Origin of the sequence: Bacillus sp. 522_BSPC, from assembly GCF_001076885.1 — a bacterium.
Taxonomy (GTDB): Bacteria; Bacillota; Bacilli; order Bacillales; family Cytobacillaceae; genus Niallia; species Niallia hominis.
This window is the reverse complement of the sequence record NZ_JVDT01000248.1, coordinates 174-57,844: the sequence shown is the minus strand read 5'-3', so window position 1 is coordinate 57,844 and position 57,671 is coordinate 174. Positions and strand designations below refer to the sequence as shown.

The 57,671-nt window shown below is 35.1% G+C and carries 46 protein-coding genes and 4 pseudogenes (1 of these 50 only partly in view); 16 read left to right on the top strand and 34 right to left on the bottom strand.

The window, feature by feature from the left end; genetic code table 11:
• Together ADJ83_RS20595 and ADJ83_RS26365 are read right to left on the bottom strand one after the other, a co-directional pair.
• On the bottom strand, positions 1–340 hold the start of the coding sequence (locus ADJ83_RS20595; RefSeq protein ID WP_048718982.1) for an MFS transporter. The gene continues 908 nt to the left of window position 1, outside the view; the window shows 340 of its 1,248 coding nt (coding positions 1–340); it begins with the start codon at positions 338–340; its stop codon lies off the left edge, out of view.
• A 218-nt stretch (positions 341–558) separates the two neighbouring features.
• A pseudogene (locus ADJ83_RS26365) lies at positions 559–732 on the bottom strand (carboxymuconolactone decarboxylase family protein); the annotation flags it as partial.
• A gap of 564 nt (positions 733–1,296) precedes the next feature.
• Here ADJ83_RS26365 and ADJ83_RS20590 point away from each other — a divergent pair.
• The gene (locus ADJ83_RS20590; RefSeq protein WP_031537205.1) at positions 1,297–1,596 is read left to right on the top strand and encodes a type II toxin-antitoxin system RelB/DinJ family antitoxin; all 300 of its coding nucleotides are present in this window, start codon (positions 1,297–1,299) and stop codon (positions 1,594–1,596) included.
• A 3-nt stretch (positions 1,597–1,599) separates the two neighbouring features.
• Entirely contained in the window at positions 1,600–1,935 is a 336-nt protein-coding gene (locus ADJ83_RS20585; RefSeq protein WP_048718977.1) for a type II toxin-antitoxin system RelE/ParE family toxin, read from the top strand.
• A 906-nt stretch (positions 1,936–2,841) separates the two neighbouring features.
• On the opposite strand, the gene ADJ83_RS20580 is transcribed toward ADJ83_RS20585, so the two are convergent.
• The 11 genes and pseudogenes from ADJ83_RS20580 to ADJ83_RS20530 form a co-directional block, all read right to left on the bottom strand.
• A complete protein-coding gene (locus ADJ83_RS20580; RefSeq protein WP_048718975.1) occupies positions 2,842–3,612 on the bottom strand; it encodes a hypothetical protein in 771 nt (256 codons plus the stop codon).
• A gap of 43 nt (positions 3,613–3,655) precedes the next feature.
• Positions 3,656–7,900, bottom strand: coding sequence for an ATP-binding protein (locus ADJ83_RS20575; RefSeq protein ID WP_048718972.1), 4,245 nt, complete (start codon positions 7,898–7,900; stop codon positions 3,656–3,658).
• Positions 7,901–8,232: 332 nt separating this feature from the next.
• Entirely contained in the window at positions 8,233–10,203 is a 1,971-nt protein-coding gene (locus ADJ83_RS20570; protein WP_048718971.1) for a RecQ family ATP-dependent DNA helicase, read from the bottom strand.
• Positions 10,194–11,162 carry a hypothetical protein gene (locus tag ADJ83_RS20565; protein ID WP_048718970.1) on the bottom strand — a complete coding sequence of 323 codons (969 nt, stop codon included), beginning with the start codon at positions 11,160–11,162 and terminating at the stop codon, positions 10,194–10,196. Before ADJ83_RS20565 ends, ADJ83_RS20570 begins: the two co-directional genes overlap by 10 nt.
• A gap of 88 nt (positions 11,163–11,250) precedes the next feature.
• Complete coding sequence (locus ADJ83_RS20560; RefSeq protein ID WP_048718968.1) at positions 11,251–11,646, bottom strand: hypothetical protein; 396 nt, start codon at positions 11,644–11,646, stop codon at positions 11,251–11,253.
• 14 nt (positions 11,647–11,660) lie between these two features.
• Positions 11,661–12,773, bottom strand: a complete 1,113-nt coding sequence (locus ADJ83_RS20555) for a DEAD/DEAH box helicase (protein ID WP_048718965.1) — start codon at positions 12,771–12,773, stop codon at positions 11,661–11,663.
• Positions 12,757–14,358 carry an ATP-dependent nuclease gene (locus ADJ83_RS20550; RefSeq protein ID WP_048718963.1) on the bottom strand — a complete coding sequence of 534 codons (1,602 nt, stop codon included), beginning with the start codon at positions 14,356–14,358 and terminating at the stop codon, positions 12,757–12,759. Before ADJ83_RS20550 ends, ADJ83_RS20555 begins: the two co-directional genes overlap by 17 nt.
• A 408-nt stretch (positions 14,359–14,766) precedes the next feature.
• Positions 14,767–15,279 carry a hypothetical protein gene (locus ADJ83_RS25935; protein ID WP_192840965.1) on the bottom strand — a complete coding sequence of 171 codons (513 nt, stop codon included), beginning with the start codon at positions 15,277–15,279 and terminating at the stop codon, positions 14,767–14,769.
• Positions 15,280–15,435: 156 nt separating this feature from the next.
• On the bottom strand, positions 15,436–18,774 hold the full coding sequence (locus ADJ83_RS20540; protein ID WP_192840964.1) for a DEAD/DEAH box helicase family protein: 3,339 nt from the start codon (positions 18,772–18,774) through the stop codon (positions 15,436–15,438).
• 43 nt (positions 18,775–18,817) lie between these two features.
• Complete coding sequence (locus ADJ83_RS24650) at positions 18,818–19,975, bottom strand: restriction endonuclease subunit S (RefSeq protein ID WP_065429140.1); 1,158 nt, start codon at positions 19,973–19,975, stop codon at positions 18,818–18,820.
• Positions 19,975–21,483, bottom strand: a pseudogene (locus tag ADJ83_RS20530) (type I restriction-modification system subunit M). Before ADJ83_RS20530 ends, ADJ83_RS24650 begins: the two are co-directional and overlap by 1 nt.
• Positions 21,484–21,701: 218 nt before the next feature.
• Between ADJ83_RS20530 and ADJ83_RS25770 the strand changes: the two are divergent.
• From ADJ83_RS25770 to ADJ83_RS20505, 9 genes are all read left to right on the top strand, one after another.
• Positions 21,702–21,848 carry a hypothetical protein gene (locus ADJ83_RS25770; protein WP_160314269.1) on the top strand — a complete coding sequence of 49 codons (147 nt, stop codon included), beginning with the start codon at positions 21,702–21,704 and terminating at the stop codon, positions 21,846–21,848.
• A complete protein-coding gene (locus tag ADJ83_RS25765) occupies positions 21,823–21,984 on the top strand; it encodes a hypothetical protein (protein WP_160314268.1) in 162 nt (53 codons plus the stop codon). Before ADJ83_RS25770 ends, ADJ83_RS25765 begins: the two co-directional genes overlap by 26 nt.
• Positions 21,985–22,045: 61 nt before the next feature.
• Positions 22,046–22,228 carry a hypothetical protein gene (locus tag ADJ83_RS20525; protein ID WP_048718958.1) on the top strand — a complete coding sequence of 61 codons (183 nt, stop codon included), beginning with the start codon at positions 22,046–22,048 and terminating at the stop codon, positions 22,226–22,228.
• Complete coding sequence (locus tag ADJ83_RS20520) at positions 22,221–23,603, top strand: recombinase family protein (protein WP_048718955.1); 1,383 nt, start codon at positions 22,221–22,223, stop codon at positions 23,601–23,603. Before ADJ83_RS20525 ends, ADJ83_RS20520 begins: the two co-directional genes overlap by 8 nt.
• Positions 23,600–25,111, top strand: a complete 1,512-nt coding sequence (locus ADJ83_RS20515; RefSeq protein ID WP_048718951.1) for a recombinase family protein — start codon at positions 23,600–23,602, stop codon at positions 25,109–25,111. Before ADJ83_RS20520 ends, ADJ83_RS20515 begins: the two co-directional genes overlap by 4 nt.
• A 364-nt stretch (positions 25,112–25,475) precedes the next feature.
• On the top strand, positions 25,476–25,919 hold the full coding sequence (locus tag ADJ83_RS20510; RefSeq protein WP_048718948.1) for a recombinase family protein: 444 nt from the start codon (positions 25,476–25,478) through the stop codon (positions 25,917–25,919).
• Between the two features lie 114 nt (positions 25,920–26,033).
• Complete coding sequence (locus ADJ83_RS25760) at positions 26,034–26,201, top strand: hypothetical protein (protein WP_160314267.1); 168 nt, start codon at positions 26,034–26,036, stop codon at positions 26,199–26,201.
• Positions 26,201–26,371: a hypothetical protein gene (locus ADJ83_RS25930; RefSeq protein WP_192840963.1), complete on the top strand. Its 171-nt coding sequence runs from the start codon at positions 26,201–26,203 to the stop codon at positions 26,369–26,371. Before ADJ83_RS25760 ends, ADJ83_RS25930 begins: the two co-directional genes overlap by 1 nt.
• A complete protein-coding gene (locus ADJ83_RS20505; RefSeq protein ID WP_048718944.1) occupies positions 26,368–27,849 on the top strand; it encodes a recombinase family protein in 1,482 nt (493 codons plus the stop codon). Before ADJ83_RS25930 ends, ADJ83_RS20505 begins: the two co-directional genes overlap by 4 nt.
• A 15-nt stretch (positions 27,850–27,864) precedes the next feature.
• Here ADJ83_RS20505 and rlmD read toward each other — a convergent pair whose 3' ends face one another.
• The 6 genes from rlmD to ADJ83_RS20475 form a co-directional block, all read right to left on the bottom strand.
• Positions 27,865–29,250: a 23S rRNA (uracil(1939)-C(5))-methyltransferase RlmD gene (rlmD, locus tag ADJ83_RS20500; RefSeq protein ID WP_048718940.1), complete on the bottom strand. Its 1,386-nt coding sequence runs from the start codon at positions 29,248–29,250 to the stop codon at positions 27,865–27,867.
• 140 nt (positions 29,251–29,390) lie between these two features.
• A complete protein-coding gene (locus ADJ83_RS20495; RefSeq protein WP_048718937.1) occupies positions 29,391–30,350 on the bottom strand; it encodes a diacylglycerol kinase in 960 nt (319 codons plus the stop codon).
• A gap of 425 nt (positions 30,351–30,775) precedes the next feature.
• Positions 30,776–31,693: a hypothetical protein gene (locus tag ADJ83_RS20490; protein ID WP_048718934.1), complete on the bottom strand. Its 918-nt coding sequence runs from the start codon at positions 31,691–31,693 to the stop codon at positions 30,776–30,778.
• An 89-nt stretch (positions 31,694–31,782) separates the two neighbouring features.
• Complete coding sequence (locus tag ADJ83_RS20485; protein WP_031538067.1) at positions 31,783–32,868, bottom strand: hypothetical protein; 1,086 nt, start codon at positions 32,866–32,868, stop codon at positions 31,783–31,785.
• Positions 32,865–33,335, bottom strand: a complete 471-nt coding sequence (locus tag ADJ83_RS20480) for a hypothetical protein (protein WP_031538068.1) — start codon at positions 33,333–33,335, stop codon at positions 32,865–32,867. The genes ADJ83_RS20485 and ADJ83_RS20480 overlap by 4 nt, the downstream gene beginning before the upstream one ends.
• The gene (locus ADJ83_RS20475; protein ID WP_342585617.1) at positions 33,332–33,820 is read right to left on the bottom strand and encodes a sigma-70 family RNA polymerase sigma factor; all 489 of its coding nucleotides are present in this window, start codon (positions 33,818–33,820) and stop codon (positions 33,332–33,334) included. The genes ADJ83_RS20480 and ADJ83_RS20475 overlap by 4 nt, the downstream gene beginning before the upstream one ends.
• Positions 33,821–34,076: 256 nt before the next feature.
• Here ADJ83_RS20475 and ADJ83_RS20470 point away from each other — a divergent pair, with 256 nt between their 5' ends.
• Together ADJ83_RS20470 and plsY are read left to right on the top strand one after the other, a co-directional pair.
• A complete protein-coding gene (locus tag ADJ83_RS20470; RefSeq protein WP_031538071.1) occupies positions 34,077–35,756 on the top strand; it encodes a hypothetical protein in 1,680 nt (559 codons plus the stop codon).
• A 163-nt stretch (positions 35,757–35,919) separates the two neighbouring features.
• On the top strand, positions 35,920–36,540 hold the full coding sequence (plsY, locus tag ADJ83_RS20465) for a glycerol-3-phosphate 1-O-acyltransferase PlsY (RefSeq protein ID WP_031538072.1): 621 nt from the start codon (positions 35,920–35,922) through the stop codon (positions 36,538–36,540).
• Positions 36,541–36,954: 414 nt separating this feature from the next.
• Here plsY and gatB read toward each other — a convergent pair whose 3' ends face one another.
• The 4 genes from gatB to ADJ83_RS20445 form a co-directional block, all read right to left on the bottom strand.
• Positions 36,955–38,382, bottom strand: a complete 1,428-nt coding sequence (gatB, locus tag ADJ83_RS20460) for an Asp-tRNA(Asn)/Glu-tRNA(Gln) amidotransferase subunit GatB (RefSeq protein ID WP_031538074.1) — start codon at positions 38,380–38,382, stop codon at positions 36,955–36,957.
• 12 nt (positions 38,383–38,394) lie between these two features.
• Positions 38,395–39,852, bottom strand: a complete 1,458-nt coding sequence (gene gatA, locus ADJ83_RS20455) for an Asp-tRNA(Asn)/Glu-tRNA(Gln) amidotransferase subunit GatA (RefSeq protein WP_031538076.1) — start codon at positions 39,850–39,852, stop codon at positions 38,395–38,397.
• Positions 39,853–39,866: 14 nt separating this feature from the next.
• Positions 39,867–40,157: an Asp-tRNA(Asn)/Glu-tRNA(Gln) amidotransferase subunit GatC gene (gene gatC / locus ADJ83_RS20450; protein ID WP_031538078.1), complete on the bottom strand. Its 291-nt coding sequence runs from the start codon at positions 40,155–40,157 to the stop codon at positions 39,867–39,869.
• A 248-nt stretch (positions 40,158–40,405) separates the two neighbouring features.
• Positions 40,406–41,233 (bottom strand): VanW family protein, encoded by an 828-nt coding sequence (locus tag ADJ83_RS20445; protein WP_031538080.1) that lies wholly within the window; start codon positions 41,231–41,233, stop codon positions 40,406–40,408.
• A 216-nt stretch (positions 41,234–41,449) separates the two neighbouring features.
• On the opposite strand from ADJ83_RS20445, the gene ADJ83_RS20440 reads away from it, so the two are divergent.
• Complete coding sequence (locus ADJ83_RS20440; RefSeq protein ID WP_031538081.1) at positions 41,450–41,881, top strand: MarR family winged helix-turn-helix transcriptional regulator; 432 nt, start codon at positions 41,450–41,452, stop codon at positions 41,879–41,881.
• An 85-nt stretch (positions 41,882–41,966) separates the two neighbouring features.
• Here the strand turns inward: ADJ83_RS20440 and ADJ83_RS20435 are convergent, their stop codons facing one another.
• The 11 genes and pseudogenes from ADJ83_RS20435 to ADJ83_RS20380 all read right to left on the bottom strand — a co-directional run bounded on the left by ADJ83_RS20435 (position 41,967) and on the right by ADJ83_RS20380 (position 55,969).
• Positions 41,967–42,395: an organic hydroperoxide resistance protein gene (locus ADJ83_RS20435; RefSeq protein WP_031538082.1), complete on the bottom strand. Its 429-nt coding sequence runs from the start codon at positions 42,393–42,395 to the stop codon at positions 41,967–41,969.
• Between the two features lie 178 nt (positions 42,396–42,573).
• Positions 42,574–43,032, bottom strand: coding sequence for a YueI family protein (locus tag ADJ83_RS20425; RefSeq protein WP_031538084.1), 459 nt, complete (start codon positions 43,030–43,032; stop codon positions 42,574–42,576).
• 276 nt (positions 43,033–43,308) lie between these two features.
• The gene (locus ADJ83_RS20420) at positions 43,309–44,424 is read right to left on the bottom strand and encodes a CamS family sex pheromone protein (protein ID WP_031538086.1); all 1,116 of its coding nucleotides are present in this window, start codon (positions 44,422–44,424) and stop codon (positions 43,309–43,311) included.
• Positions 44,421–46,445, bottom strand: a complete 2,025-nt coding sequence (gene ligA, locus ADJ83_RS20415) for an NAD-dependent DNA ligase LigA (protein ID WP_048718930.1) — start codon at positions 46,443–46,445, stop codon at positions 44,421–44,423. Before ligA ends, ADJ83_RS20420 begins: the two co-directional genes overlap by 4 nt.
• Before the next feature lie 17 nt (positions 46,446–46,462).
• Positions 46,463–48,010: pseudogene (locus ADJ83_RS20410) on the bottom strand (3'-5' exonuclease); the annotation flags it as partial.
• A 96-nt stretch (positions 48,011–48,106) separates the two neighbouring features.
• A complete protein-coding gene (gene ltrA / locus ADJ83_RS20405; protein ID WP_082169300.1) occupies positions 48,107–49,909 on the bottom strand; it encodes a group II intron reverse transcriptase/maturase in 1,803 nt (600 codons plus the stop codon).
• 824 nt (positions 49,910–50,733) lie between these two features.
• Positions 50,734–51,417 (bottom strand): annotated as a pseudogene (locus ADJ83_RS20400) (UvrD-helicase domain-containing protein); the annotation flags it as partial.
• A 54-nt stretch (positions 51,418–51,471) separates the two neighbouring features.
• On the bottom strand, positions 51,472–52,164 hold the full coding sequence (locus ADJ83_RS20395) for a heptaprenylglyceryl phosphate synthase (protein WP_031540067.1): 693 nt from the start codon (positions 52,162–52,164) through the stop codon (positions 51,472–51,474).
• A gap of 488 nt (positions 52,165–52,652) precedes the next feature.
• A complete protein-coding gene (locus ADJ83_RS20390) occupies positions 52,653–52,967 on the bottom strand; it encodes a YerC/YecD family TrpR-related protein (RefSeq protein WP_031540068.1) in 315 nt (104 codons plus the stop codon).
• 77 nt (positions 52,968–53,044) lie between these two features.
• Positions 53,045–54,085, bottom strand: a complete 1,041-nt coding sequence (locus ADJ83_RS20385) for a DUF3048 domain-containing protein (RefSeq protein WP_048718926.1) — start codon at positions 54,083–54,085, stop codon at positions 53,045–53,047.
• A 138-nt stretch (positions 54,086–54,223) separates the two neighbouring features.
• Complete coding sequence (locus ADJ83_RS20380) at positions 54,224–55,969, bottom strand: adenine deaminase C-terminal domain-containing protein (protein WP_048718924.1); 1,746 nt, start codon at positions 55,967–55,969, stop codon at positions 54,224–54,226.
• 171 nt (positions 55,970–56,140) lie between these two features.
• On the opposite strand from ADJ83_RS20380, the gene ADJ83_RS20375 reads away from it, so the two are divergent.
• Positions 56,141–56,518, top strand: coding sequence for a YgaP-like transmembrane domain (locus tag ADJ83_RS20375; RefSeq protein WP_065429138.1), 378 nt, complete (start codon positions 56,141–56,143; stop codon positions 56,516–56,518).
• Positions 56,519–56,629: 111 nt separating this feature from the next.
• Positions 56,630–57,514 (top strand): SDR family oxidoreductase, encoded by an 885-nt coding sequence (locus ADJ83_RS20370; RefSeq protein WP_048718922.1) that lies wholly within the window; start codon positions 56,630–56,632, stop codon positions 57,512–57,514.
• Positions 57,515–57,671: the final 157 nt, after the last annotated feature.

Here is a 57,671-nt window from a genome sequence, read left to right as displayed (position 1 = left end):
GAATAAGAAAACTCACTATTATTAAATGCCAATAGTTCAGCAACTCTAATTGTTGAAATAGCACTAATGATAATATTAGAGGTACTCTTATAAGATCGATTCTTATTAATATCCTTTTTTTATCTACCCAATCAGCAATTACTCCCCCGATTAATCCAAATAAAAGATAAGGGACTACTTGTGAGATTGCAACACCAGTTGTATGTATACTTGATTCTGTCATCTGATAAGTTAAAAATAGGAAGGCTAACCCAGATATAACATCCCCCAAACTAGAAGTCCCAGCTCCTAACAAGTAAAATAATACATTTCTATTATTTTTTATAATTTTTAAATACACATTAAATCACCTCTTCCCTGAGTGTACTTTTTATTTGAGGTGATTTCTTTACTAATCTTGCTAGATTTTCTTGCAAGATTATAATGTACTTACCAATGTTTATTTTTAACCTTGTACTAACCTGCCCATTTAGTTCAATAACTTCTACATAAAAAATAGCGTTAATCCTTCTAGAATTAACGCACCAGTTAGCTGAAGAAAAAATAAAATAAATGTTATTATCCCTCTACTTCTAACTTCATCATCGCACCATAATACTGTTGTGAGGTCGTAAAACAAATAAACGCAACTAACTCGCTTATTTCCTTCTCAGAAAAACAACCTTTTAATACATTAAAAACAGAATCTGGTATATCCCCTTTTTGTTTTAGAAAAACTTCTGCAAATCCGACTGTCCTATCATTAAAAACGATTTAATCATTTTTTTCATCCTTTCTTGCTATTTATATTTAATCATTGCCTTCCATTCTTTTGATTCAGCATTTGATTAATTCTTTAATAGTATGGTTGTTTGAAACTAGATTTTGTAGACATTCCGTGAATGCAAAGTCTACCAAAAAACGATTAGTCTAATTAGACAGCGAAGTGTATTCTGGCTGCGGGTCATAGCAACAAATTTTACAAAAACAGCCAAGAAAAAAGACTGCAAACTCCTGTATTTGAGCAAGGTTTTTACAGTCTTTTCTGCAATCATTCGGCAAAAGTACTGTTAGAAGTGAAAGGTAAACTTCCAAATCCAATACTACTTTCGTTACTTTTTTCATTCTAATTTTTGTTTTTTGGGTATGCCCCTTTTATTTCTGCAATTTTCCGCACGAAATGGGGCGCCGGTCTTTGGGGTTTTGGCTTGTAGAGATTCAGACCGCCCCTACTCTTTCTTGTGGAAGTTTTGGTTTTGTATTGCTAACCGTTATACAAAAGCATACAATAAAGAAAAAAGAAAGGTGGAATGATTTATGGCAGCTAAAACTGCAAATGTCCTCGCTCGTGTTGAACCAGAAATAAAAGAAAAAGCTGAAGCAATCATGTCACAATTAGGAGTGCCTGCTTCTGTTGTCATCAATATGCTTTACAAACAAATCATCATGACAAAGAGCATCCCATTCTCTCTCTCCATTCCCACTGCACCTATTGCTCTCGATGAAATGGATGCAAAAGAATTCAATGCCATGATGCATGCTGGGTTTGAAGATGCAAAAGCGAACCGTTCTCGTCCTGTAGCCGATGTATTTAATGACTTAAGACGGGAATTATAATCGATGGCTGAAACATACGTTGTAAAAATCACAACACAGGCACAAGAACAGCTACATCAAATTACACACTACATTGCTTCTGAACTAAAAGCCCCAGATACAGCACTGCATCTATTGGATACGTTAGAGGATGCGATTTCCTCTCTCTCCGAATTTCCACAGCGAATTGCCCTCACTGAAGAAGAACCATGGCACAACTACGGAATTCGTAAAATGCCTGTTAAAAATTTTCTAGTCTATTTCTGGCTAGACGAGGATCATTTAATTGTTCAGGTAACCGCTGTTGTTTACGGAAAACGTGATCTGATTCGTCAGCTTTCACAAATGGATATGGAATAAAGTGAATATAAAAAACCCTTTCAACGCTAACTTGAAAGGGTTTCTATTTATTTCCTCATAAAGCATTCATAATCTACCTTGAAACAAGGTTTGACTCTTCATAATATCTTTTTTCGTGATGGGGAAGTGTTTTCAGTATTTGAACTCTTGGAATCTGTCCTCAGTCATTGTCTTTCTATCTTGGCACGACTTACATAACGGTTGCCAATTGGTTTCATCCCAAAACAATTCTTAGTAACCTAGATGGCGAACACTATGGTCGACACCCATGTAAAGTTCTTGTTCTTTTTTGTTCATAGCTACTTCGATACGATTACTTATTTTCTCTGACATCTTGAGAAAATCCACAGCTTTCATAGATATACAAATATCAGAAATCAGATCGACTCCAGCAGTGCCACTGCCTCCACATGGCTTGGATGGTGATGGCAGATAATCATAGATGTAGTAGTGTATACCTTATACTTTTTATTTAATAATTATTTCTTCACGTAAAGGGCGTTACATCATGCCGCCCCTAGGTTGAGAGTGTGTAATATCTTGACCTTTTTATGCAATGAGTGTGTTATTTCAAGGATGTTACTAATCTTAGGTGAAACATCTTTAATGTGAATTTACCTTTTTCATGGGATTTATTTAGCAAAATGTTAGAAATTCATTTGACCAACAAACAAACGATATAACCTTTATGATACTTGCTTTTTTCTAAATAGTGCAGGGTTGGTGGCGAAAGCTGAAAATCTCATTTCTGATATTCCAGAACACGTTTGAGTGTGAGCGCAAGAAAGAAATTAAAGTTGCCAAGAGTGTTTACCGAATTAAATAAAACAAACAATAATTATCAGCTAACTAAACAATGTCTTCCAATTGTGGAGGTACATTCAGATAACTTTCAACAGATTTCTCCTAACTTGGTAAAAGCTCTTGTCGCATTTTTAACTTCAAATTATTTCTTAATTCGTCAATTTGGACAATTACTTCGTCATTAGATAACCACTTTTCATTAACCAATATTTTATCCCAAGGATAGTCCGGATCAAAATTCATCCATAATCCGTGCAATTTTTTTAATAGATCCCTTGCAATATATTCAACATCTTCCGATAGGTAAAGCACCATAAAGTAAAAATAATCATTCGCTTCAATAAATTTTTCTTCAGCTTCGTTATAATTTAGCCTCTGTAATCTTTTATGTAACAAAAAAATAGCATTATTTTTATCTGTATCCCAATGACTTAAAATTAGTTCGATATCATTAGATGTGAAAAGCTTATCCTGCATGAAAGATTCAATATCTTGAGCATTAACATTTTCAAATGTTAATACCCTTTGTGTTCCTCTTAACCTCCTAATTGAACCATTGCATATTTCTATAAGTTTATAAAGTTCTGGGTAACACTCGTGTCTTTTAGTTGTATATAATTCAAAATTAGTGAATAGTTGATTCTGCTTTAACTTTAGTTCCTCTATCTCAACATCAAAACTCCGCTTATGGGATTCAAGATCCTTTTGAATATCTGCCTTTACATTTTCAGTAAGTTTAGTAATCTCAGCTATGTCCTCTTTGGTAGCAAGGTTTTTGCCTTTTTCTTTCATGTAACTTGGCAGAAATTGTTTTATAAATAAACCTAATAAAAAAGCAACAATTATTAATAGGATTTCATTTATATATTCCATATAAACCTCCTAAACTTATCTATTCTCCTATAATTTTAGCTGTTTAAAATCTATCTTTCATTTCTAATTCTTGATATTGATCTAATATAGTGTGTTTTATATCAGTTCCATTATCAGTCCAACATATGAACCATTCTTCTTTTCTACTGCGCTCTGACATCTTCTCCATATAAAAATCCCATACCACTGATAGATTATTTTCTCTTAAATATTTTTCTAAATAGTCAGCTCTAAATAATAAATTACTTTCATATCCCATATACTCAGCATCAAAGGCTACTAAATTATTCTCACTATCTTTCCAAATTCCCTCTGATATTTGAAATAACTTAAAAAACTTTACTAAATTAGCATTTGGCATCAGGTAGCTACAAGAATTTCTTTCTCCAGAATCAGGACTAATATTTGTTTCCCACAAATATTCCCATATTGCATCTTCACAATCAATATCTTCAAACCTATTTTTATAAAACATATCAGAGAAGGATGGATGCCAATAATGTTCAAATGCAAATACACTATACGCATTTGCCCAAGAAACACTTATATCTCCTTTCTTTTCTGATTTCAAAGCAATATATTTTTCTTTGTCTGAATTAGATAAAAACACTCCCTTTGCCTTTATGCAAAATTCATCCTTATCAACAAATTTTTTACCATTATCTCTGCTTTGGACAAGTAATTGGGCTAAAGATATATATTTATTACCTTCATACTCGATAAATATAAATTCATCAAGCTTATTAAACTCTTCTTTATTTTGCGCCCACATTTTATCTGGTGTATATGGCAAATATGATTTAATTAATTTTTGTTGATTACTATTTTTTGTTGGGTACTCCAATAAACTAGGATCAATGTCTCTTAGGAATGGATCCCAAGGTCCATTGTAATTTTTGTAATAATCTTTCTTGATTCCTAGAAAATGATCTTCTTCTTTAAAAGTTACTTCATTTTCCTCGACAATCAGTTCTATATCTTCTCCTGATTGAGTTTTAAATTTTTTATCCATATATGAATATATTCTTTCATTTTGCAATTGCTTATATTTTTGATATTCAGGAGTATATAACTTAATTTCTTTATATATAGGATAGTTATCTGTTAATTTAGCTAATAATTCATATAATGCAATCCATTGATATTTTTTACCAATACGTTCCACTAGATTTTCATGTCTATTATAATTTCTTAAATTTTTATCATAGTAACCATGTGTTTTTTCATCATATCCATAGTCAATAATCCTCATTGTAGCAATATTGCTTAAATCTTGGTCGTTAAATTGATTTCCCCAATCAGATACTACACTTCCTAAAACATATCTTCCAAAATCCCCATAAGCTGAAGTTCCTCTTCCGTATTCTGTTGTCATAGATCTTACTATCGCATGAAACCCACTAAACGCTTCCCCTGCTACTTGCTGCATTTCTGTTAACTTTTCATCTACATCTTCTAAGGTATACAGTTTTTTATACCAATTACTAGAATATGGAGGGTTTATTTTTTCAAATTCTTCAAGCTTAATAAGCCCTATATTAGCAGCAAATAAAATTATACCTCTCGCATAATCTCTTATTAAGACATTAGGATAAACTTCATCCTGATTAAATATTTGAGCATAAATTATATCAACTATTTTCTCTAGTTGAGGTACTTCCTTAGATCTTAGAATTGCCCCATATGCACTTGCCAACAGTCTTTCCAATACATATGGATCATTAACATCAATAAATCTATTAATATTCTGAAAAATAATCGATGGTTCGTTAATATATAGTTTTACTAGAGCAGTAGTAGAAGTATCTCTTAGCTTACGGTCCGTACTTGTAAAAAACCAAATAATGGTCAAAGACAGTAATTCAAGATTCTCATATTTGAAGTGTTGAATGCTTAAATTTTGTTTTAAAATAACTTCTACCAATCGAGTAGGCACTTCTGAATTATTATTTATAGATATAGTCCAACTTCCATCCCTTATAGCCATTGTTATAGGATAAATGTTATCATGTAAAAAATTTGCATTTAAGGGGGATTCTATAAGAAATGACTGCTTTAACAAGTTTTCATAAACTAAACTTGTTAAATTTGTACTTTTTTGTCTTAGACATAAATTTATCCAATACAAAGTTCTTTCGTTTATATATTTTACATTCCTCCATGAGATACCTCGAACAAAAGATTCTGCTACATTAAAAGTTATAAGTTTGTTATCAACTAAATCAAGTAATTCTATGTTTAACTTCTCAGGTAGTATTATCGAGAGACTCTCATAAACTCCATAATAATATGGATTATCTGATAACAGTATTTTTTCAAAAGTTCTTTGATCCTCTTGCTGATGTTTTTCTAATAATACTAAGGAAATATATATATCTGCAAATCTTTCATAAGTAAAATAAGTTAAACTTTCACCACGATACCCTGAATTTATTGATAAAATATTTTCTTCTTGTAAACCTAAAATCAGCTCTCGATATCCAGCTGTATAAGGCCTCGCCAGTCTGGATATTATTTCGTAGAGTTCGGTCAATTTAATGAAATTACTTTTTTCTTCAATAAATTTCGCAGCAATTTCTCTCAATATTTTATCAACCAGATTTAACGAGCTTGTATATGAAAATCTTTGATCTAGCGATAATTTACGATTAACCTTTTCCACATATCTGTCCAATACCTCAACTATACTCCAACCTCTATATCCCACATATTCTTCTTGAATTGCTTCACAATAAATCTGTAAGAACAGAGGGTTGTAACACTCATTTTCCAAAGATGGGAATGCCAATGGATTTATTCTATAGTAATTGAAAAAAGGCTCTAAGGCTTCTAAACTTAAATTCTTAAATCCCTTGTGTTCAATTTTAAGTAATGGAAATTCTCCCTCAATATTCTCAGGTAGTACGCTTCTAACATAGTTACTTCTAACAGATAACACCACAGCAATATTTTCAAATTCTTTAATGGAATTTAAAAAGTTCAACAAGTAATTTTTCCAGAAATATTTACCTGCTCCTTCATTTAAAGCATCTATTAAAATTACAGTTCTTTTATTTTTTTTAACAGCTCTATCATTAAATTCTTTCAGAAAAGACTCTTTGGAACCTTTATAATCAATCAAATTAAACATTTGTTTAAATGGATGGTCATGAGTATTTAAATGTTGACCTAAAAATAAGAACACACTATGGCCTTCCCGCTGCAGTCTTTTAGCGTTATCGGCTAATAAATGCGATTTACCTATTCCCGCATCCCCATACATCAATAAATAAGGCTCATTAATTAACATTGGTCGTACCAAGTCTATATAATCATTTAAATCTCTTTCACATTTATGTATTGTGCTAATTGGATTGATTAACTCTTCTCTTGCATTCTTTCTACCTTCTTCATATAATTTGTGTCGTATTCCAGCTACTTTTACCATAAAACTATTAATTTCTTCAGAGAAGTACTTAAAATTACTGTTTAAATAGAATTTTTTATTATCGCAATCAATTCCATTTAAATAATGTAAAAACTCATCAATAAACTTTCCATCATTGTACCCTAAATCTATTATATGTTTATTGAAAGTGCTACTAAACTCCTTTATACTCATTTGTAAGGTACCTAGTAATTCTCTAAATTTAGTAAAGACTCGTTTATTACTTGCTAGAGAATCAAATAAACCGTTAAAATCCGTTTTTACATTGGCATCTGAAATATACCTTTTCCCTAAATCCAAAATGTTTCGTTCTAGGATCTTTTCTAAGTATTCGTCTGTGAATTTTTCCAAATAAGATCTTTCTTGAATTTCTAACAAATTATTCTCAAAATACTCTTGCAATACCTTGTTGTTTTCTACAATGGTATTTTGGATATTAGATACAATACTCATTTCATTTGACTTAAAACTTTTATCTCTATACTCTTCAAGATATGTGATTAAATCATTAAGATATTGATTTACAATTGGATGATTGTTTATTTCTTCTAAATGAACTGATTTTCTATAATTATTTATTTCATTGGTTGCTAGTTTAGACAATTGCTCAACAAAAGCAACTTTAGTAACTGATCTATAACTAGCCCCAAATACGTAGTTAAATATTAATAGTCCATTCTTTTCATCATTTAGAAACTTTTGAAATGAATTTGAATCAACAAATGTATCTTCATACTCTTTTCTGAAGTCTTTTATCTTTTTAAATTTTCCTTTGATTTTCCACTTTTCTATTAAACTTCCACTTATTAGACCTATTAATTTCCCGATTATAGGTTTAATTATAAACGAAATATCCACCATTCATCTCTACACCCCTTCCAAGCTGGTCACTTAATATTCTTTACTATTTTCAACTGTATAAATTAAAGTATTTGTACTGTACAAATACCTTATAATTTTTTATCCTAAAATACCATCTTTCGAGATTCCGAATAACAGCCCATGCGATTCTACTTGTTTACTTAAAACTTTTGGAAAGAATTTTATTGCATCATAATGTTTATTGAGAAAGAATTTTGGATAAGACTAATTTTCATTTTGCACACCTCATTTTAACTCCAAATACTTTTTGTTTCTTAAAGGAGGCTTCCAGCTTTTACAACTATTATCACTATTTCGTAGGACCAGTAGCTCTATCTAGTTTTTAAATCAGCAATCAATGATTCTACTGATTTTGTTAATGATGGATTTTCATATGTAACGAAAAGCTGATCAGGAAAGTAGTCATCATAAACCGCCTGCTTCTCTAACCAACGGGTATCGTAATCATCCTTACCAATCATCCCCAAATGCTCCCAGTAATACTCTTTACCGTTTATTGTAATGGTGAAATCAGGGGATATTCGATTATCTCCATTGTAATACATTTCTTTCTCATATTCGTATTTAATATTATGTTGATGTAACAAGTTTGAAATGATTACCTCGGATTTTGAGCGTACAAGATCACCTTTTGTCGTTGAATAAATTTTGCCAAGTAGAAACTTAGGAACTCCTAAATGCCGCCCAATTTCCTGATGTAATTCCCTTGAATTTCCACAGTTTTCAAGGATATGAACAAAGTAATCTAAATGGGCGTGCTTAAATTCTTGTTTATCTTTCCCGTATTGCTCTAGTCGCTGCAATGCTTGTTCATCAAGTTCTTCTAAATTACTGTGAATAATTAAGCACTTCCCAAGGCTTTTTTCCAGTCTCACCCGATCAGTTACAATGGATTCAAAAATAATGTCGCTAATTTCTTTGGCGGACTTACCGCTTTTTTTCATTGTGGTGATAATATTTTTAGTTTTCGTTAAGGACATTAAAGTTGTTAACTCAGAATCATTTACATTAGAAAAAACATCAAGATTCGTAATACCTTTTGCCACAATTTCAATTATCCCATTATCCACAAAATAAGGCAGACATTTTTGTATATCCTCGTCATCAAAATAGGAAAGTGTTTTATATCCTATTTTGTTAGAAGTCATTTTGGTAAATGCTTCTTTCAATTCATCAATAGTAGGGAAGGATTTATTAATAAAATGAGATTTTTTGACCTCTATATTTTTGTTTGAATATAACAGATAAGCATTAGATGCCTGTTTGTCACGAGAGGCTCTCCCAACTTCTTGATAATATTGGGCAACTGATTCAGGGATCATAAAATGAATTACAACACGAATATCAGGAATATCTATGCCCATTCCAAAAGCATTTGTTGCAAATACTACATCTAATTCATTGTTTTTAAAGCGTTCTATAATATTTTGCTTCTCTTTGGAGGACACCTCTCCATGGAAATGCGTTGCCCTAATGCCTTTCTCTATGGCTAATTTCGCCAAATCTTCAGTACTGTTCTTTCCTTTTACCCGATATATATAGACAAGAGTCTTTTCGTTCTGATGAATCTTGAGCAATTGCCATAATTTTCCTAGCTTTTCATCCTCTTTAATGAATTTAAAGGTCTTCAATTCAATTTCTGTTCGGACAAGCAAATCACTTTTTATTACTGCTCTATTTTTTATTCGAAAAGATTCACAAATGTCAGCTACTTCCTTTCTATTTAAAGTAGCCGATAAACCAAGTATCGTTGGCCAATTATCACCATAAACATTATCTAGAAAAGTGGGGATATGCTTATAAAATGGGCGAAAACTATGACCCCATTGGGAAACGCAGTGGATCTCATCTATAGCAATTAATTTGAACTCATCTTTCCGCGCCTTTACGCAATACTCAAACAACCCATCAGTAGATATCCTTTCAGGGCTTGCAAAAATAAAGTCAGGATTTAGTTCTCGTCTATAAAAATCCTTTAGCAATTTTACTTGTTTCTTTGCATCAATACCTGCGTGTAAAGTTAATACTTTATACCCATGTTCCTCCAGATTATTAGCCTGTTCATCGATTAGAGCGGTTAAAGGAGAAATCACTAGGGTAATCCCATTAAGGCCCAATCCAGATAGCCAATAAGTTAAGGATTTACCTCCACCAGTTGGCATAATACAAAGAGTGTTCTCTTTTGTAAGCACCGATTGAATGACGGTTTCTTGAAAATCAGTTAAATCAAATTTCGCAGCCAATTTTGGAAATGATTGTTTAAATAAATTTTTTATATCCATGAGTATGGTTTATCCTCCGAACTGCTTGATATAAATTTAATGTCTTCCTCATGCATTTTCGCAATAAAAGTAAAGAATTGGTCTACCAAAACATAACGATATTCATCAGGTATTTGAACACGATTCTTCTCAGCTTCTTTTTTCAAAAGTAGGTAAACTTGATAAGCGTAAAAGCTAAATAATTCATAAGGATAAAAATAGTTTTGGTTAGTGAGACTCTTTTCCACGTTAATCATTAGAAACTGGGAACCTTCCTCACATTCAAAAGTCTTTTTATCAGTTAGATACCAGAGAGCCCAAATGGCTTCTTTTGAACGATATGGAAAATATGCTGGATGCAATTTAAATAAAAATTGGCTCTTAATCCCTCCACCTATTACCCCGAAAACAGAGTAGTCCTCTGTATCTAGTTCTTTAAATTCCAAATCACTTAACGAACTTATTGAATCATAATCAAAATCTTCACATTCTGCTGCATAATTATTGGCAAAGGAGGCTAAATTTTGACAAACGGAAAGTAATTCATTAGGATTGGATTTATTAAATTCGTACTTATATTTATCTAACTCCTTGGCAGGACTCATTAGCGTTCCAAGAATAATAGGACAATCCTTTTTCAATACACTTTTAAATCCTGCGGGATTATCCTCATATTCTTCTAATGCTTCTTCCTCTAGTAAGTCTTTATACTTTTTACGATCTTTTTCAAACTTTTCAATACCTTCACTAATAATTCTCTTTAATACCGAACCGGTATTCTTTTGACGAGTTTTTACAACACCTTCACTACCGAACTTTTCAGCTAACTTTTTAACTTGTTCTTCTTTTAATGCTGCTCCTGCTTCTGATTGAAAAAATAAATCAAAGTAATCATGAAAATTTGCCTTTATCTCTGTCAAAACACCTTCTATATGTTGCTCTTCATAACATTTTTCTTCAATGTTATTTGGATAGTACATAATAATTCCCTCCGGTCAGTAACTATTTCTACATAATTAGGATGTTAAATTTTTATTTTTTTTAAATAAACTATTAGTTGAAAAACAGTTAAATATTTTTCAAGTATTTTGGATTAATCCTAACACGCTCATTTAAACAGTGTTTCTTCCAATAATAGTTATCTCTGTCAACATTATTATTACATATTGAGGTGAACTCACCTCTTAGTTCTTTATTCTCGAAAATAAAATAATCTCTATTCTTTTGACCACTCAGCATACTCATAAATGAAAAACCATAAGTTGAATAATTGTTAATCCCTGCTGTTCCCTTTGGAATAATATTTGCTATTTCTTGTATAGTAAATGTTTTGGTAATATCTTTCCGTTGCTTTTCAACTTCCACTAAAAAACTTACAAATAGTTTATCTGCATTTACGTTGTTTTCAAGATTTGTTGTACTAAATAGTTTAAATTCCGAACATTCCCAATCAAAAGCAACCAATAATTACTTCCTCCTTAATTAACGATTAATTCTTTTTCCAAAATGAATTCGGCTACATACTTGTTTGAAACTACCTTTTGGTCTGTTACGAACGTAACACTGTATTTTGCTCTAGTTATTGCAACATATAAACCAGCTTTAGACTTCGGACTACTTACTGCAAGGTAATCATTTTGTAAGAATTTTTGTATCGGCCCATTAACTAAAATAACAACTCTTTCAAAAGTTAGTCCCTTAGATTTTCCGAAGTTTAGAGGAAATAAATAATCTGGACATTTTGTCCTTTTATCATATCTCAAAACTACTGGCTTATATTTTTTTATATATTCCTGTAGGTCACGACTTTTAATATAAAACACACCATCATGACCGGTTATAAGTTTGTTTGTTGAAGTGGTTTGGGGCATTTCAGGGTAAAGTGAATCGGCTACATCGCATATTAATTGGTTACCTCTATGGCACTCCGTCTTATAGTGAATTGAACAAATCTTTTGTTTTTCCCACTCGGAAAATAAATTAAATATATGGGTCCCTTTGTATTTCTTGTTCTTTCTCCCGTTGTTCGTGAACAGTGTAGCTTGTCTATTGTCTCCCACCAAAATTGTGTTGATCTTGGAGAATAATAACAGGTATAGAAAGTCTAAGTCCGATCCTGCTAAATCCTGAACTTCATCTATCATTATTAGATCATACATATTTTCTAGACGGCTAATTACCATGCCTTTTGATAGTAAATTTACATTAAGCACAAATTCACATATTTTATCCGTGTAAATATACTTGCCTTCCCGGAGATAGTATCTCTTAGTATCTCTTCTTGGGACGAACGGCACTGACATACCATTTACGAACTCGATATTCTCAATTCGCTTTTCATCATACAAGAAGTTTTGATACGGTCTTACGCATTCTCTTAGTAAGAACGAGAACCAAGTTTGTATAGTAACATTGGGGGGAATAAACCCCAAATCTTGATAAAACTTGTTTTTAATCTCTTCTGTGTTATCGATAGTAAATGTTGTTATTAAGATTTTTTTATCATTACATTCCTTAGCTCTTTTAACTAAATCTGATGTTTTTCCTGAACCAGCGGCAGCAATTATTACTGTATTATTCAATAGCTTCATTTATATACTCCGGTATTACAATTACTTCCTCTGTGTCAAAAATCCTCAAAGCACATTCATTTTTATTGCCAGAAGCAGTCATATATTTTATTAAATCGTCTTTTGTAGAAAACTCTTTTCCTAGGATATTATTCATTCTTTGAATTTCATTTACTGCAACCAACTGAGGTTCCAGTGTTTTTAATGTCTCATCAGTGCTGTGACAGATTTTAATTGTTGGATGAGATAAATACTCACTATACTTATTTTTTATATTTTGTTCTACATTCCCGTCGTTATCAGTAACTACAGCAACTTGCTTTTTTAATTTATCAGCAATTTCAAGAAAACGTTTAAATGATAACCCTCTTACGGTTATTACGTCTATGCCATCATGAATAGGCAATTTATTGTACTTTTGTAGGTATGCCTTTTGAACGATAAGTTCATCAGAAGGTCCTTCCACTAGAATCGCTTTTTCCGATAACAATAATCGGAGAGTGTCGTAGCCCGGAAGTTTTTTGAAATACTCATATGTATCTTCATTTAAATCTGTTAAGGTCATATGATTACCGTTATTAATAAGAATTACCTTATCTAACCCCAATTTATTTAATACATAATTACTATGGGTTGTTAATACAATCTGCTTCCCTTCGCACTTACTAGAAATTTGGTCTACTAGTTTATTCAGATTTGTGAATGATAGGTGATTTTCTGGCTCTTCAATTAATACAACATGAGCATCGTTTTCACTAGCTTCTAGCGACAATTTTAGTTTAATTGAATTCTGTTCACCTTTTCCTATTAAATCAAACGGTATACTATCTAAATAAGCAATGAGGTTAGATTCCCAACCGTTTTTTTGAGAAATATCTAAAGAAATTGCCAGATTCTTTTCCGATATTTCTCCCGTTCTTTGAGATAGCGCCGTATTCAACTCCGAGATTGCTTCAATACTAGAAAATTGCTCTTTAATATCTCTAAAATGGAAATTTAGAGCTGCACGTTGTTTGGAATCCAATGTGCCACCAATAACATTAGATATATACCTATCAGGACCATTCCATGTTTTTCCTTCAGTAGTATCAATAAGGATGCATTTTACAGGGACGTTTCGGCTGGTGATGGCATTAGATGCAAAAGAATGCCAACTAACCTTATAGTACTCAATTGGAACATTATAAATATCAGATGTGGATTCAATATAATGCTCATATTCTTCAGAGTATTCTTCATTAAACTCAATTTCTAACTTTACACCACAAGCATTCTCTCTAACTGAATTGATTGTTCCTTTTAAATGCGATGTTTGTTCATTCTCTTGGATATAAATTTCTATTAATATATGTGGTGGTTTTTCTCTGCTACCCCGTTTAACATCACAAATATACCTATTAACAATCTCTTTATTAAAAATAAATGGATTTAACTCGTTATGTATACTCCGCCGATGGAGTAAACCAGTTAAGGCCAAGTTAATTGCTTCCAAAATAGTAGATTTACCTTGCTCATTATTTCCTACAAGGATGTTCATAGTATCATTCAATCTTAAATCCAAGTTTTGAATGGATTTATAGTTTTTTATTATGATTCTATTAATCACTGTAACTCACCACTTTCTTGAATCTTAAAGTATGGAATCTTCTAGAGAAATGGTTGTAATGCAGCACCATTTTATGTAATTGTCATTTAATATAATTGTATAATTTTCCATCTATTAATTCTACAAATTGCGATAATTTTTTCACAATTCATTTTACATAAAAAAATGTACCGTAGTTTTTCGAGATAAGTCCTTTTTTAGCAAATAGAAGATTAGAAGATGATTGCAAGGATGTCTTATATAAGATTAAAGGGGAGACACCTATCCAAACCTTATTAAAAGGAAAGGAGAAGTGGATTATTTTCTCATTCATTTGGCAATCATATAATTGTTAGTGCAATCTGTATGTCAAAGACAGAAGGGGACAAAAATACTCCTTCTGTTTTTATTTTGTATACATTGCCGTAATTACATATCAGAATATCGCTTTACCTTTTCAAAAAGTTCTATTCTCTCATTTTGTGAAAAGTTTCGAAGCAGATTTACTATTGCTTCAACCGTTAACCATCTACTTTCTTGAACAAAAAACGCTTTTAGGTTTTCTTTAAAGGGAATCGTAATCTGCTCACTCTCAATCCCTGCTTCAATGAAGAGCCTTATTACTTCTTCAATCTTATCCACATTAATTTCCTCTCTTCGTAGCATTAATTCTTGTTCAATACTTGACCAATATGAGGTCAGAAATTCCTCCCACTTATCATCCTCAAGGTAGAAAAAGTCTAGGTAAGATGTTTTCTCTAGGTCAATAAAGTTTTTAGTATATACTACTCTACGACCAAAACTGTTATTTTCTTGAGAATAGAGACTTTGTAAGTTTGAAATTAATTGATTAAACCTCACATCGGCTTGGTGTTCCCATATCTTCTGGAGCAGGGTTAATATTCTCTTAATTCTATTGGGGTCTCTCATAATGTGCTTCATCCTTCCAGAATGATTTTTAATTTAGAGTGTTGCTTTATGCAAGAAGTTTTGTTTTCTAAGATAAAAATAGACACCCTAATAAACATATCAAAGGTGTCTTAAAAAAGGTAACTATAGATTGGGTTTTCTGTTGTAGCTGTCAGCTTGGGTTACTACTCAAGAAATCCCCTCTGCATTACGATTAATCATATCAATAATATCCAAAATCCCTTTTGCTTTTGGTAGTTGGTCTTTGAACACGACTGTTATCCCGCCTAATGTTGTAAAAGGATCCTGTTGTAAAGCTTGACGCTCAAGAGTTCCGTTTTTCACTACATAATCGATAATTAATTCGACAAATCGAGTTTGTTGTAGATTTAGATTTTCTTCTGATAAGAATTTAGAGAAAGCTTCAACAGCTGCTTTTCGGTCTAGTCCAACGATTTTCCGAACAAGTTTTGTTATTGGTGTATCACCAAAATCTTTTTCATACTGTTCTTTAGAGCCTAGTTCATTCCATAGAATTTGCTCTAAGTACTCAATATCTTGTTTAGTTAATGGCTTATTATTACGAAGTTTATAGATTGCTAATGTGTCTTCATGTTGATGTTCTTTTAAATAATGTTCGACCTTTTTACGATAGCTTTGAAGATCATTCACATTTAAAATCGACTCGTTTTCTCTTACTTCCATTACTTCATCTTTAAAATCAGTGTAATAAATTTTCTGTTGGGTACGCTCAATATAGCGAATTAAATCACGCAAGGCCTCACGTACTTTTTCTAAATCTGCTATCGAGGCTTCTTGCCAAAACTCACTTGTTCGCACTTCATCAATAATTTCTTTTTGTGCTTCTACTGATGGAATTGTTCCTAATTTAGAAAGTGCCTCTGCTGTATCAACAACTCGACGAATAGGTTTAGTTGCATTGTTTGACTGCAATTGTGCCAATTCTATTGTTAACATTAATAAGTCAAAACGCTTGGCTAATTCATCATCATCAAGTGGTGCTATTAACGGTGAAATATTTTCTTTTACTTCGTTAGTCTGAACAACGGATAAAGCTTGCCAGTTGTCTGCGTTTTGATACTTATGCACGTATTGCAAATATTGACGCACTCGGAAATTTTCATCGTTTAATGCACGTATATCAGCCAATATTTCTTTTATTAACTGCTGACGGTATTCAGAATAGGGCTGTACTTGATACTGAACATCTTGCAACTCACGAACAATATCCACCTTTGAGTTAAACAACTTTTCTGTAAGGGTTTGTGTGACTTTCGATTCTTCTCCTTTTTCATTGGCACGAAAATACTCAAAGTTTCGCAAATAATCAAAAATCAGGAAATACTCTTTATCCATTCCCGGACCAAATAAATCCTCACACAAACGTGTACCGCGACCAATCATTTGCCAGAATTTCGTTTTAGAACGAACTTTTTTGAAGAAAACGAGATTTACAACTTCTGGTACATCAATTCCTGTATCAAGCATATCAACCGAAATCGCAATTTGTGGCATTTTATTTTTATCTGAAAAGTCATCAATCAACGTTTGGTAATATTCCACGCTGTAATCAATAACTTCTGCAAAACTGCCACCGAATTCAGGGAATTTCAAATCGAAACGCTCTTTAATTGCTAGAGCGTGCTTATGATTTTTCGCAAATATAATTGTCTTTCCTAGTTTATCGCCGCCTTCTACTTTAATGCCGTGTTCCATAACATCTTGCAGAACGTGATCAATTGTATTTTTATTAAAGACAAATTGATTTATCGCAGCACTGTCGATATCTTTTACCTGTGGCTCATCTTCAAAAATTTCATCAAATTCTTCTTGCTCTTCTTTTGATAAATCATCATAACGAATCCCATCATCTAAAATCTTTAATGTTGTCTCACGTGTGCGATAATCAACTAAATACTCGTCTTCTACTGCTTTTGACAGCTCATAGGCAAAAGTAGGTACGCCATTTTCTAAATCAAAAATCGTATACGTGTTTTTATCCAGTTCATCCTTTGGTGTTGCGGTTAACCCAACAAGCATCCCATCAAAATAGTCAAAAATACTTTTATACTTTTGATAAATCGAGCGGTGAGATTCATCGATAATGATTAAATCGAAATGACCGACCGTAAATAAACGGTTTCCATCTTTACTTTTCACTTCATCAATCGAGTTCATCATCGTTGGATATGTTGAAAAAACCATCCGCGCATCCTCTGGATTCGACTTTTTCTCAAGCATATTACTTAAAGACAAGTTCGGTAAGAGTGTGTTAAAGTTACGGAATGCTTGCTTAACAAGTGACTTACGATCCGCTAAAAATAACACATTTTTAATCCAATGATGCCTCGTTAGTACATCCACTAATGAAATGGCAGTACGAGTTTTCCCACTTCCTGTTGCCATGACGAGTAATGCTTTACGCCCGTTATGACTGAATGCATCACAAACAGCCAATATTGCTTCCTTTTGATAATAACGATTAGTTATGTCATCATTAATTTCAATATTGACTAATGGTTTCTTCAACTTTCGGCGATCAATGATAAGTTGTAATTCATCTTGAGTATAAAATCCAGATGTACTGCGAGCAGGATATTCATCATGCCAAATATGGGTTTCAAAGCCATTCGTATAGTAAATAACTGGTCGAATTTGCTGGGCTTGTTCAATACAATCTGCATACAGCTTAGCTTGCTGACGACCAACTTTTGCATCTCTCGAAGTCCGTTTTGCTTCGACAACTGCTAACACTTTACCGTTTGTCCCAAGTAACACATAGTCAACAAAGCCTTCCCCGGTGTTGTTCGGCATTCCTCGCACTGGATATTCCTCAAGCACATTTTTAGCGATTTCCCAGCCTGCTAATTTCAAGTCTAGGTCAATATAACGTTTCCGTGTTTCAAACTCTGATATTTCATCGACTTGAAACTGATATTCTTCTTGTTGCATAACTCGGTTCGCTGTTAACTCCTTACGAAGTTCTTCATTTTGTTTACGCAACTCTTCTAGACTCTGGTCTTTTGCACTTAGTTTTTCATATAAATCGTGAAGTTCTTCCGGTCGTTCACGCTTGTACTCCGATGTATAAAGAAGAGATTCATTAAATTCCGATGATGTAAATTCCTCTGCATAACAATAATCAATCCATGAAATAAATTGATGTAAATTGTGTAATGATAAAACCGCTTCATCTCGTGTAATTGCAACATTTGTATGCACAGCTGCATTGCCTAACTTCACAACATATTTCAACATCGGCAACAATTCTTCATCAATAATGGCTAGGAAATGTCTATCATGAATTAAGCTTGATAAATTATCTTGATATGGAATCTTTACATCTTGGTCAAACTGATACACCCATTTCACCGCTAACTCCAGCGCGCGGCGCGATAAAATCGCACACGTCGCTGGACTAACTTGCATCGCTTTTTCTGCTTCTAAACAAGCATTGGTAAAGCTACTAAATGCTTGTTTCTCCTGCAAAAATCCAAAATTCGACATCACATCAACTCCTTTACGAGATAAATTCATTCAGTTCTTATTGTTAAAACAGTTCCCCTTTGAAGGCTTTCTGGAGTAGTGAATTATACATATTCTCTAGCTTTACCTTACTTGATTGCATTAAAGTTCTCTGTTTTTCAATTTGTTCTATTTTATATGCAAATTCATTTTGCAAATTCAGTGGTGGCAAAATAATAGATAAATTTTCTATTTGCTGCTTTGTTATAGCTTCCCTTGTTGCCCCACCGCTAGTGGCTATTTGCCATAAATATCTCTGATAAATTTCATTTGTAAACAGATTACTTAAAAAAATATGACTAACAAAATTTTCTTTTACCCTTATTATAGAAACATGCTGATTAACTCTTGCGGGTAAAATATTATTAGGAACTATACAACTTCTTGCCACTGAAGCTCCTGTAATATTAAGTAAAATATCATTTTCTTGTACTTCAACATTTTTTAATTTTTCTGCCTGACGATCATCAATAAAGGCTAAATCTTTTAAAGTAAAATTGTTGTTATGGACATTTAAACTTCTTATTAAACTGATACCACTTTCTTTATAACTAGCATTTCCCCCTCTAGGGGTTGAACCTGAACCAATTTTTTCAGTTATATCTTTACAAGATGCTATATCCCATCCTTTAGAATTTGCAACAGGATTTCCAAACATCTCTAAAAACAAACTTTGCGTTAATTCATCTAATGTTGCAAGTTGATAGTGGCGTTTGTTAATCGCATCTTTTACCTTATCCAATACATTTACAATCTTAATCTGTTGTTCTAAAGTTGGTACTGGGATTTCAATAGAAGAAAGCGGTATTTTACTGATAGCTTTAAAAGTACTACCTGTTCCTAAACTAGCAATTCTCTCTTTCATAAATTCCAGCACATAATATAAATATTTAAAATCAATATTCTCTTTACTACGAATGGCAGCTACACCACGACCAATACAACATTCTTCTGTTGCAATATTTACGTCACCAACCGGCGCTCTAACTGACATTAATATATCGTTAGTAATTGCGATTTTTAAGGGTTTATTGCAATACATTCTAGGTATCGGATATAATTCACCGAAGTCCGCTTTACCTTGAAAGAATGGTAAGCCTTCACCACTTTCATTATACGAAGATGAATCAGGAGATTGCCCCATAATTATTTCGCAAACATCGCTCAACTTTCGTAAATTCATTAGCGATTCTCCTTAATTAGTTCTTTTATCTCGTTTAGACCTTTTTGAATATCACTTTCTAAATGTAAAAGCTGATCGATAATAATTTCAGGCTTTTTATATTCCATTTCCTCATACTCAATCTCTTTATACTTATTAATAGATAAGTCATAACTTTGCTCGCGGATTTCATCGACTGGTACCAAGAATGATTGTTCTGTCCGTTTGCGTTCTGCTTCACCTTGTAAGTTACCAAATCGGGCAATAATTTCTGGAATATCATTTTCTGCAATTGGCGTACGATGGTCATTTAAAGAAAATCCATCTGCCCTCATATCATAAAACCAGACTTTATCTGTGCCGCCTGTGCCTGTTTTGGTGAAAACCATGATTCCTGTTGATACTCCGGCATATGGTTTGAATACGCCACTTGGCATAGAAATGATGGCTTCTAGTTTGTTGTTGTCGATAATCTCTTTTCTAATGGCTTTATGGGCATTAGAGCTACCGAATAACACGCCATCTGGTACAATGACAGCTGCTCGTCCACCCGGTTTTAATATACGAAGAATTAATGCTAAAAATAATAATTCTGTCTTAGCAGATTTTGAATTTTTACTCATTACATAGCTCAAATCATTAGCAACTGATTCTTTATCAACGGAACCCTTGAAAGGAGGGTTCGCTAAAACCATTGTATATTTATCTTCATCCTTATTATCTTCAGAAATAGAATCACGATATTCAATATTTGGTGCATCAACACCATGTAGCATCATATTCATTGCACCAATGCGTAACATAGTTGAATCCATATCATACCCGTAAAACATCGTGTTGTGAAAATGTTCTTTTAAACCGTGTACTAGGAATAAATCGTTGTTGTTTTTCCGTAAGTATTCACTTGCTGATACTAAAAATCCCGCTGATCCCATTGCAGGGTCAATAATTGTATCTTTAGGTGTAGGTTTCATTAATTCAACAATCATATTGATAATGTGGCGTGGTGTACGAAACTGACCGTTTGTACCTGAAGTTTGTAACTTTGATAATAGATACTCATATATGTCTCCTTGTGTATCACGATCTTCCATTGGAATACTATCAAGTGCAGTAACAACTTTTTGAAGTGTTGCTGGTTTATTAATCAGGAATGAAGCGTCTTTCATATATTTAGAGAATGCAGAATCCTCTTTGCCGCCTAATGTTTTAATAAACGGGAAGATGGTCGTTACCATAACTTGGTGCATCTCTTCAGCAGGTAGTTGTTTAAATTGAGTCCATCACATTTTTGGCCAATGCTCTTTTTGTATATCTGTAAAATCAGCTGGCATTTCAGAAAATATCCCTGTATGTTCTAAGCCTAAAAAAGCTGCTTCCTTTTCTTTACGCAATTCGCTTTCATCTAATCCTTTAATGAACAGCAAATAAGTTAATTGCTCAATATTTGTTAATGGATTTGTATTGCCCTCTGTCCAAAGCGTTGTCCAAATCCCATCGATTTTATTTTTAATTTCACCTGTAATCATGATGATTTTCCTCCTAAATAATTTCCAGTCTAATTATACTACCTCTTTTATGAAATAAGATATGTGCTTTCTTGGAAAATCTTATTTTGTGTCTTATTTATTTTACCATATCAAAAAAATAGTTACTTAGACCTATAAGAATATTAATTTCTTAAAAGTAAGATGATTAACGCTTGAGGCCAAGAGCATCTATTTCAACTGGAAAGGAGGCTCCAAGAGTGGAGGACAACAAAAAGAAGACAAATACAGACTGGGTGAAATCATGCCTAGACCATTGTGAATCACTTGGAATCTCTAAAACTAGCATTAGTTTGTTCATCCACTTACAGGAACAAAAGTATGGACAAGATCATACAAAAGCTTAAAATTCCCGGATATGAAACAAAAGTGATAATTGTACCACGTAAGAACAAATCAACCAAAGCTGAAAAAATTTCGGATGGCATCCAATTATCACTTGATATAGAGATGGAACCAAATAAGCAAGATTTAAAGAAATAAAGTATAAATCATTCCCCTCACGTCAAAGATGGTAAGCAAATACTTGATGGGAGGGGAAGCTATGACCGAGAAGTATCATGTCGTTAAAGTCAGTTACTCCGAGGAATTATCGTCAGACTCAGAACTTTGGTTCAGGCGCTTTATTGAGAAGGCGTTGTTGGACCATATTGCTAAAGACGATTATAGACTTCAGGCTTTATTGATTAGTAAAAATAATAATTTGAAAGGATTTTACCATGAATGAAAAAGATTTAACGGTCATTTATGGCCGTGTCAGTTCAGCTGCCCAAAGTCTTGAGTTACAGCTTTCTGCAGCTAGGAGATACCTTGAAGCACAGGGTTTAACCGGAAAAGAGGACTTTGTGATCGAACTAACCGATCATGACGTTTCAGCAACAAAGTTTAAAATGAAGGATAGACCAAAACTGATGGAGTTAATCCAACTAATACAAGAAGGTAAAGTTAAAAAGGTTATTGGATATAAGCGGGATCGCTTCGCTAGAAACTTTTATGAGTTTGTGGATATCACAAGAGTTTTTATTAAATATAATGTGGAAGTTGTTTATACAGCTAGCAATGAACCGCCATTCCGAAATAAGTTAGCTCTAGAAGCGTTTTATGGAATGTTCGGACAGATGGAAGGCGAAAATATTCGAACACGTACCAGTGATACCCGCAAGCAATATCCTTCCAGCATCTTTGGATATAAGCGTATAAAGGAAGAAAATCAAGTTTATTTTGTCGTAAATGAGGAAAAGCGAGATTCTATTGTTTCACTATTCACTGAGTTTAGTAATGTGAAAGACGAAGAGCAATTTTTAAACTTTTTTATGACACACCACAAGGGACTAAATCAACCTGAGAAACGACTACGAATTTTAACCAATCCATTTTACGCTGCTCATTACGAATCGAAAAATGGGTTGCACCCAATGGATCATGTAAAACCTATAATCAGTTTGGATTTATATTTGGCAGCCAAGTCTCAGATAGATGAATTTCTAGCTATCTATAAAGAAAAGCTTAATGAGGTTAGTAACCTGTTCACGACAACACCATTGTGCGGCAAATGCGGAAATAAAATGAAGCATCGCAAGCAAAACGTTCTGGATGAAGGTTATTTCGTTTGCAGTGCCAACCATAAAAGGCTGATGATTACAGTTGTTGAATTAAATGATTCCGTTAAGCACGCGGTTCTGGAGCATGTACAGTCTATGTCTGCCCAGTTAGCCAATAAGATTATGTCCAAACATATTGCTAATACAAAGAAACGATTAGAACATGAAAAGGATATCGCAACATCAGAATATCTTGAATCTTCACTTGAGCTAAGTACCATTAACCTAAGCAGCAAATCTGTTATTTCTAGATACTTGGATAGAATTCAAATGTTAAAGGACAAATCCAATAAGATTGGGCAAGATTTATTAGCTTTACAACTATTAAGTAATGAGATTAGAAGGATTGACAAGATTTTATCTCAACAAGAATTAAGCCTTTCGCAACAAGACATTCAACGATTAACGGAATTGCTTGTTCATGATGTCGTAGTTCATGAATCCTATATAGGAATTGATCTATTTCTTTCAACATTTGCAAAGGAATGGAATGCATCATGAGGACAAAAGCAACCGCCTATTTACGTTATTCAGATAAAAAACAAGATGGTAATCATTCATTGGAAATTCAGAAAAACCAAATCCAACTGTTGTCTGAAAGAGAAAATCTAGAAATTGTTGAATGGCGTGCGGACAAAGCAACAAGTGCCTATCACAATAATGCCAGTAAACGTCAAGGTATCCAGATGATTCTTGAGGATATTGAAAATGGCGCAGAAGCGATCTGCTTCTACGAAGAATCTAGAATTACCCGTAGTATCACAGATTTTTATAATGAGGTCTACACCCCTGTTAAACAACAATATCCATTCGTAAGGTTTTTCAGCACTCAATATGATGGTGTTTGGAACCCGAATGACCCTATTGTACAAGCCAAGCTTGTTTTTGCTGCAGAGGAATCGGAAATAAAATCCGTCCGAGCAAAGGATGCTCAAGCAAGTTTACTTGGAGAAAAAAAACGACCCGGCTCTCGTGTACCCGTTGGCTACGATATGGTTGATGGTATCTTATATCCAAGTAAAGATGCTCCAATTGTAGAACTCATCTTTTATCTAACAAGTCTAGGACACTCGCAAGATGTAATAGCTGATTATTTTAACAAATGCAAGATAAGAACGAACAAGATTAAGTATTGGAATAGTAGCACCATTGGTTATGTTTTATCCAACCGCGTCTATTCTGGAAATTTAGCTTGGAATGTTAGAACGAGCTATGAAATCAGCAGATCTAAACCGGAATCTGAAATTGATTTGTTAAGGTATTCGCATGACTCCATTGTCAGTCCGACACTTGTTCATTTGGTAAATCAAATCAACGAATTGAAAGCTCAATACGGTACAATGAGTACGCCTTATTACCTTCGTGGAATAATTAAATGTAAGAAATGTGATGCTTTGCTTCAAGCAAAAGACAATTCTCCCAAAGGTAAAAAAGGTAAATACATGATTTATCGGTGTACAGAATGCAAGAAAACTGTATCTATCATTCCTGTTCACAAAACCGTTTTAAATGATTTGCAACGCAAGTGGAATACTCAACTTTCAACCTTTGTAATAAGTGCTAAGGAACAACTGAAGGGCTGGTCTGCGAAACTCCTAAAGGCTAAAAATAAGCGAAAGGGACTTTTAGAAAAATCACTCTATAATGAGAAAATGCTCGCACCTGATATTACGACCAACACCCTATTGGCTGAAGCTTTCTCAGTTTCACAAATACACTTGCAAGGTGAAATTATGTATATCAATACAACACTGGATGAAATCAATCGATTACTTGAAGACAACTTTCTCGATGCATTTATGAATGAGCTGATACAGGAGAGTTTTTACGACTTTTCAGATACCGAATTACGAGTCTTCTTCCTAATGTATTTCGATGAAGTGATGATTGATTTTGAGAAAAACAACGAAATCCAGATCAGTTATCGTCTTTCTCCATTTATTTCGTTAGAAGTAACAACTGGTCAGCTAACCGAAAAAATTGGCAATAGAGAGAATTTGACTGGTTAAGAAACCGAAATTCTTCTAAGCAACGAATTCAAACTCCATCGTTTGTAGTTCTCTACTCTCAAAAACCCTTGATATCAATGCTTTTTGGGAGTAGCCTTTCGGCTTTCTGACCATCGAAGAATACTTCGATGGTTAATAAACCGAACCATATATTTACTTTATGGTCAAAAAACCGAAAGTTTAAACTGCAATAAAATCATAATTTTTTATGAAAAAGTCTTCAAATATAAAAATACGAAGATATAATGTATTCCGGTTAACCAATTACTGATTAAAAGATTTTAGAGGGAAATAAATAGCTATTAAATATGTTAGACAATTTTAGTTTACTCAATTTTAAAAACTTAAAGGAGAAATTATTATAATGAAATGTGCAATTTATATTCGAACAGCAAGCAAAAACAATCAAGATTACCACTTAAACACACAAACTGAGCGACTTGAACGCTATATTACAGAACGAAAATGGGAGTTATTCAATTCATATATTGATATTGGTTCAGGTACCAATAAGCATAAAAATCTACAGGCGATGATTGAAGATGCCCAAAATAATAAATTTGATGTTATTCTTTCGACAGACCCCTCACGATTATTTCGAAATCCTGAACAATCGTCTAAAATGAAGAAGCTGTGTGAATTGAATGAAATTCATATTATAACATTAGATGGTTCCATTAATACTCAGCAACAAAATGTAGATTTAATTAGTCTTTATGCTTGGATAATTGAAAATGAGACTCAAATCATGAGCCAACGAATCAAATATGGTAAGAAGAAACGCATATTAGAAGAACAAATTAAGTAATTTTCAAAAAAATATTGTAACCCAACAACAAGCGAAAACCGCAGCGGTTACATAGCTATCATTAGAGGGCTATGTAATTTTCTGCGGTTTTTATTATGAAAGGAGCATTAATCAATGCAAACAAGTAATATTAGCAAAGGCGAGTTATACAGCCGAATGAATCCTGAAGCATTCAAATATCTAAAAAAAGTAGAAGGATTGTTATCTGAATTCCTATATGATTCTCGTAAAAATAATGTTAAAGCAAACGTCCTTAACTTAAATAGAAAGGGACGGTCTTAATGAGTAAAAACACTCTTTCCGCAGAACGAATCTACACAGATCCCAAGCTGGCATTTACTCAAGTAATTAAAGCAATCATTGATAATAAAATCGAGGAACTTGTTAATACTGCTAACAAGGTGAACACTGCTACATCTCAATCAAACGATAAGGAGCAGAATGCTTCATGAGATGTGCAATTTATATTCGAGTATCAACAGATAAAGAGGAACAAAAAGCCTCACTAAAATATCAGAAAGAATTGTTTTACAAATTCATTGAAGAAAAAGGATGGGACATCTACGAATTTTACGTAGATGTTCAATCCGGAACGACCGCAAAGAGAAAAAATCTTCAACGAATGATTGAAGATGCTCAAAAAAAAAGGTTCGATATCATCTTAGCCAAAGAGTTATCGCGGCTTGCTCGTAATGGTGAACTATCATATAAAATCAAAAATCTTTGTGAAAACCAAGGGATCCACATTATCACATTGGATAATGCAATCAACACATTAACAGGCAATACCAATATGTTTGGTTTGTATGCTTGGATGTATGAACAAGAATCTCAAAATACAAGCAATCGTGTAAAAGAAACATTGAAAACACGTGCAAAAAAGGGATTGTTTAAAGGGTCCAATCCTCCATACGGCTATGAGGTTGTGGAAGGTAAGCTTTATATTCGTAAAGATGAGACACCTGACATTGTGCGACGAATTTATAGAGAGTATCTTGAAGGTAGTGGTCGTGAAAGTATCGCACGACGACTTTACAATGAAGGAGTCAAAACACCAGCTGATGTTGCAGGGAAGAAAAATGCGAGTGATAAATGGAATGATTCCACAATCAAGCTCATTCTTACAAATCCTCATTACGTTGGGGATTTAGTTCAAGGACGCACGACCACAGTAAGTGTCACAAGCAAAAAACGAAAGAAACAACAGAAAGATGAAATGTATATCTTTGAAAATACCCATGAACCCATCATTTCAAGGGATATGTTTGAAGCGGTACAAAATCTGATGAAGCAGCGCAAAAAATTCATTACGGCTCCGAAGCTTCACTTATTTACGAACATCCTATTCTGTGCCGACTGCGGAAAGGGAATGTGGTATAGAAGCAATAGACCACATGGTTACATTTGCGGTAATTACGCTCGTCACGGTAAAAAGGCTTGCAGCTCTCACACGATTAAAGAGGATTTTCTCAAAGAAACGATTTTATATGATATCCAAAAACTTGTTCAAGAAATTGATAAAGAACAATATCTGAAAGAACTTGAGGCAAAGTCGAAAAAATCAAAGAAGGATATCCAACAAAAGCTGGATAAGTTTAACAAGCAAATTGAAGTGTTAAAAACGCGAAAAAAGAAATTCATCAATATGCTCGCCGATGAAAAAATCAATCATGATGAGTATTTAGAAATGGTAGAAGATAACAATAACGAACTCACTCAGCTTGCAGAAAAGAAAAATGAAATGATTTCGATGCTCGAAAGTGAGCAAATCATTGATAATATCGACAAGCTTAAACAAGAACTTCTTCAATTTCTTAACTTTGATGAATTAACACCGGAAATTTTACATCGCCTGATTAATCGAATCGATGTAAAAGAAGACGGCACACCGGTGATTCATTACCGATTTGCCGCCCCGACATTTGAATAGAAGCAGGTTTCTCCCTTACCGGGACCCTGCTTCATTTTTTAAAATCATCTGCGATACTACCTCCACATGCATTGTCTGCGGAAACATATCCACAGGCTGCACTTCTTCTGTTTTGTAGCCCCCGTCTTCTAATATCCGCAAATCGCGAGCTAAAGTTGCTGGATTACAGGACACATAGACAACTTTTTTCGGCTTCATATCAAGAATAGTCTGTAGTAATGCTTCATCACAGCCTTTTCGTGGTGGATCTACTACTAAAACGTCTGCTTCATTTCCTTCTTTATACCAGTTGGGGATAACTACTTCTGCCTCTCCTACTGCGAATTCCACATTGTGGATATCATTTAGGCGTGCATTGTTTCTAGCATCTTCAATCGCTTGTGGAACAATTTCAACACCGAATACTTGGCTAGCTTTTTTTGCTAAAAATAATGAAATGGTTCCAATTCCACAGTAAGCGTCTATTACTTTCTCTTCCCCATTCAAATTTGCATACTCCAATGCCTTCTCATAAAGCACTTTTGTTTGTTCTGGATTTACTTGGTAAAAAGAGCGGGCAGAAATAGCGAATTTCACATCGCCAATATAATCGGTAATGGTTTCTTCTCCCCAAATCGTACGCGTTATATCTCCCATTATTACATTCGTTTTTTTGTTATTCACATTGTGGATAATTGATTTGATATTTGGCACTTTTTGCACAATTTCATCAACAATTGCTTTGCGATTGGGGATATCCTGTGTACGAGTGATTAATACAACCATTACTTCCTTCGTAACGAGCCCTCTTCTCGCCATAATATGACGTAACTCTCCTTTATGGCGTGCTTCGTCATAGGCGCGAACTCCATATTTCGAGCAAATAGCTTTTACTGTATTGACGACATAATCATTTTCCTCTTGCTGAATCATGCACTGTTCCATATTAATGATTTGGTGGGAGCGCTGTTGATAGAATCCGCCAATAAGGCCACCCTCCTGCTCACCGATTGGAACCTGTGACTTGTTACGGTAACGCCAAGGATTTTCCATGCCTAGGGTTGGATGAACAGTCGTATCAATTTTGCCAATCCGCTCAAGAACATCTTTCACATGCTTATGCTTCGTTTTCAATTGCCCTTCATAGCTTAAATGCTGTAGTTGACAGCCCCCACATTCCTTGTAAATAAGGCATGGAGCTTCTACACGATAGGGACTTCTTTCTGTTATCTCCATTAAACGGCCGAAACCATAATTCTTATTTGTCTTAATTACTTTTACTTTTGCTTTTTCACCTGGCAATCCATTGGGGATAAATAGTGGATAACCATCTACTTTTGCTACACCTGAACCATCGTGTGTTAAATCTTCAAAAACTATATCTATTATATCGTTCTTTTGAACGGGTAATGTTTTACTCATTATCGTCTTCCTTTACATCGATATTTCCGAAAAAAATAAGCGTGGTAATTGTACCATATTATCAGGAAAGCGCAAGCTTCTTCACTATGGAAAAATTAAAGGAACTAAAAAACAAAAAGTGAGGGGATTTCTTCTTCCTCTCACTCCTCGATATTGTCTGTTTGTGATGCTTCTTTATAATCCTTCAGTTCAGGTCGGTCTTCCTCTCGAATTTCTTCAATTGGCACAAATAACTCAAAATGGCGATATAAATTTATAAATTCGGCTGGTAATAAGCCGCCAAATTCTCCATCAAGATTTAATTGAACCTTATCGTCAGAGCTAACTTTAATATGATTCGCATTCGTATAAATGACGTTCGGGTCATTTATATGTTCCCCACGAAGAGCAAGTGTAGCGATTCGAATGAAATCTGCAAGGTTTGCCTTTTTTAATATTAGCAAGGAGAAAAGACCATCATTAATCGAAGCTCCAGGAGCTAACTTTTCAAATCCACCAACTGAATTGGTAAGGCCAACTAGAAATAACATAGCTTCCCCTTCAAATAGCTTCCCATCATATTCGATTTTGACATGCGTTGCTTTAATGAAAGGCAGCATTTCCACACCTTTTAAATAGTATGCAAGTTGTCCTAACATCGTCTTCAGTTTACTCGGAACCTCATAAGAGATTTCCGTTAAATGTCCACCACCACTTATGTTGATGAAATATTTATCATTCATTCTTCCAATATCAATTGGAATTGTATCGCCCTTTGCGATGACTTCCACCGCTCCCATAATATCTCTTGGAATATGCAGCGCTCTTGCGAAATCATTTGTCGTTCCTACTGGAATAATCCCAAGCTTGGGGCGATATTCCTGCTCAGCCATCCCATTTACCACTTCATTGATGGTTCCATCCCCACCAGCAGCAATAACAAGATCATATCGTCTTTCTACCGCGACTCTTGCTGCATAAGTTGCATCTTCCGGACCAGTTGTGGCATGACAGGAAGTTTCATATCCTGCCTCTTCTAATCTTTTTAGCACCTCTGGCAAATGTCTTTTAAAAGCTTCTCGACCTGAAGTAGGATTATATATTATCCTTGCCCTTTTCATTTTTCATCATCCTATAATCAAAATTCATTTTTTCCATAGCCACTAACATCATATACGATAGCACTTGCTTAGGCAATTTTTAACTCTAGCTACTACCATGTTATGTGACAACTTAGAGTAAGTGTCCAAGATTAGCATTTCTTCCCATATTATAACCCAATCTATTCGTTCACCATACTTTCCTTTCCACTATTGCTTGATTTTTTCTATTAATCAAACGTTTGATTAACTTTTTTCCGACAGCATGAGTCAATATTTTATGACTATTGGGAAAATCTGCAACAAAATGGGACATGGTTCGATAAGTTTAACTAAGGTTCCATAAAAGGATGATTTTCCTCAGAAATGCTTTATTCTTTGAGGCAAATCTATCCCTTTTATCTTCTTTAATGGTAAAAGCAAACATGGATAGATGTTTTACCTTGTTAATGATTTGTTAAATCTAATGATCCACTGTTAAAAACATGGATAGCAGGACTTCCTTTTCCCTTTTGTAAAATCGCAGTTGTCTCACTTTCCGCCTTTTCATCCTCTGTACTTGTATATTCCCATTCCTCTCGATCTCGATTGTTAATGATTGTATCATTGACAGAAACTTTAACATTTGCTGTTTCATCTAATATTAAATCAATTTGCGAAACATTGTTGACTGTCCAATTGCTTTTTAATTCACGGGGATTTAAGGTAATATCATTATTCAAATCAATAATATCTAACTTCTTATTTGTTGGCACAAGTATCGTGGTATGTATAGAAGAATAGTCTGTATAAAATTCAGACATTCGATAAGGCAGTTGTTTTATACGTACAAATAGAGTATCTCCCTTTTGAGACACATTTAGATAATCCTCTGGCTTCGAAACTTCCATTTCCTTCGATTCTACGGTACGAAAAGTTCCGAATAATGATAGAACATTTTCATTTGTTCCTTCTATTGTAATCGGATTTTGTTGACTTTCTGATTCTATAACAATTCTTTTGATGTTATCCTTCATTGCATAATTAAATTCTGGCAAATCTTTTGTTACTTCTTCTCTTTTTAACCCTTGTTCTACAATATCCAAAATACCTGTAGATTGCAGGAAGACCATCGATATTCCTGCAGTACCAATGATACCAACGATAATAATACTGAATAGATCAAAGCTTAAATAAGGTTTTTCTTGCTTGGAGGAAAACAAGTATAATAAAATTTCCATTCCAAGAATAACTAAAATAATTGGCCACCAAACTTTTAATACAGTGATAATCTGCCAATCAAAAAACTGTGTAAGTAATAGAAAAACTCCTAGAAATACTAAAGATAGGCCCATTGAAAAAGTGCCGACCCGCCATTGTCTCATTCTATTCTCTCCTTATGTAGCCATTGGCCATTTGATTGGAATAATCAAATGCCAATAGCATAATCTATCTTTTTATTTTCACGAGATTTTTACATTTTTTTCTTTTTTGTACCCTTTAATAAATGAATTCCACCTAATATAAGAACAAGACAAACAATTCCTGTCTGAAAATATTGGTAAAAAAAGAAACGTATATCAATATTTATTGTTTCTCTAATGATAGGCGAAAATATTGGTAAGATAATATTAATCAATAAATAATAGAGACCAATAACGAGTAGTCCAATTCCAAACCATTTCTGGTAGTTAATTAGATAGGCAATGACAGGTACATCCTCTAGCTCTTCTTCTCCTATCTTTGACGCTTTTTGCAATCCATCAAAGAAACTATAGAACCAAATAATCGGGATAACGAATAAGAAGAGACCTAATCGTAGTTCATTGAGAATAAAGATAGAGAACAAGAAAGCTGCCATTAGCTGAATCCCTCTTTGCTGCAGACCTAAATATAAATGACCCGCACCTGGAAATACAGATAAGAAGGTGGCGATAAATTTACTTTTCTTCCCTTCTTCCTGATTCTTTTCAAAATCTTGAAAAATAGTAATGTCCTCAAGCTTTTCCCCTTTCAGTTTCTTATTAAACTGCTGGGAAACATCATAAAATCCGTAAATCCAAATAACCGGTAAAATTGCCAAGAATAATAGAAATTCATTCGTATAGGTTAGAAATGTGATAAATAAAATCATAATTCCTAGACCTAGAAACGCCGTCAATAAAGTTATTCCACGGTATACTAATCCTAATTGAATATGCCCTAAACCAGGAATAAACGATAAAACAATCGTATAAAAACGCTCGGACTCGGTTGTTTTTACTAATACAGGTGCTGCCTCTCCAGCTTCCGTATGATTAGAAAAATTCACCCGCTCTTTTAAATAGCTACTGGTCGTTATTAATGTATCGAGAAAACTAATACAATAGATAATAAAGCCAATAACAATTACAATAAATGTCCACTGGCCGTAATACCATGAACTTTGAATGATGATGGACATAAATGCTAGTCCAAATACAGCAAGCCCATATAAAAAGCCTCGTAGCTTTTTCCCAATGTAGAAAAGACCTCCGCCTGGAAAAAATGCTAAGATTGTTGCAACAATCGGGTTTTTCATTTCTTAAAATCCTCCTTTTTACTACCATCGAATGAATCCATCCAAGCAAATGTCTTATCCACTAAACCGCCGGATTTTGGCTCTTCTTTCAAAGATACTTCCGCTTTTTGGATTGTTTCTGTATGTTTTATAATCGATTGAAAGAATCCTGCCGACATCAGTATCAATGTGAGACTCGCGGCAATGGCATAATGGAATATGGATGATTGATAAAAAGGACGTTTCTTTTTCGCGTCTTTTTTCCTATCCATATTTTCATTGGTTATTTGCTCCATAATATCATTCATAAAGGCTACTTCATCTGAAATTGAAGGAAGTTTCTCCTCTTTCATGTCTACTGCATCTATATATAATTCTAAGCATTGATCGCATGTATACAAATGATCTTCAAGTAGAATTCTTTCTGTCTCCTTTAATTCATCCCTTACATACTTCATCCAATAGTCTTTAGAATAATGTGTTGTCATAAAAAGTCTTCCTCCTTCCAATGCGTTTTGATCCAAAGCCTTGCGCGATATAGCTTCGTTTCAATCGTTTTCACTTGCACATTTTGTTCAGAAGCCATTTCTTGATAGCTTTTTTCTTGAATATAAAAACCGTAAATGACATCCCTATAATTAGCAGGTACTTCCTTAAGCCTTTGTTGGACAAGCTTTTGTCTTTCCCGCTTTATCACTTCTAATTCTACATCATCAGCAAGTGAGCCTCCTATGTGAGATTCCAATTCTTCTGCCATCTCTTCTTTTCTTCTTTGCTTCTTTCTTCTCATATCAATGGCATGATTGACAGCAATTCTTGTAATCCATGTTTTAAAACCTTGATTCTCATATTTGGGGAGAGAGGTATAGATTTTAATAAACACTTCCTGCGCCGCATCTTCCGCTTCTTTCTGATCCTTCAAAACACTGTATATGGAACGAAACAAATAGTCTCGATGCTTTTCTACTAACAGTCGAAATGCGTGATCATTTCCTGCCTTTACTTTATCAATTAATACTTGATCACTAATGGCCTCTCCCCCCTTTCTTAGCCATTCTATAATAATAGACGTAAACGGATTGTCATCCCCCTACACTCTTTTTATTATTTTTGCTTGCTTCTTCCTTTTATTTGGATTGCTCTCCTTTGTAATAGTACCATTATTACTTGAAACTTTTTACCACTTCTTTCGTATTTACTCTATAGCAAATTATTAAAGGAGAATGTGTATGCATTATTTATTTGCGTTACTGGCTTTAACACTAAATCCATTCCTATGGAAAAGCCATCTAAAAAAACAAAGATTTCTCATTTTTCAAGTTATACGATTGCTTGCTGGGCTTTTAATTATTTTTTGTCTTGATTATTTTCAGCTAATCGATCATTCCTTACAGGCTCTATTTAAATATGGTGCTATTTATATTGCTTTCTTCTTATTTTTAGATTTACTTTTTGGAAAAGTAAAGGGATATAAAATAACCGGAATTCTATTTTTATACTTTGTCTTATTTAGTCTTTACGTCCAATTTATCTATCCATTAACTATTACCGGCGATAAATATCGATTTGTACAAGAAAAAGCAACTGTTATCGACAAAGAAGCTGTATCTACAAATGAGAAGCATATCGTCGTTGTACCGGAAAGCTATGCACGTTATCGAAGCGAGAAAAAACTTGGGGAGCTTGCCCATCCTTCTTATTATGATTTAGGAAATTCCACTCTACAAAAAATCGATGATCATCTCTATTGGGTAACGCCGATTGAATACACAGGATTTTTCAAATGGGTAAAAGGAAGTGATGTTCCTGGCTTTATTAAAATGAGTGCAGAGGATGAAAATGAGGATGCCATCTTAGTTCAATCATCCATGAAGTATGTTCCGTCTGCATACTTTAACGAGGATTTAAAAAGGCTAGTCAGAAATAAGCATAAAGATATGATTCTGCTTGAGGCAAGCTTTGAACCCGATGATAACGATAAACCTTATTATGTTATTCCGTATGGTCAATATAATAAATTCCGAGAAATTATTGATATTAAAGGGATTTATATCATTGATCCAGCTACTGGAAAAATAGAGGACTATGCTATGAACAATATTCCTGATTTCATTGACCATGTCATTCCTACAAGTGTTGCTGAGGACTGGAATGAGTGGTATGGAAAATATATTCATGGTTTCTGGAACACTCTTTTTGCAAAAGAAGACATGAAATTGCCAACTGCTTGGGAAAATGTAGACGAAGTAAATGGTGTATTTAATGAAGACTTACAATTGCATTGGTTTACTGACTTCACTCGTCCGAAATCAGACAGTGGTAGTATGGTTGGTTATTCTATGATTAATGCTCGCACTGGTGCTCTTACTTTTTACACCGAAGCAAACGGCTCTTTAAATGGTAAATCTGCTATCAATGTAGCGGAAAAAACCTTCCGCGCCCAAAAATACGAAGCTGGCACTCCGCTGCTTTATACAATTTATGGGCAATTCACATGGGTTGTCCCGCTTATGGACAGCAATCATGTATTAAGAGAAATTATGTTGATTAATGCAAAGGATGAAAAGGTGTATAGTTATCATACTGAAAAAACAAAGCTTTTTAATGATTATAAATATGCTCTTGTCACCCTTTTAAAAAATGATAAAACTGTCCCTAATAATATTGCCGAACAAAAGACAGTAACGGGAACGGTCAGCTATGTATATAAATCTGAAGTAGAAAATAGCACGATTGTAAAATTCATGTTAGATGGAAATAAAACCATTTTCCAAGTTTCATCAAATGATTTTCCTTATAGTATTTTCCTAGAAAAAGGGATGCAGTTAACTATAGATTATGTGGATACAGAAGAAGTGATTGTTACGGTTGAAAAATTGGTAGTAAAAGAACAAGATTTAAATCCATAACATTTATTTATAAAATAGACTTTTAAAAATTAAATAAAAAACAGCATCTTTTATTTATAATATAGGGAGAAGGAAACAATCTTCTCCCTTTTGCTGCATAGAATAAAAGAAGAAAAAAAATATTGTTTAATTCTAGTAAACTTAAGATTATGTCAAAGGAGAAATGCACTTGATTATTATTATCCTAGCTTCTTACTTAATCGGTTCTTTTCCAACTGCCTTAATTATCGGCAAGGTTTTTTATGGTATAGACATTCGTAAACATGGCAGTTTTAACCCAGGAGCTACTAATTCTATTCGCGTGTTAGGCAAAAAAGCTGGGATTGCCGTTTTACTACTTGATGTCGGAAAAGGAGCGCTAGCCACATGCTTACCATACTTGCTAATGGTAGATATAAATCCGTTATACACTGGATTAGTCGCTGTCATTGGTCATTGCTTTCCAATTTTCGCTAGATTCCGTGGTGGAAAAGCAATTGCAACTACAGCAGGGACCCTTCTCGTTGCCAATCCAGCTTTGTTTTTCATTACCTATTTTGCATTCTTCGCTGTTATTTTTATAACAAAATATGTATTCTTGGGTAGTATTTCAGTAGGAATAATCATTTTTTTATATGCGCTATTATCTCCTACCATCCAACATGACTGGCTCTTTTTCTTGTTTTTAATACTATTAATCTTTTTACATCGCTCTAATATTCTTAATTTTATTCATCATCAAGAACCTAAAATTAATGATAAAAACATAAAAAAGGATCGAATTAACCCGAAGAAAATAGGCTGATTCCCCTTAATTGGACAAGCTTTTCAGGAAATTGTTGATTACGGACTTTTCCTGGGAAATACTGTCGAATGAATGGAAATCAAAATAAAGAAGTTGCTCTTTTAAGAGTTGCTCCTTTATTTTGATTTTGGAGGTTGTGGAGGGAAGTGCTGGGATGGGGATGGTGGTTTGGCTGATTTATCGCTAGTTCGGCTGATTCCCTTCCTACTTTGGCTGATTTATCGCTGGTTTGGCTGATTTCCCTCCTACTTTGGCTGATTTATCGTTGGGTTGGCTGATTTCCACGTTCGACTAGAATATATACCACTATCCAAGCTAGTTTTGCCATCCTCCCCCTCTTTTCCCATAAAAAAAGCTGCCAGCAAAGTCGTTTTCAACATTTGCTGACAGCTAAAGGGGAGATAGATCCCCTTCTTATCTTTTATTCATTTCTTCGACTAATAATTTATTAACCATTTGTGGATTTGCTTGTCCCTTTGTCGCTTTCATCAATTGACCAACAAGAAACCCAATTGCTTTTTGTTTTCCATTTTTAAAGTCTTCAATGGATTGAGGATTGTTATCCAATACTTCGCCGATGATTTTCAGCAATGCACCTTCATCAGAGATTTGCACTAGCCCTTTCTCTTTAACAATCGCTTCCGCATCTCCGCCATTTTCAATCAACTCTTTAAAAACTTGTTTTGCAATCTTACTGGAGATTGTTCCATTTCCAATGAGCTTTATCATACCAGCAAGATTTTCTGGAGTTAGCTTTACTTCTGCTAGCTCCTTTTGCTCTGCGTTTAAATAGGCAGAAACATCGCCCATTACCCAGTTAGAAGCAAGCTTTGGCTCCGCTCCATTTGCAACAGTGCCTTCAAAGAAATCAGCCATTTCCTTCGTAACGGTTAATACTTTCGCATCGTACTCTGGTAAGCCCCATTCTTCCATATAACGCTTTTGTCTTGCATCTGGTAATTCTGGAATTTCCGCACGAATTCTTGCTTTCCAATCTTCGTCGATATACAAATCTGTTAAATCTGGTTCGGGGAAATAACGATAATCATCTGAACCTTCTTTAACACGCATTAGCAATGTTGTACTTGTTGCTTCATCAAAGCGGCGTGTTTCTTGATTAATGACACCACCTGAAGAAACAACCTCTCTTTGTCGTTGTTCTTCATACTCTAATCCTTTGCGAACAAAGTTAAAGGAGTTTAAGTTTTTCAGCTCCGTTTTTGTTCCAAATTCCTCTTGTCCTACAGGACGAATCGAAATGTTGGCATCACAGCGCAAAGAACCTTCTTCCATTTTACAATCAGATACGCCTGTATATTGAATGATGGATTTCAATTTTTCCAAGTAAGCATATGCTTCATTTGGTGTACGAATATCTGGCTCAGAAACGATTTCAATTAATGGCGTTCCTTGACGGTTGAAGTCCACTAATGAATATCCTTTCTCATGATTCAGTTTTCCTGCATCCTCTTCTAAATGCACACGGGTAATCCCAATTTTTTTCTTATAGCCATCTACTTCAATTTCAATCCAGCCATGCTCTCCAATCGGTTTATCGAATTGTGAGATTTGATAAGCTTTTGGATTATCTGGATAAAAATAGTTTTTACGGTCAAATTTCGTCTCCGTCGCTATTTCACAGTTTAATGCCATAGACGCTTTCATGCCATATTCTACAGCTTTTTTATTTAAAACAGGTAGTACGCCAGGATAGCCTAAATCGACTACTGTCGTATTTGTATTCGGCTCAGCACCGAAGTGATTGGGACTTGCTGAGAATATTTTTGATTGTGTTTTTAACTCTACATGGACCTCTAGCCCAATGACTGTTTCAAATTCCATCTTTTTCACCCCTTACAGCGTTGGTTTTTGTTTATGATAATCTGTAGCTTGTTCAAACGCATAAGCCACTTTATATACAGATGCTTCATCAAAGTGTTTACCGATAATTTGTAAACCAAGTGGCAAACCGTTAGAGAAGCCGCAAGGAACCGATATACCTGGTACGCCAGCTAAGTTCACTGGAATCGTTAATATATCGTTTGCATACATCGTTAATGGATCATCCACATTTTCTCCTAACTTAAAGGCTGGTGTTGGAGTAGTTGGTCCAATAATAACATCATACTTTTCAAATACATCTTCGAAATCTTTTTTAATTAATGTACGTACTTTTTGTGCTTTTTTATAATAAGCATCATAATAGCCAGAGCTTAAAGCAAAGGTTCCAAGCATAATTCTGCGCTTCACTTCATCGCCAAATCCTTCTGCACGTGAACGCTTATACAGATCGATTAATGTTTCCACATTATCCGCACGATAACCATATCGTACCCCATCAAAACGAGAAAGGTTTGCAGATGCTTCTGAAGAAGATAATAAATAATATGTAGCAAGGGCATATTTACTATGTGGCAAGGAAACTTCTTCCCATGTTGCGCCTAATTTTTCTAATACCTTTAATGCATCTAAAACAGATTGGCGAACTGTTTCGTTTACTCCTTCTGCTAGATACTCTTTCGGCACAGCTATTTTCATGCCCTTAATATCTCCCGTTAGGCCTTTCGTAAAATCAGGAACCTCTACATTTGCCGAAGTAGAATCCATTGGATCTAAACCAGAAATAGCATTAAGCAAGAAAGCATTGTCTTCTACCGTACGTGTAATTGGTCCAATTTGATCAAGTGAGGATGCGAACGCAACGAGACCAAAGCGAGAAATTCTTCCATATGTAGGTTTTAAGCCGACAACCCCACAGAAAGCTGCTGGTTGACGAATGGAGCCACCAGTATCTGATCCAAGGGAAAATAGTACTTCACCCGCTGCAACCGATGCAGCAGATCCACCTGATGATCCACCAGGAACTGTTTCAAGATTCCATGGATTTTTCGTTTTTTGGTAATAGGAATTTTCCGTGGAAGATCCCATAGCAAATTCATCCATGTTTAGCTTTCCGATTGTTATAGCTCCAGCTGCTTGCAGCTTGTCCATAACTGTTGCATTATAAATCGGTTGGAAATTCTCTAAGATTTTACTCGAACAAGTTGTTCTTAAATCCTTCGTAACAATATTATCCTTTATCCCAATCGGCATTCCGAATAGGCTCCCGGAATGTTCCCCATTTACAAGCTTGCTATCTAGTACGCTAGCTTGTGATAAAGCATTTTCTTCATCTAATGTTAAAAATGCTTGTACTTTCCCATCTACGTCTTTTATGCGATTATACGATTCTTTTACTAAATCTGTAACAGATATCTCTTTCTTATGTAATAGTTCCTGTAAATCCGTCATCTTTTGATCAAAAAGACTCATATGATTTCCCCTCCTTACTCAATGATAGATGGCACTTTAATTTGTCCATCCTGATGGTCTGGCGCATTGCGTAAAACTTCCTCAACAGGTAAGCCCTTTGTTGGTACATCTTCACGTAATACATTTTTCATATCTAATACATGGGAAGTTGGTTCAATTCCCTCTGTGTCTAATTCATTTAGTTCTTCTGCAAAAGAAATAATAGCATCCAATTGCTTTTGAAAATGCTCTGCTTCCTCATCCGATATCGCAAGTCTAGCTAGATTCGCAACATGCTTTACTTCTTCCTTTGTAATTCTTGACATATATATGTCACCTCCATCGTTATACGTACAATACAATAATCTGATAATAGCAAACAAATCATTAGGAAAGCAACCGAAAGTAAGATTATATCTTGTAAGAAAGCCGTTTCTTTATAAATGATTGTTTTTCCTTGAAAAATGTTTATCCATATTAAATGTACATAGTCTTTACAATTATACCATTTTGATTTAGTTGGTCGCTCCGTTCATTTCTATTTTAAAGTAAAAATAGAGGGACCTCCCTCTTTTTATCGGTTATTCTCCAGCGAGGAAAGGAGTGGCTCATACATCATTAACGCATGATTTTCTGTAATATACTCTTCCTCCAATAATACACCTCTTCTATTAAATTTTTTTCGATAAATTTGATTATGGCGAATATAGCCGCCGAAATAGGCTGGTGTGATTTGATGCTCCTTTTCAAACACTTCATAATGAGATAAACTAGGTGCTGCCCCTAGCCATTCCCCTTTTAAATGGGTATCTGTTACTTCTAAGCATAATTGAAAAGTAGTATCTGTTTCATTTTTGATTTGTAGGTCTAAATAATTGTAGGAACAAGTCGCGCCACTACCGAATGGCTGTGTTCGGTTGGAATCAGGGAAAACATCATAACTATGGCGATGCCTTTCCACCACTGTTAACGGAGTATGTAATGTCATCCAATAAATCAGATTAGAAAGCTGGCACAGCCCTCCTCCAACTCCAGTACGATAGCTCCCAGAATACAGAACCATCCCGTCTACAAAACCCTTTTTATAAGTGGGCTTGCCTATTGTTCTCCAATAAGAAAAGGTTTCTCCTGGTTCTATGACTATCAAATTTATTTTTGAAACCGCCACTTTTAAATTAATAATTTTGTTATACTGCAGCCTCATATCAACATCCTTTAATTCTCTTAGTAGCATTGTTTTATGGGTAAAATAAGAATGGGGTAGTAATGCCTTTTGCTTTTTCTTTGCATAGTGTTTTCTCGCTATCATCCATTGCATATATCTCTTTGTGGTATAATATTTTTTCCCGAAATAAAGACGTAGGGCTGACCTTTTTTTGGGTCTTAACGCTGTAATATTCATAAATACGCTCTCCATTTTTTCCCTTTTCTCCTTTATTTCGCTAACTATTTCGTAAATCCTTCTTTTTTCTAAGAGGGTTGTTAAGCAGTAAAAATCCCTTATACCCGAGACAGAAATTGCTTTATTTTTCTCATTCTTGGCAAATAGATAGGAAATTCACGCAAAATCCGATACAATAGTTAATATTTAGAAGACTAAAAAGCTAGGTGACGAACAATGAATGAATTAGACTCTTTAAAATTAGAAAACCAACTTTGTTTTCTTTTATATGCAAGTTCACGGGAATTAACGAAAAAATATAAGCCCTTGTTAGAGGAGCTAGATGTAACCTATCCACAATACCTAGTTCTTTTACTTCTATGGGAGCATAAAAGTCTTAGTGTGAAGGAAATGGGAAATTACTTATACCTCGATTCTGGTACACTAACGCCAATGCTTAAGAGAATGGAACAGCAACAATTACTCCAACGTAAGCGATCCCTTGAGGATGAGCGTTCCGTACTCATTACCTTAACGGACAAAGGAGCTTCTCTACAGCAAAAAGCAGCATGTATTCCAACCGAAGTTTTCAAGCTTTTTGGAAAATCAGACGAAGAAATCACTGAATTAAAGCAATCACTATTAAAGCTTTTGCAAAACCTCACGTAATGCACCATGATTTAAAATAGGATAGACATAAAGAGAGCAGATAAAAGTTTAGGTACTTTCAATCTGCTCTCTTTTTATGCTTCTATTAAGCTGTAACCACTTCTAATTGAACATCAATATTTCCTCTAGTTGCTTTAGAGTATGGGCAGAAGTTATGCGCTTTGTGTACAAGCTCCTCTAAAACATCCTTTTCAATTCCAGTTCCTTTTACAGATAATTTTACAGCTAATTTAAAGCCTTGATCTGTTTCATCCTTTAGTAAGCTAACACTAGCTGTTGTTTCAGAGTCAAAGTTTACTTTTTCTCTCTGTGCCATTAATTGTAATGCACCATCAAAACATGCCGAATATCCAGCTGCAAATAATTGCTCAGGGTTTGTTGCATCCTCCAATTCCTTTGCTCTTTGAGTTCCTGGCATCGCTGTATCAAATTGAATAACATAGTCTTCTGACTCTACTCGGCCTTCTCTTCCACCAGTTGCTGTAACAGATGTTGTAAGAATTGTATCGCTCATGATTATTCCTCCAATAATTTATTATTTTCCACATATACATTGTACGCAATATAATTTCACAAAACAAATATTTTGCACTTTCTTTTCATATTTACCCTTTTCAAAAAAAGTAAACATGCCTACAACAATTATTTTAAACAAAAAAGCCCAAAAAGATTTCTCCTTTTGAGCCCTTTTCTTACTTACTAAACCATTTTCCAATAGTCGTAAATAATCCCTTTTTCTGACTATCTTGCGAAGATTCCTCTTCTACTGTATCGTTTGTTTGTTCCCCGATATAAATATCTTCTTTATTAATCGCATGATCATAAGCAATTAATAAGCCAATTTCACTATCTGCCTCTTTATTGGTTACAATCGTGTATTCCATTTTGGCTTGATTAGCTTCCTTAATATATTTCGATAAGTATGAATAGTCTAAATGACCATTTAAATATAACTTCGCACCTGTATTCTTTTTCATCGCATCAAGTATTTCTTTGTAGGGCGATGGTTCAATTACTTGGGATTGATTTAGTGCAATCACAACTCTTTCTCTTAGAGTACCAAGAAATTTTCTTCGTTCCTCTGGCTTTGTTTCCTTTGCCCCATACATTCCCTTTTGCATATAATCATCTAAGTTAGGGTTTGATGACATGTTCACAACTCCTTCAAATAGATTCCTTTTCTCATACTATACTCTACTCTGCTGATAAAAAAACTTGTACCTTTTTGAAATTTTTTTGTCATGATACAAAAAGAGAGAGTTAGGCATCAGTTATTCCACTTTTCAAGGGAAGCATGATGATTAACTCTCTGACATTATCCTCTTAACCTTCAGTAAGTACACCGTTAGCTTATAAAATTCGAGGAAGAAGGTGTTCAACTAACCATAAACGAGAGATCAAGAGTTCCCATTTATGGAAGTATCCCTTTATTGATAAATATGAATAAATGGTTCTTCTGCATCAACATCACGAACAATTAATGCTTCAGGGCCATATACGGAGGTAATGCTAACCTGCACAGAAGAGGTATTATTTGGCGGAAAATGTTCCATAACCTTCCCTGCAACAAATTGAGTGAAGCCGAGTGCTTCTGCTTCTCCATAAAACTGAATCGGAATCTCAATGCTTAAATTCTGCATTTCATCATTCACATAGAAAGCTCTTCCGACAACTCCATTAAAGTTAGGAAAATAATTTTCAATGTCCTGCTTAAAATAAGAAAATGCATCCGCTTCTGACTTATATTGCGTATCTGAGCTTGGGAATAAAATATATTTTTCATTAATCTCTTCCCAGTCCCCTATACTTTTGCTATCACCTGCAACCTTAGCATATGAAATAAAGTTTCCAGGAACAACAGAGGAGCTTTCTTTCTGCTCAAAAAGAGAAATAATGATTGGAACCTTTTCAAGTCCTTCCACTTCTCTAATTCTTTTTACTACCTCTATTGCAATTTTTTTCCCTTCTTTTTCAAGCTTTGTTCGATCTATTTTCAGTTCTTTTGCCGCTCCCTTTTCTACATAGGAATAGACTGAATTCATAGCCAAACCAATTGAAATTCCACCAAGCTTTAAACTATTATCATCGGTTTTCACTAAATAATCATGTTCGAGGATATGAGCTAAATAAATGGGCTCTTTGCCATTTTCCTCGCCAGCTGGATTTAACCCCTTTGCATTCTTGCTAGACTTTCTCCCAAGCCAATTGGTGATTAAACTGCTATCTAAATACTGGCCTTCTTGGAAAAAGTATTGTTCTGGATCATATGCATTTTGTGCAATTCGCATTAATCCTGTTTCAAATTCAGCAATGTCATAGCGGGTATTTAAATTATTTACAACCAATCCCCTTGCTTCAGAAGCTTTGAATGGAACAACTACCTTATAATAATCGTCAGAGATTTTATAATTTGGTATAATCGCTGTTTCTGTTGTATTACTATCTACGTCTTCTGTCTTTACTTCTTCTTCTTTATTAAAGTTAGGTGCACAAGCTGATAGGACTAATATTAGTCCAAGCACCATCATTACGTGTTTTTTCATTCACCAAACACACCTTTGTTCTTCAATTCTTCCATAAGTTTTTCCTCATCCCATACTTCAAGACCTAACTGTTCCGCTTTTGTTAATTTACTTCCTGCATCATTTCCTGCAATGACTAAATCTGTTTTCTTGCTGACACTTCCTGTTATTTTACCACCTAATAATTCAATTTGTTCTTTAGCTTCATTACGAGAAAGTTGTTCTAACTTTCCTGTTAAAACAATGGTTTTTCCAGCAAATACGGAATCAGCATCTTCTGTCGTTACTGGTAATGGACCCGTATATTCCATGTTAACACCATAGGTTTTAAGTTCATTGATTAATTCCAGCACTTCTTCCTGTTCAAAAAAAGTGACAATGGAGTCAGCCATTTTTTCGCCAATTTCATTAATAGCCGTTAACTCTTCTTTTGATGCTTTAACAAGCTGGTCCATATGTTTGAATTCCATTGCAATTGTTTTCGCTGCTTTTGCTCCCACATGTCTAATTCCTAAGCCAAACAACAGCCTCTCAAGGGAATTTTGCTTTGAAGCTTCTATTGCTTGCAATAAATTATTCACAGACTTTTCGCCCATTCTTTCTAATTGAATGAGTTGCTCATAATCTAATGTGTATAAGTCCGCAACATCTTCAATTAGTTTTTCAGAAAATAATTGGCTCACTACTCGCTCACCAAGCCCGTCAATATTCATAGCATTTCTAGAAACAAAGTGAATTAAGCCTTCCCTAATTTGCGCAGGACATTTTGGATTAATACAGCGCAATGCTACTTCTTCCTCTAATCGAACAAGTTCACTATTACATTCAGGACAATGAGTAGGCATTAGAAATTCTTCTTCTTCACCGGTTCTTTTTTCCACTAAAACATTCACTACTTCTGGAATAATATCACCAGCTTTTTTGACAACAACCATATCGCCGAGTCTAATATCTTTTTCCCGTATTAAGTCCTCATTATGTAGTGATGCTCTTTTCACCGTTGTTCCAGCAACCTTTACGGGTTCTAATACAGCAGTTGGCGTCACAACACCTGTTCTCCCCACATTCAGTTCAATGGCAAGAAGCTTTGTCATTACTTCCTCTGCGGGAAATTTGTATGCTATCGCCCATCTCGGACTTTTTGCAGTTGTTCCAAGCTGCTCTTGCTGAGCTAAACCGTCTACTTTTATTACAATTCCATCTATTTCATAGGGCAAGTGTGGACGTTTTTCCTGCCAGCCTTCAATATACTGTAAAACATCCTCAATTGTTTGACATTTTTTTCTTTCTTTGTTTGTTTTGAATCCAAGTGTATCGAGTAAATCCAGTCCTTCACTATGGGATTGAACACCTGTCTGACCAACATCCCCAATGGCATAAAGGAAGATATCCAAGTTTCGAGATGCCGCAATGCGTGGATCTAATTGACGTAAAGAACCAGCTGCAGCATTTCTAGGATTGGCAAATGGCTCTTCCCCATTTTCATCCTTTATTTTATTAAGTGCCTCGAAGGATTTTTTCGGCATAAATGCTTCGCCACGAACCTCTAAACTGACCGGTTGATTTAAACGTAGGGGAATAGAGCGAATCGTTTTCAGATTCGCCGTAATATCCTCTCCAGTTGTTCCATCCCCTCGCGTTGCTCCTTGTTCAAATAAGCCATTCTCATATCGAAGGGAAACAGCAAGCCCATCTATCTTTAATTCACAGACGTATGAAAAGTCTTCCCCAATAGCCGCACGAACCTTTCGATCAAAATCGCGTAAATCCGCCTCATTAAATGCATTCCCTAAGCTCAGCATCGGTTTTTGATGCTGAACCTTTGAGAACATATCCAGTATTTCTCCGCCAATTCGCTGTGATGGAGAATCATTTGTTCTTAAGCTCGGAAATTGTTCTTCCAAACGGATTAATTCATTTAATAATGCGTCATATTCCGCATCAGGAACAGAAGGATTGTCCAGAACATAATATTCATACCCATACTGATTTAATAAATTATGCAGTTCTTTAACTCGCTTCTCTGCAAGAGTTTGTTCCATATATCCTTTTCCTTTCCTTATCCTTTTTGAATCGGTGCAAATTTAGCTAATAGTCGTTTAATGCCTACTGGGCTTGGAAAAGCAATGTCTAGCTCTTTTGAATCGCCTTCTCCTTTAACACTAACAACCGTCCCAGTACCCCATTTACCATGGACTGCTTTATCGCCTACACTCCATCCGATTCCTTCTCCACCTGTTGCGACTGTAGCAGGACGGATAACTGCCTTTCTCGTTGGCTGCTGTTGGGAATAAGAAGTTCGAGAGCCGCTTTGTGCTGGTGACATTCTTTGTCTATTCGAAACAGGATTCACACCTTCAAGCAAATCTTCCGGAATTTCTTTTACAAACCGAGAAGGTGGATTCATATTGGTACGTCCAAATAAAGTTCTCATCTGGGCATTTGTTAAATACAATTGCTTCTCTGCCCGTGTAATTCCTACGTATGCAAGACGGCGTTCCTCTTCCATCTCTCCTTCTTCCATTAATGAACGAGAATGTGGGAAAACTCCTTCTTCCAAACCAATTAAGAAAACAATTGGGAATTCTAAACCTTTTGCAGAGTGCAATGTCATTAAAACAACAGAATCTGCTTGTTTTCCATCATCATCCAATTTATCAATGTCGGCAACCAATGCTAAATCTGTTAGGAAAGCAATTAATGATTTATCGTCATTAGCATCTTCAAAGTTTTTCGACACAGACATAAATTCTTCTATGTTTTCTAATCTACTTTGAGCTTCAATGGACTTTTCCGCTTTTAACATGTCTACATAGCCGGATTTATCAATAACTTCTTCGACAAGTTCTGTCACAGATAAATATTCCTGCATTCTTGTATAATTTTGAATTAAATCACGGAATTCACTTGCAGCCTTCGTAATCTTTGGACTTAAGCCAATTAATTCAACGGCCTCTAATGCTTGATACATGGACATATCATGCATTGCTGCGAAATTAGCGATTTTATCAACTGAACTAGAGCCAATTCCACGCTTTGGAACGTTAATGACCCGTTGGAAGCTAATATCGTCATCCGGATTTGCAATCAGACGAAGATAAGCAAGTGTATCTTTAATTTCCTTTCGATCGTAGAACTTTATACCTCCAACAATCGAATATTCAATATTTGACTTAAGAAGCATTTCCTCCATTACACGTGATTGTGCGTTTGTTCGATAAAGGATAGCTATATCCGATAAGTTAAGAGATGTTTCTCTTCTTAATTCTTGAATTTTCCCAATAACAAATTGCGCTTCCCCTTGCTCACTATCAGCTCGGTAATAGTATATCTTGTTGCCATCTTCATTTTCTGTCCATAAATTTTTATCTTTACGACCAGAATTATTGGCAATGACCTGATTCGCGGCTTGCAGAATTCGTTTTGTGGAACGATAGTTTTGTTCCAGCATTACTACTTTTGCATTTGGATAATCCTTTTCAAAAGAAAGGATGTTGGATATATCTGCACCACGCCATGCATAAATAGACTGATCAGAGTCCCCAACTACACAGAGATTGCGGAATCGGCTTGCTAAAAGTTTTACTAGCATATATTGTGATCTATTCGGTTGCGATAGGTAAGACTTTGAAGTAATCTCCATCTTTTCCCCCGCTTAGCACCGTACGTGAGACTTTCACCTCATACGGCGCCCCATCAACTACTAGCTCGTTACATTATCAATTACACAGTTTCCCACTTTTTTACGAAGAGTGTTAACTTTACTCAGTTGTTCTTCATTAAGATTCAGTACATTAAGATACTTATTAATGGTGTTTTCTTTTACCGCATGGATTAACTTATGAATTTCCTTACATATAAATATAAGGTTTCGATAAGCGTCTGTTCCGCCTAAATTTCTTGGCTTCTTATGATGAAGTTCCATTTCCCCAATAATTAAGTCTTTACCAGTTATTGCACATTTACCTAACTGTGCAATGTACTTGGAGAGTCGATTGTCATTGTATTCCATACTCTCAGATTTTATTGGGTTTTCCATCAAATAATGTACCATGAATGGCGATACAGCTTCTTGGCTATTATGAACCAAGATTCGACCACTTTCGGTATAAGAGTTTTTCTCCTGAGTAAAGTTCAAAGGGCTTTTGTGTTTCACCCCATCTATCGGGAATAAAATCATGCCACATGCAAAGAATTTCTTTTTATTAAGATAATCTTTATATGCTTTTTGAAAGAATGGTGTGATAACTCCCTTTGAACTCTTTGCTTTTTTAAGCTTGTTATACAGGATTCGTTTGACTGAGTAAGAAATTTCACTGAAATCCTTTGTCGTATGTGTCGCATACCGATAATAATTGTGAATTCCCAAGATAGTTGAGTTAAATTTAGTTACTTCAGCCTTATTCGGTTTTCTTCGAATAAATTCAGCTTTTGTTTTTATTTTCTCAATTACCTTGCGTCGTGATTTATCTGTCATATGCGATTTAACAACACGCTTTTTGCCTTTTGGTACTACTTTGAACTTAAACCCTAGAAACTCAGAATAGTTCTTACGTAAATTGACTACTCTCGATTTCTCATTGCTGATTTCAAGGCCTAATCTTTCCTTTAACCACTGCTTAGAAGATTCAAATATAATAAATGCGGTTTTGTGGTCTCGACAAAAGATTTTAAAGTCATCTGCATATCTTACAATAAACATTTCCTTTAACTTGGTATACCTTTTAAGGGTGGCGTATTTTACCGTTTGGTCAAACCGCTGTTTTCCACCAATTACACGTATCTTTGTGTAATCCTTTCTCGTCTTAATTGTTTCCCACTGATTACTTATCCACCAGTCGAATTCATTCAATACTACATTTGAAAGTAACGGAGAAAGAATTCCTCCCTGTGGAGTTCCCTTAGTAGGTTTCCCAATTCCTTTAACCTCAGCTTTGAGCATCTTACTTATAATCGAAAGAATACGTTTATCCCTAGTTCCAATCGTCCATAGTTGTTTAAGCAACTTCCCATGATCAACGTTATCGAAGAAACCTTTAATATCAACATCTACTACATAATGTAGTTTGTTTTTGTTTGCTAATGTTACAGCCCTTGAATATGCGTGGATTTGACTCCGATGAGGTCTGAATCCATAGCTATGTTTATGAAAGCGAGCCTCGCATATAGGTTCAAGAACTTGTAATAGGCATTGTTGAATAAGTCTATCTTCAATAGTAGGAATTCCTAAAGGACGAATGCCGCCATTTGGCTTTTGGATTTCCTTACGTTTCACTTTATGAGGTTTATAATCATCTAGGCGTTTTTTAACATATTGTACAAGCATATCAGGGCTTCTAAGTCCGATTTCGAATATAGTGTTTTGATTCACTCCCGCTGTCTTACTTCCCTTGTTTTTCTTGATGTTACGAAAAGCAAGTTTAACATTTGCAGGGTGTAGAACTAATTCATATAACTTATTAAAAGTTTTTCCTTCCGAACTTAGCTGATATAACTGGTCAAACATGTCTTGTGTGTTGTAATACTCATTGTTTCTCAGCTTTTGACTTTTTAACTTCTTCGGCTTCGCATGGGTTTCAGTCAATTACTCACCTCTTTACATTCCCAAATTGGGTTTGTAATTTCAGCTTTCATTTCTCTTAGTCATACTCGAACCTGAAATTTCTGTTTTAATAATGTCGTCTTCTAACAGTTGACTAATGGCTATCCCTCCACTGTTTGTTATAACAGTTTCTTTGGTACTGTGCCATTACCTTCACCGACATAAAAGAGGTTATACATATACACTTTCGACATATATGCTTTCCCTGCTACCGCTTCATAGAATGCAAACTCTCCACGTTATCGGCTTACCACGTTCCAAGAATCCTATCTGTTCATTCACAATCCGTAGGTGATTCCTCTAGCCCTGTTAGCTGGATGATGCCTGTAACATCATAAGGTATTTCATAAAGACAAATTTTACTCTACCTCACTAACCCCGACATGCGGGACTATCCGTTTCGAATAGCTATATCTCTAGAGCCGTACATTCGGAATTTCGTCAATAGATGGCTGTGACATCTAATTTCTCACCATAGATTGTCTTGTAGAACCCCGGTCTATCAGCCATACCCCCTGCCTCCAGAGAGCTTTCCTCGTCTTTCTCGTTAGGATGACCTTCAACCGACTTCACCGAGCTTATAACCCTCAAGTGTTTTGCACCACCTGAACGCTATTCGGAGGATTAGGCGAGCCTTTCAGGGCGTTACCCCATCATTCGACTCTTCAGATTCTTAGTTCTCCTAGCATTACGCTAGTGTCTAACCTTTTCAGTTAGAAACGTGTCGCACTATCCTGATACTCATCTACATGAATATATTGAAACTTACGTTGATAGTATTCTAAAACTTCTGGTACTCTTTGAAATAGATGGATTGTCTGCATGATTAAATCATCGAAATCCAAGGCTTGGTTTTTGCGCAAGCGTCTTTGATACTCTGTATATACATCACTAACAATTTGTGAAAAGTAATCGCCTGCAGTCTTCGCAAATTCTTCTGGAGTAACAAGCTCATTCTTTGAAGAACTAATACTTGCTAGAATAGCACGGGGATCATATTTCTTCGGATCAATGTTTCGGTCTTTCAGGATGCCTTTAATAACAGACTGCTGATCTGTTGTATCCAATATCGTAAAGTTTCGGTTATAGCCAATTCGATCAATATCTTTTCTTAATATCCGCACACACATCGAGTGAAAGGTTGATATCCATATATCCTCACTTGCTCCGCCTAAAACAGCTGCTATTCTCTGACGCATTTCCTTCGCCGCTTTATTTGTAAACGTAATTGCTAAGATATTGTATGGATTAACCCCCTTTTCCACCATAAGATAGGCAATTCTCTGTGTTAAAACTCGGGTTTTCCCACTTCCTGCACCTGCCATAATTAATAAAGGACCCTCTGTCGCTTTAACAGCTTCCTTCTGTTCTGGATTTAATCCATTTAGTATTTTATCTGTTAAAAATTGCATCTTTTCACCACCATAAGAACATATATTCTATTTTAACCTAGCTTCATTGGTTATTCAACGATAACTCTTTTTTATTTCGACCGTTCGCAATGCGGCAGATATGTCTGTGTAAATTATATTTCCGACAACAATTACATCTGCATAATTTGCCATTTCCTCAGCCTGTTCGACTGTTTCAATACCTCCACCATAGAACAGAATGGTTTTACTTAATTGACTCTTTGCAGCTTTTACAATCGAAGGTTCTCCATATGCTCCGCTATATTCCAAATAAAAAATGGGCAAATGAAACATCTTTTCTGCCATTAAGGCATATGCTGCGATATCTTCTTCGGATAATTCTGTCTGGGCATTTGTTAATTCCGCTACTTTACAGTCTTTATTTAACACACAGTAGCCTTGAATCAAAAATTCATCCCAATCCATAAGCTCGCCATATTCCTTCACTGCTTCATGGTGAAGACCAGTTATCCATTTTGTATCCCTGCTATTTAAAACAGTAGGAATAAAATATAAATCAAATCCGGGTGAAACCGAATCTATTGTTGACACTTCTAATATACAAGGAACAGTATAGCGACGAACACGCGCCATTAGATTTAGGACATTATCTAATGTTATGCCATCCGTTCCTCCAATGATGATTGCATCTGTACCAGATTCACATAAACGATCTAGCGCTTCATCTGAAATTTCCTTATTCGGGTCTAATTTAAATACATGACGCCATTCGCGCACATCATACATGCAAACTTCCTCCATTCTAACCTTTACATCATTTCATTATAGCATTAGATATTCCATCAAAAAAGAAATCCTTCCGTTTAACTGCTTGTAAATATTTCTTGGTGATTAGAAAAGCGGAGGACACCCGTTTAGGAGCGTGTGAGGTGGACCAACCTTTCCTCAGATATAGGAAAAAACATGGTCAACTCTAGTGAACCGATGTTGACTTATCGTAAGGAAAGGTTGTGAAGCCCATCAGCTTCTAGGTGCCCGGAGCTGGACACCAAATCAACTTCATAAACTTATGCTTTCTTAACTCTTAAAAGGAATGGAGGAAACCCCTCTCTTTTCTATTGGACGAAAAGGAGGAAGCAATTGTTTCATTTCTCACATAGTAAATTAATCATTGTTTTCATCAAAAACTGTCTAGAATTCAAAAATAAAAGGGTTGTCCCGAAAAAGAAAATCGTTCAGATTTAGTCTTTTTTGGGACAATCCCTTTCGCAATCTTATTCTTCTATTTTAGTTGGATCTTCTTTCTTAATTCGTGCTAACGCTAATTCATATGCATCATTTCCATAATTCAGGCAGCGTTTAACGCGGGATATAGTTGCAGTGCTTGCACCTGTTTCTTTTTCAATTGTATGATACGTATTTCCTTCCCTTAGCATTCTTGCTACTTCTAACCGTTGGGAAAGGGATTGAATTTCATTGACTGTACATAAGTCATCAAAAAACTGATAGCATTCTTCCAATGATTCAAGGGAGAGAATGGATTCAAATAATTGATCCAACTCTCTTCCTCTTAATTTATCAATTTGCATAGGAAACCTCCATTTTTTATCCATTATTTTTATCAAAGGCAACATTTTTAATAATCAGCCTTACCAATAGTCAATCATTATTTCAACGTTACGGCGCTCTTTAGTCCAGGAGTCGAAGGGATTATATTAATCCACGTTTTCCCAGGTACAAAACCTACCTGTTTATCTCCTTTAAATGGGAGAAGTCTTCCTTCAACATTTTCCCAATGAACTTCCTGCCATTTTCCTTGCTGCAACAAATAGGCGTTGCCGCCAGATGTTAAATCAATTTCTTTTCTTCCTTTATTATCAATAACCTTATGACTAGTTTCAATTATAAACACATTATCTACTGCCACGGATGCATTTGTTTCATAATCAACTGTTTGTTCCCCATTAGAGAATCGAATATATTTCTGGATATCATCTTCATATAAAAACTGTGAATTAAAGCTTGGATTCGTACCATAATTAATAGTGACAGAGGTTGCCTCTTCGCCCTCTATTTCCTCTAATTCTTTTGTTTTTAAAAATAGTAATGGTTCTGGTGCTCCTGATAACGAATAATTATTCTCCTTTGCACCCTTCTCAATGTTGGCAAAGCTTATGTAAGAATTATGTGGAGCAACTCGATCAGAGGACCTTTTAAAGAGGGTTCCATCATACTCCATACCGTTTAAATTATCAATATAACCGTTTGTAAGCAGTTTTTTTGCTTCTGGACTATAGCCATGTGCAATATACAAACTATTATAACCCTTTGCAAGCTCGATATAATAGTCTCGTGAACTACGGACAGGCCCAACTACTGTAGGCTTTGTACTTTGAAAAACCGCTAGAAACCGAGTAACTTCACCTTCTGCTAATACTTCATACACAATATCTGCATCTGTCAGTCCTGTTTGTGGTCTTGCATCAGGATGATTATTAACCATAACAGTAACTGCACGGTCTGTACTTTCTGTATTGCTAGGCAAACCAGTTAATGGATATAAAGTAGCAAGGTCTGTTAATCCCTCTTCTTCCTTAGCACCATTGCCGGTTTGATTACCATTATGTTTTCCTACATCCTTCGGTTCGCTGTTGCAGGCCGTTAAGGTAAGAAGCAGAAATAGAAAAACAAACCATCTTTTCTTCATAGTCCCCTCCTAGTAATCCATCAACATGATGTTAAATGGTCTGTGTCGTTTATAACATCTACTCCCTTTAAGGGAGTAGATCCTTACTTATTTAATATATCAGAATATTCTAATTAAACAATAGAACTCTTTTATATTTTAACGCATTATCGCTGGAAAGAGTATACTTTTATTCATTACATCAAATAAACCTTTTTGCGTAATCCGAATATATGGCAAATGGGTAGAGGTGAAAAACACAATGGTGTAGATAGGATCCTCATACTGGTAGCCTCTATCTTTAATATACTGCAGTAATTCCTTCTCTTTTTTAATAAGCTCCTCCATTGGCATAGCAGCCATCATTCCTCTTAATGGCAATGGAATTTCAATGTCTACCTTTCCGTTTTTCACTAGAACAATGCCTCCACCTATCTCCTTTAAGCGATTAAATGCGGTTATCATATCAGCATGGCTTTTTCCTAATAAAACTATATCTCCATCTCCTGTATAAGAGCTAGCCATTCCGCCAATTTCCTTTGTAAATCCCTTCAATAAAGTGTTTATTCGCCATTCTCCCTCTCGATCTAAGAGCATAAAATAACATTCATCGTGTTCCTCTGTAAGAATTGCATCAGAAACGTTAATCGAGATGGAATATGGTTTGGTAATCACTGCATTCTCTAATCTTATTCCAAAGGGCATCGAAAATTGCATGTCAAGGCTATTTACATTCCATTTTATATCAAGGGGGGTTAAATTAAATTGCTCCCACTCAACCGTTGGATAAGCTTCCTTTATTTCTTTTCCATCTTTCTTCACCCAAATTCCTTTGGCTAACACAGAGAGAGGCGTTGGATTATCTTTCGCCTTCAGTAAGTTGATATTCGCAACTCTCCCTGTTGCAATGTTGCCATGTAAATGTTCAATTCCATGAAAGTTAGCGATATTAATGGTTGCCATATTATAAGCATCTACTAATGGTACACCATGATTCATTGCTATTCGAATGAGTTGATCAATATGCCCCTTTTCGTAAAAGGAGGACGGAGATCCGTCTGTTGTTAGCATTAAACGATCATACTGATCAATTCCCAATTCTTTCATTTCCTTTAGCAGTTTAGGCAAATCTGGTCGGATAGAAGAGTACCTAAGACTTACTTTATACCCTTGAAGCAAACGATTCAGCACCTCTTTCCCTGTCATTGCTTCATGATCACTATCTACTCCCAGAAGCATTAATTTTGCGAGCGTTTTCTCAGATGCTCCCGGAAAATGTCCCTCGATTCGCTTTCTCAGACGCTTTGTCTCCTGCATCCAGTGAAGCATCATATCATCACCGTCTAAAAGTTTCGGCCAGCCTGTTAATTCTCCACCTTGAATTACTGCATCATTCTCTATCCAACTTTTTACATTTCCATGGGAAAAAACTTGCTCTTCATCTTGTAGCTCTGTTTGTGCATCATATCTACTCCACCATAATATCGTAGATGGAATGTCCTTCATAAAGTTCAAAAAAGTAAACGCTTTCTTTTTTTCTAACTGCATAGCCAAAACAAGGTTATCATTCACATATGTAGTTGTACCAAATTGTGATGTATATTGGGCTAAGGTTAGGGGATTATATATTTGAAAAGGATGAGCATGTGGTTCTATATATCCTGGAACTAAAAAAAGTTCTGTGCAATCAACAATTTCTGCTTGATCTATTCGGATGGGCATGTCATTGCCCACATAAATGATTCTATCTTGATATATCCAGATATTTGCTATAAGCCACTTGCGTAATATCTGATTTAAATAAGTTGCATTTTTTAGAATGATTGTGGGGGATTTTTCACCATTCAAAATGGATACATGGTCACGCAAAACTTTGTTTTTCCATCGATATCGCTGAGCTAACACTACGCTTCCTCCCTTTTCATGGTCTGTCTCATGTATATAAAAAATGGAACGATTTCTCTTTGAATATATTAGGAATTGCTATGTAATTTCCTAAGATTAACATTATTTTACCATATAAAATATTAATTCATATTACTGTTTTGTTAAATTTATGTAGGAGGAACGAAACTTATGAATCCAAAACAAAATATAAGTTTAATTAATGCGCTTATTCGTATTACTTGTGGTTGTGCATTCCTTGCATGGAGCACGGCAAAAATGACGAAGAAGCCTTATCGACAATCATATTTTCTAATTGCATTGCTAGCTGGGATGAAAATCGCAGAAGGTATCGTCCGTTATTGTCCATTAGTTGCGCTTTATGGAAAAAAGGATGAAATGATGCCTAAATTCCAGCACAAACACACGCAAAATCAAAGCTCTCACAGTCCATCACCATCTTCCCACGATTCCGAGGCAAAAGATTCTTCTTCCTCTCATGGAGTTGCAGAAATGATGGAACAGTTTAGTCCAGAGAAAATATTTTCTCCAGACGATATGAAAAAATAAAACATTGCTATGGGCTATCCAATATATCGGATGGCCTTTATCTTGTTTATGTTTAGGAATGCCTTAAGGTGGTAAATGCAATAACATAAAATGAACGAAGGAGTTGATAAAATGGCAAATCCAAAAAATCCATTGGATCTATATTATAATGATGAATTTCCAAAACAATATCAGGAGCCTCCTGGTGTACAAGCTAAAATGGATCCCCAGCCTGATTGTGGGGAAACAAGCTATAAGGGCTCTGGAAGATTAAAAGGACGAAAATCATTAGTAACTGGTGGCGATTCTGGCATTGGTCGTGCAGCCGCCATTGCTTATGCCCGTGAAGGTGCTGATGTAGCCATTAATTACTTACCAGCTGAACAAGAAGATGCTGATGAAGTAAAGAAATTAATCGAAGCAGAGGGACAAAAGGCAGTGCTGATACCTGGAGACTTAAGTGATGAGAGCTTCTGTAAAGAATTAGTGGATAAAGCTTATCAGGAATTAGGTGGACTAGACGTATTAGCTTTAGTAGCCGGAAAACAACAGGCTGTTGATGATATTCTAGATTTATCAACAGAGCAGCTCCGAAAAACCTTTGAAGTAAACGTATTTTCTTTATATTGGGTAGTGAAAGCGGCACTTCCATACTTGCCAAAGGGAGCTTCTATTATCACAACCTCCTCTGTTCAAGGCTATAATCCAAGTCCAAACTTATTAGATTATGCCCCATCCAAATTCGCCATTAACGGCTTTACTCGAGGCCTTGCCAAACAATTGACTTCTAAAGGAATCCGAGTAAATTCTGTTGCACCAGGCCCTATTTGGACAGCCTTACAAATTACAGGTGGACAGCCAAGTGAAGCTATTCCTTCATTCGGCCAGCAAGCACCTTTGAAACGTGCTGGACAGCCAGTTGAATTATCAAGTACTTATGTATTTCTGGCATCTGATGAATCTAGCTATGTTACTGCTCAAATATATGGTATTACCGGTGGGATTGAATTGGCTTAATTTTAAATGGAGGAAGTGTCTCAGTTACCTAGAGGTTGGATTTTTTATGTTGTCTGGCTTAGAGAAGGAGTCTCTGTTACCTCGAAGACGGCTTTTGCTTGAATTTGGGCTCAGAGACGACTCCTCTGTTACCTCGAAGACGGCTTTTGCTTGATTT

Bases quoted from the DNA above. Each gene is read 5' to 3' on its own strand.
- ADJ83_RS20485 (WP_031538067.1), bottom strand. From the start codon at position 32,868: ATGAAAAACCCGATTGTTGCAACAATCTTAGCATTTTTTCCAGGCGGA.
- ADJ83_RS20520 (WP_048718955.1), top strand. From the start codon at position 22,221: ATGAATGAAAAAGATTTAACGGTCATTTATGGCCGTGTCAGTTCAGCT.
- gatC (WP_031538078.1), bottom strand. From the start codon at position 40,157: ATGTCAAGAATTACAAAGGAAGAAGTAAAGCATGTTGCGAATCTAGCT.
- ligA (WP_048718930.1), bottom strand. From the start codon at position 46,445: ATGGAACAAACTCTTGCAGAGAAGCGAGTTAAAGAACTGCATAATTTA.
- ADJ83_RS24650 (WP_065429140.1), bottom strand. From the start codon at position 19,975: ATGAATTTACGAAAGTTGAGCGATGTTTGCGAAATAATTATGGGGCAA.
- ADJ83_RS20495 (WP_048718937.1), bottom strand. From the start codon at position 30,350: ATGAAAAGGGCAAGGATAATATATAATCCTACTTCAGGTCGAGAAGCT.
- ADJ83_RS20480 (WP_031538068.1), bottom strand. From the start codon at position 33,335: ATGACAACACATTATTCTAAAGACTATTGGATGAAGTATGTAAGGGAT.
- ADJ83_RS20395 (WP_031540067.1), bottom strand. From the start codon at position 52,164: ATGTATGATGTGCGCGAATGGCGTCATGTATTTAAATTAGACCCGAAT.
- ADJ83_RS20370 (WP_048718922.1), top strand. From the start codon at position 56,630: ATGGCAAATCCAAAAAATCCATTGGATCTATATTATAATGATGAATTT.
- rlmD (WP_048718940.1), bottom strand. From the start codon at position 29,250: ATGAGTAAAACATTACCCGTTCAAAAGAACGATATAATAGATATAGTT.
- ADJ83_RS20425 (WP_031538084.1), bottom strand. From the start codon at position 43,032: ATGTCATCAAACCCTAACTTAGATGATTATATGCAAAAGGGAATGTAT.
- gatA (WP_031538076.1), bottom strand. From the start codon at position 39,852: ATGAGTCTTTTTGATCAAAAGATGACGGATTTACAGGAACTATTACAT.
- ADJ83_RS20585 (WP_048718977.1), top strand. From the start codon at position 1,600: ATGGCTGAAACATACGTTGTAAAAATCACAACACAGGCACAAGAACAG.
- ADJ83_RS20385 (WP_048718926.1), bottom strand. From the start codon at position 54,085: ATGAAGAAAAGATGGTTTGTTTTTCTATTTCTGCTTCTTACCTTAACG.
- ADJ83_RS20575 (WP_048718972.1), bottom strand. From the start codon at position 7,900: ATGGTGGATATTTCGTTTATAATTAAACCTATAATCGGGAAATTAATA.
- ADJ83_RS25765 (WP_160314268.1), top strand. From the start codon at position 21,823: ATGGACAAGATCATACAAAAGCTTAAAATTCCCGGATATGAAACAAAA.
- ADJ83_RS20445 (WP_031538080.1), bottom strand. From the start codon at position 41,233: ATGAATATTACAGCGTTAAGACCCAAAAAAAGGTCAGCCCTACGTCTT.
- ADJ83_RS20570 (WP_048718971.1), bottom strand. From the start codon at position 10,203: ATGGATATAAAAAATTTATTTAAACAATCATTTCCAAAATTGGCTGCG.
- ADJ83_RS20525 (WP_048718958.1), top strand. From the start codon at position 22,046: ATGACCGAGAAGTATCATGTCGTTAAAGTCAGTTACTCCGAGGAATTA.
- gatB (WP_031538074.1), bottom strand. From the start codon at position 38,382: ATGGAATTTGAAACAGTCATTGGGCTAGAGGTCCATGTAGAGTTAAAA.
- ADJ83_RS20490 (WP_048718934.1), bottom strand. From the start codon at position 31,693: ATGAGACAATGGCGGGTCGGCACTTTTTCAATGGGCCTATCTTTAGTA.
- plsY (WP_031538072.1), top strand. From the start codon at position 35,920: ATGCACTTGATTATTATTATCCTAGCTTCTTACTTAATCGGTTCTTTT.
- ADJ83_RS20540 (WP_192840964.1), bottom strand. From the start codon at position 18,774: ATGTCGAATTTTGGATTTTTGCAGGAGAAACAAGCATTTAGTAGCTTT.
- ADJ83_RS20580 (WP_048718975.1), bottom strand. From the start codon at position 3,612: ATGGAATATATAAATGAAATCCTATTAATAATTGTTGCTTTTTTATTA.
- ADJ83_RS20420 (WP_031538086.1), bottom strand. From the start codon at position 44,424: ATGAAAAAACACGTAATGATGGTGCTTGGACTAATATTAGTCCTATCA.
- ADJ83_RS20440 (WP_031538081.1), top strand. From the start codon at position 41,450: ATGAATGAATTAGACTCTTTAAAATTAGAAAACCAACTTTGTTTTCTT.
- ADJ83_RS20515 (WP_048718951.1), top strand. From the start codon at position 23,600: ATGAGGACAAAAGCAACCGCCTATTTACGTTATTCAGATAAAAAACAA.
- ADJ83_RS20555 (WP_048718965.1), bottom strand. From the start codon at position 12,773: ATGAAGCTATTGAATAATACAGTAATAATTGCTGCCGCTGGTTCAGGA.
- ADJ83_RS20590 (WP_031537205.1), top strand. From the start codon at position 1,297: ATGGCAGCTAAAACTGCAAATGTCCTCGCTCGTGTTGAACCAGAAATA.
- ADJ83_RS25930 (WP_192840963.1), top strand. From the start codon at position 26,201: ATGAGTAAAAACACTCTTTCCGCAGAACGAATCTACACAGATCCCAAG.
- ADJ83_RS25760 (WP_160314267.1), top strand. From the start codon at position 26,034: ATGCAAACAAGTAATATTAGCAAAGGCGAGTTATACAGCCGAATGAAT.
- ADJ83_RS20470 (WP_031538071.1), top strand. From the start codon at position 34,077: ATGCATTATTTATTTGCGTTACTGGCTTTAACACTAAATCCATTCCTA.
- ltrA (WP_082169300.1), bottom strand. From the start codon at position 49,909: ATGTTTGACCAGTTATATCAGCTAAGTTCGGAAGGAAAAACTTTTAAT.
- ADJ83_RS20375 (WP_065429138.1), top strand. From the start codon at position 56,141: ATGAATCCAAAACAAAATATAAGTTTAATTAATGCGCTTATTCGTATT.
- ADJ83_RS20390 (WP_031540068.1), bottom strand. From the start codon at position 52,967: ATGCAAATTGATAAATTAAGAGGAAGAGAGTTGGATCAATTATTTGAA.
- ADJ83_RS20510 (WP_048718948.1), top strand. From the start codon at position 25,476: ATGAAATGTGCAATTTATATTCGAACAGCAAGCAAAAACAATCAAGAT.
- ADJ83_RS20565 (WP_048718970.1), bottom strand. From the start codon at position 11,162: ATGTACTATCCAAATAACATTGAAGAAAAATGTTATGAAGAGCAACAT.
- ADJ83_RS25935 (WP_192840965.1), bottom strand. From the start codon at position 15,279: ATGAAGCACATTATGAGAGACCCCAATAGAATTAAGAGAATATTAACC.
- ADJ83_RS20505 (WP_048718944.1), top strand. From the start codon at position 26,368: ATGAGATGTGCAATTTATATTCGAGTATCAACAGATAAAGAGGAACAA.
- ADJ83_RS20435 (WP_031538082.1), bottom strand. From the start codon at position 42,395: ATGAGCGATACAATTCTTACAACATCTGTTACAGCAACTGGTGGAAGA.